52 protein-coding genes (1 of these 52 cut by a window edge) are annotated in these 55,885 nt (G+C 72.4%); 15 read left to right on the forward strand and 37 right to left on the reverse strand.

Annotation, left to right across the window (positions count from 1 at the left end):
- The 3 genes from ABZ318_RS07815 to ABZ318_RS07825 all read right to left on the reverse strand — a co-directional run.
- The coding region (locus tag ABZ318_RS07815) for a protein kinase (protein WP_356901619.1) at nt 1-1,193 on the reverse strand (1,193 nt) is incomplete at its 3' end.
- A 148-nt stretch (nt 1,194-1,341) separates the two neighbouring features.
- Complete coding sequence (locus tag ABZ318_RS07820) at nt 1,342-3,924, reverse strand: protein kinase (RefSeq protein ID WP_356901620.1); 2,583 nt, start codon at nt 3,922-3,924, stop codon at nt 1,342-1,344.
- 188 nt (nt 3,925-4,112) lie between these two features.
- Complete coding sequence (locus tag ABZ318_RS07825; protein WP_356901621.1) at nt 4,113-5,849, reverse strand: glycerol-3-phosphate dehydrogenase/oxidase; 1,737 nt, start codon at nt 5,847-5,849, stop codon at nt 4,113-4,115.
- Nucleotides 5,850-6,161: 312 nt separating this feature from the next.
- On the opposite strand from ABZ318_RS07825, the gene ABZ318_RS07830 reads away from it, so the two are divergent.
- Nucleotides 6,162-7,403: a nucleotide sugar dehydrogenase gene (locus ABZ318_RS07830; protein ID WP_356901622.1), complete on the forward strand. Its 1,242-nt coding sequence runs from the start codon at nt 6,162-6,164 to the stop codon at nt 7,401-7,403.
- A 53-nt stretch (nt 7,404-7,456) separates the two neighbouring features.
- On the opposite strand, the gene ABZ318_RS07835 is transcribed toward ABZ318_RS07830, so the two are convergent.
- The 4 genes from ABZ318_RS07835 to ABZ318_RS07850 all read right to left on the reverse strand — a co-directional run bounded on the left by ABZ318_RS07835 (nt 7,457) and on the right by ABZ318_RS07850 (nt 11,788).
- Entirely contained in the window at nt 7,457-8,581 is a 1,125-nt protein-coding gene (locus ABZ318_RS07835; protein WP_356901623.1) for a GuaB3 family IMP dehydrogenase-related protein, read from the reverse strand.
- Nucleotides 8,582-8,687: 106 nt separating this feature from the next.
- On the reverse strand, nt 8,688-10,190 hold the full coding sequence (gene guaB / locus ABZ318_RS07840; RefSeq protein ID WP_356901624.1) for an IMP dehydrogenase: 1,503 nt from the start codon (nt 10,188-10,190) through the stop codon (nt 8,688-8,690).
- 140 nt (nt 10,191-10,330) lie between these two features.
- Nucleotides 10,331-10,933 (reverse strand): sigma-70 family RNA polymerase sigma factor, encoded by a 603-nt coding sequence (locus ABZ318_RS07845; RefSeq protein WP_030211429.1) that lies wholly within the window; start codon nt 10,931-10,933, stop codon nt 10,331-10,333.
- A gap of 243 nt (nt 10,934-11,176) precedes the next feature.
- A complete protein-coding gene (locus tag ABZ318_RS07850; protein WP_003948568.1) occupies nt 11,177-11,788 on the reverse strand; it encodes a response regulator transcription factor in 612 nt (203 codons plus the stop codon).
- A 433-nt stretch (nt 11,789-12,221) separates the two neighbouring features.
- Here ABZ318_RS07850 and ABZ318_RS07855 point away from each other — a divergent pair, with 433 nt between their 5' ends.
- Nucleotides 12,222-12,578: a WhiB family transcriptional regulator gene (locus tag ABZ318_RS07855; RefSeq protein WP_356901625.1), complete on the forward strand. Its 357-nt coding sequence runs from the start codon at nt 12,222-12,224 to the stop codon at nt 12,576-12,578.
- 112 nt (nt 12,579-12,690) lie between these two features.
- Here ABZ318_RS07855 and ABZ318_RS07860 read toward each other — a convergent pair whose 3' ends face one another.
- Entirely contained in the window at nt 12,691-13,584 is an 894-nt protein-coding gene (locus tag ABZ318_RS07860; RefSeq protein WP_356901626.1) for a LysR family transcriptional regulator, read from the reverse strand.
- An 80-nt stretch (nt 13,585-13,664) separates the two neighbouring features.
- Between ABZ318_RS07860 and ABZ318_RS07865 the strand changes: the two genes are divergently transcribed.
- Nucleotides 13,665-14,339, forward strand: a complete 675-nt coding sequence (locus tag ABZ318_RS07865; protein ID WP_356901627.1) for an MOSC domain-containing protein — start codon at nt 13,665-13,667, stop codon at nt 14,337-14,339.
- 63 nt (nt 14,340-14,402) lie between these two features.
- Nucleotides 14,403-15,176 (forward strand): SDR family NAD(P)-dependent oxidoreductase, encoded by a 774-nt coding sequence (locus ABZ318_RS07870; RefSeq protein ID WP_356901628.1) that lies wholly within the window; start codon nt 14,403-14,405, stop codon nt 15,174-15,176.
- An 11-nt stretch (nt 15,177-15,187) separates the two neighbouring features.
- Here the strand turns inward: ABZ318_RS07870 and ABZ318_RS07875 are convergent, their stop codons facing one another.
- The gene (locus ABZ318_RS07875) at nt 15,188-17,011 is read right to left on the reverse strand and encodes a DUF2264 domain-containing protein (RefSeq protein ID WP_356901629.1); all 1,824 of its coding nucleotides are present in this window, start codon (nt 17,009-17,011) and stop codon (nt 15,188-15,190) included.
- Between the two features lie 244 nt (nt 17,012-17,255).
- Between ABZ318_RS07875 and ABZ318_RS07880 the strand changes: the two genes are divergently transcribed.
- The 5 genes from ABZ318_RS07880 to ABZ318_RS07900 all read left to right on the forward strand — a co-directional run bounded on the left by ABZ318_RS07880 (nt 17,256) and on the right by ABZ318_RS07900 (nt 22,689).
- On the forward strand, nt 17,256-18,425 hold the full coding sequence (locus ABZ318_RS07880) for a substrate-binding domain-containing protein (RefSeq protein ID WP_356901630.1): 1,170 nt from the start codon (nt 17,256-17,258) through the stop codon (nt 18,423-18,425).
- A gap of 100 nt (nt 18,426-18,525) precedes the next feature.
- Nucleotides 18,526-19,842 carry a sugar ABC transporter substrate-binding protein gene (locus ABZ318_RS07885; protein ID WP_356901631.1) on the forward strand — a complete coding sequence of 439 codons (1,317 nt, stop codon included), beginning with the start codon at nt 18,526-18,528 and terminating at the stop codon, nt 19,840-19,842.
- Between the two features lie 4 nt (nt 19,843-19,846).
- A complete protein-coding gene (locus tag ABZ318_RS07890) occupies nt 19,847-20,803 on the forward strand; it encodes a sugar ABC transporter permease (RefSeq protein ID WP_356901632.1) in 957 nt (318 codons plus the stop codon).
- Nucleotides 20,800-21,651: a carbohydrate ABC transporter permease gene (locus ABZ318_RS07895; protein WP_356901633.1), complete on the forward strand. Its 852-nt coding sequence runs from the start codon at nt 20,800-20,802 to the stop codon at nt 21,649-21,651. The genes ABZ318_RS07890 and ABZ318_RS07895 overlap by 4 nt, the downstream gene beginning before the upstream one ends.
- Before the next feature lie 18 nt (nt 21,652-21,669).
- Entirely contained in the window at nt 21,670-22,689 is a 1,020-nt protein-coding gene (locus ABZ318_RS07900; RefSeq protein ID WP_356901670.1) for a hydroxyacid dehydrogenase, read from the forward strand.
- On the opposite strand, the gene ABZ318_RS07905 is transcribed toward ABZ318_RS07900, so the two are convergent.
- Nucleotides 22,666-26,142 carry a hypothetical protein gene (locus ABZ318_RS07905; RefSeq protein ID WP_356901634.1) on the reverse strand — a complete coding sequence of 1,159 codons (3,477 nt, stop codon included), beginning with the start codon at nt 26,140-26,142 and terminating at the stop codon, nt 22,666-22,668. The genes ABZ318_RS07900 and ABZ318_RS07905 overlap by 24 nt on opposite strands.
- Before the next feature lie 46 nt (nt 26,143-26,188).
- On the opposite strand from ABZ318_RS07905, the gene ABZ318_RS07910 reads away from it, so the two are divergent.
- Nucleotides 26,189-26,887, forward strand: coding sequence for an ester cyclase (locus ABZ318_RS07910; RefSeq protein WP_356901635.1), 699 nt, complete (start codon nt 26,189-26,191; stop codon nt 26,885-26,887).
- A gap of 64 nt (nt 26,888-26,951) precedes the next feature.
- On the opposite strand, the gene groL is transcribed toward ABZ318_RS07910, so the two are convergent.
- The 4 genes from groL to ABZ318_RS07930 form a co-directional block, all read right to left on the reverse strand.
- On the reverse strand, nt 26,952-28,580 hold the full coding sequence (gene groL / locus ABZ318_RS07915; RefSeq protein ID WP_356901636.1) for a chaperonin GroEL: 1,629 nt from the start codon (nt 28,578-28,580) through the stop codon (nt 26,952-26,954).
- A 119-nt stretch (nt 28,581-28,699) separates the two neighbouring features.
- Complete coding sequence (gene groES / locus ABZ318_RS07920; RefSeq protein ID WP_010471835.1) at nt 28,700-29,008, reverse strand: co-chaperone GroES; 309 nt, start codon at nt 29,006-29,008, stop codon at nt 28,700-28,702.
- Between the two features lie 146 nt (nt 29,009-29,154).
- A complete protein-coding gene (locus tag ABZ318_RS07925; protein ID WP_356901637.1) occupies nt 29,155-29,439 on the reverse strand; it encodes a hypothetical protein in 285 nt (94 codons plus the stop codon).
- Complete coding sequence (locus tag ABZ318_RS07930; protein WP_356901671.1) at nt 29,436-30,356, reverse strand: polysaccharide deacetylase family protein; 921 nt, start codon at nt 30,354-30,356, stop codon at nt 29,436-29,438. Before ABZ318_RS07930 ends, ABZ318_RS07925 begins: the two co-directional genes overlap by 4 nt.
- Nucleotides 30,357-30,486: 130 nt before the next feature.
- On the opposite strand from ABZ318_RS07930, the gene ABZ318_RS07935 reads away from it, so the two are divergent.
- The gene (locus tag ABZ318_RS07935) at nt 30,487-31,677 is read left to right on the forward strand and encodes a class I SAM-dependent methyltransferase (RefSeq protein WP_356901638.1); all 1,191 of its coding nucleotides are present in this window, start codon (nt 30,487-30,489) and stop codon (nt 31,675-31,677) included.
- Here ABZ318_RS07935 and ABZ318_RS07940 read toward each other — a convergent pair.
- From ABZ318_RS07940 to tsaB, 6 genes are read right to left on the reverse strand one after another with little or no spacing between them, the layout of a single operon-like run.
- Nucleotides 31,616-32,281, reverse strand: coding sequence for a hypothetical protein (locus ABZ318_RS07940; RefSeq protein WP_356901639.1), 666 nt, complete (start codon nt 32,279-32,281; stop codon nt 31,616-31,618). The two genes, ABZ318_RS07935 and ABZ318_RS07940, sit on opposite strands and share 62 nt — an antisense overlap.
- A 48-nt stretch (nt 32,282-32,329) precedes the next feature.
- On the reverse strand, nt 32,330-33,178 hold the full coding sequence (locus ABZ318_RS07945; protein ID WP_356901640.1) for a polysaccharide deacetylase family protein: 849 nt from the start codon (nt 33,176-33,178) through the stop codon (nt 32,330-32,332).
- 57 nt (nt 33,179-33,235) lie between these two features.
- On the reverse strand, nt 33,236-33,475 hold the full coding sequence (locus ABZ318_RS07950; RefSeq protein WP_356901672.1) for a hypothetical protein: 240 nt from the start codon (nt 33,473-33,475) through the stop codon (nt 33,236-33,238).
- Between the two features lie 11 nt (nt 33,476-33,486).
- A complete protein-coding gene (gene tsaD, locus ABZ318_RS07955) occupies nt 33,487-34,593 on the reverse strand; it encodes a tRNA (adenosine(37)-N6)-threonylcarbamoyltransferase complex transferase subunit TsaD (protein ID WP_356901641.1) in 1,107 nt (368 codons plus the stop codon).
- Nucleotides 34,593-35,057 carry a ribosomal protein S18-alanine N-acetyltransferase gene (gene rimI / locus ABZ318_RS07960; protein WP_351192155.1) on the reverse strand — a complete coding sequence of 155 codons (465 nt, stop codon included), beginning with the start codon at nt 35,055-35,057 and terminating at the stop codon, nt 34,593-34,595. The genes tsaD and rimI overlap by 1 nt, the downstream gene beginning before the upstream one ends.
- A 50-nt stretch (nt 35,058-35,107) precedes the next feature.
- On the reverse strand, nt 35,108-35,764 hold the full coding sequence (tsaB, locus tag ABZ318_RS07965) for a tRNA (adenosine(37)-N6)-threonylcarbamoyltransferase complex dimerization subunit type 1 TsaB (RefSeq protein ID WP_356901642.1): 657 nt from the start codon (nt 35,762-35,764) through the stop codon (nt 35,108-35,110).
- Nucleotides 35,765-35,860: 96 nt separating this feature from the next.
- Here tsaB and ABZ318_RS07970 point away from each other — a divergent pair, with 96 nt between their 5' ends.
- On the forward strand, nt 35,861-36,427 hold the full coding sequence (locus ABZ318_RS07970; protein ID WP_356901643.1) for a L,D-transpeptidase: 567 nt from the start codon (nt 35,861-35,863) through the stop codon (nt 36,425-36,427).
- Between the two features lie 46 nt (nt 36,428-36,473).
- On the opposite strand, the gene ABZ318_RS07975 is transcribed toward ABZ318_RS07970, so the two are convergent.
- The 9 genes from ABZ318_RS07975 to ABZ318_RS08015 form a co-directional block, all read right to left on the reverse strand.
- Nucleotides 36,474-36,629 carry a hypothetical protein gene (locus ABZ318_RS07975; protein WP_356901644.1) on the reverse strand — a complete coding sequence of 52 codons (156 nt, stop codon included), beginning with the start codon at nt 36,627-36,629 and terminating at the stop codon, nt 36,474-36,476.
- 110 nt (nt 36,630-36,739) lie between these two features.
- The gene (gene tsaE / locus ABZ318_RS07980) at nt 36,740-37,261 is read right to left on the reverse strand and encodes a tRNA (adenosine(37)-N6)-threonylcarbamoyltransferase complex ATPase subunit type 1 TsaE (RefSeq protein WP_356901645.1); all 522 of its coding nucleotides are present in this window, start codon (nt 37,259-37,261) and stop codon (nt 36,740-36,742) included.
- A 10-nt stretch (nt 37,262-37,271) separates the two neighbouring features.
- Nucleotides 37,272-38,432 carry an alpha/beta hydrolase gene (locus ABZ318_RS07985; protein WP_356901646.1) on the reverse strand — a complete coding sequence of 387 codons (1,161 nt, stop codon included), beginning with the start codon at nt 38,430-38,432 and terminating at the stop codon, nt 37,272-37,274.
- Nucleotides 38,433-38,438: 6 nt separating this feature from the next.
- Nucleotides 38,439-39,587 (reverse strand): alanine racemase, encoded by a 1,149-nt coding sequence (gene alr / locus ABZ318_RS07990; RefSeq protein ID WP_356901647.1) that lies wholly within the window; start codon nt 39,585-39,587, stop codon nt 38,439-38,441.
- A 20-nt stretch (nt 39,588-39,607) separates the two neighbouring features.
- Nucleotides 39,608-40,513: a L,D-transpeptidase family protein gene (locus tag ABZ318_RS07995; RefSeq protein WP_356901648.1), complete on the reverse strand. Its 906-nt coding sequence runs from the start codon at nt 40,511-40,513 to the stop codon at nt 39,608-39,610.
- A gap of 89 nt (nt 40,514-40,602) precedes the next feature.
- Nucleotides 40,603-42,054 (reverse strand): NAD(P)H-hydrate dehydratase, encoded by a 1,452-nt coding sequence (locus tag ABZ318_RS08000; RefSeq protein WP_356901649.1) that lies wholly within the window; start codon nt 42,052-42,054, stop codon nt 40,603-40,605.
- Between the two features lie 60 nt (nt 42,055-42,114).
- The gene (locus ABZ318_RS08005) at nt 42,115-42,483 is read right to left on the reverse strand and encodes a holo-ACP synthase (RefSeq protein WP_356901650.1); all 369 of its coding nucleotides are present in this window, start codon (nt 42,481-42,483) and stop codon (nt 42,115-42,117) included.
- Between the two features lie 7 nt (nt 42,484-42,490).
- The gene (gene glmS / locus ABZ318_RS08010; RefSeq protein ID WP_356901651.1) at nt 42,491-44,338 is read right to left on the reverse strand and encodes a glutamine--fructose-6-phosphate transaminase (isomerizing); all 1,848 of its coding nucleotides are present in this window, start codon (nt 44,336-44,338) and stop codon (nt 42,491-42,493) included.
- Nucleotides 44,339-44,440: 102 nt separating this feature from the next.
- Entirely contained in the window at nt 44,441-45,208 is a 768-nt protein-coding gene (locus ABZ318_RS08015; protein WP_356901652.1) for a sensor domain-containing protein, read from the reverse strand.
- A gap of 172 nt (nt 45,209-45,380) precedes the next feature.
- Between ABZ318_RS08015 and coaA the strand changes: the two genes are divergently transcribed.
- Complete coding sequence (gene coaA, locus ABZ318_RS08020; protein ID WP_356901653.1) at nt 45,381-46,448, forward strand: type I pantothenate kinase; 1,068 nt, start codon at nt 45,381-45,383, stop codon at nt 46,446-46,448.
- Nucleotides 46,449-46,466: 18 nt separating this feature from the next.
- Nucleotides 46,467-47,414, forward strand: coding sequence for a DUF389 domain-containing protein (locus ABZ318_RS08025; protein WP_356901654.1), 948 nt, complete (start codon nt 46,467-46,469; stop codon nt 47,412-47,414).
- A 101-nt stretch (nt 47,415-47,515) separates the two neighbouring features.
- Here the strand turns inward: ABZ318_RS08025 and glmM are convergent, their stop codons facing one another.
- The 4 genes from glmM to ABZ318_RS08045 form a co-directional block, all read right to left on the reverse strand.
- Nucleotides 47,516-48,874: a phosphoglucosamine mutase gene (gene glmM / locus ABZ318_RS08030; protein ID WP_356901655.1), complete on the reverse strand. Its 1,359-nt coding sequence runs from the start codon at nt 48,872-48,874 to the stop codon at nt 47,516-47,518.
- A 117-nt stretch (nt 48,875-48,991) separates the two neighbouring features.
- A complete protein-coding gene (rpsI, locus tag ABZ318_RS08035) occupies nt 48,992-49,504 on the reverse strand; it encodes a 30S ribosomal protein S9 (RefSeq protein ID WP_015035601.1) in 513 nt (170 codons plus the stop codon).
- A gap of 44 nt (nt 49,505-49,548) precedes the next feature.
- The gene (gene rplM / locus ABZ318_RS08040) at nt 49,549-49,992 is read right to left on the reverse strand and encodes a 50S ribosomal protein L13 (RefSeq protein WP_030687790.1); all 444 of its coding nucleotides are present in this window, start codon (nt 49,990-49,992) and stop codon (nt 49,549-49,551) included.
- Nucleotides 49,993-50,339: 347 nt separating this feature from the next.
- Entirely contained in the window at nt 50,340-51,971 is a 1,632-nt protein-coding gene (locus ABZ318_RS08045; RefSeq protein WP_356901656.1) for an ATP-binding cassette domain-containing protein, read from the reverse strand.
- 47 nt (nt 51,972-52,018) lie between these two features.
- Between ABZ318_RS08045 and ABZ318_RS08050 the strand changes: the two genes are divergently transcribed.
- A complete protein-coding gene (locus ABZ318_RS08050) occupies nt 52,019-52,987 on the forward strand; it encodes a hypothetical protein (RefSeq protein ID WP_356901657.1) in 969 nt (322 codons plus the stop codon).
- Here the strand turns inward: ABZ318_RS08050 and truA are convergent.
- The 4 genes from truA to rpsK form a co-directional block, all read right to left on the reverse strand.
- On the reverse strand, nt 52,958-53,815 hold the full coding sequence (gene truA, locus ABZ318_RS08055; protein ID WP_356901658.1) for a tRNA pseudouridine(38-40) synthase TruA: 858 nt from the start codon (nt 53,813-53,815) through the stop codon (nt 52,958-52,960). The two genes, ABZ318_RS08050 and truA, sit on opposite strands and share 30 nt — an antisense overlap.
- A gap of 82 nt (nt 53,816-53,897) precedes the next feature.
- On the reverse strand, nt 53,898-54,368 hold the full coding sequence (rplQ, locus tag ABZ318_RS08060; RefSeq protein ID WP_123454693.1) for a 50S ribosomal protein L17: 471 nt from the start codon (nt 54,366-54,368) through the stop codon (nt 53,898-53,900).
- A 163-nt stretch (nt 54,369-54,531) separates the two neighbouring features.
- Nucleotides 54,532-55,554, reverse strand: a complete 1,023-nt coding sequence (locus ABZ318_RS08065) for a DNA-directed RNA polymerase subunit alpha (protein WP_004946635.1) — start codon at nt 55,552-55,554, stop codon at nt 54,532-54,534.
- A 149-nt stretch (nt 55,555-55,703) separates the two neighbouring features.
- A protein-coding gene (gene rpsK, locus ABZ318_RS08070) for a 30S ribosomal protein S11 (RefSeq protein WP_003956432.1) crosses the window boundary here: on the reverse strand, nt 55,704-55,885 show its final stretch. It continues 223 nt past the right edge of the window; only the last 182 of its 405 coding nucleotides appear in the window; its start codon lies off the right edge, out of view — the gene reads right to left on this strand; it ends in the stop codon at nt 55,704-55,706.

Consider the following 55,885-nt stretch of genomic DNA (forward strand, 5'->3'; position numbering starts at 1 on the left):
TCCTGCTCGCCGTCACGGGGACCTACCTGCTGCTCACCGCCCGCGGCCCCCGGGAGAGGAAGGCCGCCGGTGGCCGCTGACAAGAAGCCCCAGGGTCCGTCGGGGCCGTGACCGGTGCCGGTGCCGGTGCCGTCCGGGTACGGCTCGCCGTCGAACCCGTCGAACCCGTCGAACCCGTCGGCTTCTTCGCCCTCGTCGCCCTCGTCGCCCTCCTCGTACACCTCCACCTCGTACGCCCCGGAGCCGTACCCGTCGGACGCGTGCCCTTCGGAGCCGTACCCGTCGGAGTCGTACCCGTCCGTCTCGTGCGCCTCGGAGCCGTACCCTTCGGAGCCGTACCCGTCCGTCTCGTACGCCTCGGAGCCGTACCCTTCGGAGCCGTACCCGTCCGTCTCGTACGCCTCGGAGCCGTGCCCCTCCGTCCCGTACCCCTCGGAGTCGTACTCCTCCGCCCCGTACTCCTCAGGCGCGTACTCCTCAAGCGCGTACGGATCGGCGGTGTACGAATCGGCCGCGTAAGCGCCCTGTCCCGGCACCGTCGGCTCGTGTTCCTCGTGCTCGGGTGCCGGGGGCGGCGGTGCGAACTCGTCCGGTGGTTCCGGGGCCGTCGCGTAGCCGCAGAGGGCCTCCTCCGCGGCGCCCACCGCGAGGCCGCTGAGGACCACGCGGCCGTCGTCGCAGACGAGCACGGTGCGGGCGGTGATGTTCCGGTGCACCCAGCCGTGGGCGTGGAGGGCGCGCAGGGCGGTGAGGACGTCGGCGCCTATCTCGGCCGCGCGGTACGGGTTGAGGGGCCGCTCGGCGAGCAGCGCGGCCAGCGGCCTGGCCGCCACGCGCTCGCTCACTATCCACAGCGAGCCGGCCTCCGCGAAGACGTCGAAGACCTGGTCGAGTAACGGGTGGTCGGGGATCTGCGCGGCGGCCTGGGCGGCCTCGATGGCCCGGCGCACGACGGGTTCGGCCGGTCGGCGGGTGGCCCCGCCCGCGCCGCCGTGGGGACCGGCGGGGCCGCCCTGTCCGTCGAGCACCTCGGCGTCGACGAACTCCGGCAGCGGCACCTGGCGGACCAGGACCTCCTGCCCGCTGTACGTGTCGAAGGCGCGCGTCTCCACCGGGTCGTACGCGTCGGCGTCCGCCGGTGGCAGCGGCAGGCGGTAGCGGTCGGCGAGCACCCTTCCCGCGTAGTCGTCCACGACGCCTCCCCACGCGCGCACGATGTCCCCCGTGGACCCGCGGATCCCTCGGGATCACACGAGTCCGTCAGTTCCGGTCCGGCACCGCGCAGTTGTCGGCTCTGTTCGGCTGATTTCGGTCCGCGAACCTCACGATACGTGGCACCGGTCAGTCCTTGGGGCTGAACGTGGCGAACGCCGTCTCCCGCAGCGTCTTGCACTCCGCGCCGTTCCACTCGCCCGCCGCGCAGCTGATCATGATGGAGTAGCCGTGCGTGGCGTCCACCTTGAAGCCGCGGTTGAGCACGTGGACGCGGATGCCCTTCTGCGTGCGCTCGAACTCCCAGTCGGCGACGGTCGGGTAGCCCTTGTACGAGACGGGCCTGATGCCGAGGTGCTTGTAGTCCTGGCTGGTGGCGGCCACGCCGTACCTGGCCAGCTCCCAGGCGCTCGCCGCGTTGTCCTTCGGGCTGTCGTTGTAGTCGACCTGGACGCGCGGGAAGCCGCCGCTCTCGTTGTATATCCCGCCGAGGGCGTATCCCGGGATCGAGTGGAACGTGAAGGACGCCGGCATCGCCATCGAGAAGTGGAGCTGGTCGTTGGTGACGAGGGTGTAGCCGGCGGGCAGCTGCTTGCCCGCGTCGCCGCCGGGCTTCCCCGAGGGCGTCGTGCCGTTCTGGCCGTCCGTGGACCCCGTCGTGCCGTTCGTGCCCGTCGAGCCCGTGCTGCCGTTGGTTCCGGGCTGGACACCGCCCTGCTGGCCGGGGCCGCCCGAGGACTGGCCCTGGGCTCCGCCGGAACCGCCGGAACCGTCGGCGCCGCCGGAACCGTCGCCACCGGCCGTGGCGCCGGCCGAGGCCGTGGTGCCCCCGTCGCCCTTGCCCTGGTCGCCCTCGTCGCCCCCGCCGAGGGAGACCGCGAGGATCGTGCCGAGCACGGCGAGGACGGCGACCGCGGCGATGATCACCAGGGTGCGGCGCGGTACGACGTCGGTCAGCGGCGCGCGGGCGGGAGCGGGCTTGCCGCCGCCCCGCAGCGGCTCGGTCGCGAGCCTCGGGGCCGGCGTCGGCTCGGCCTTCACGGAGGCCGCCGCGTTCCGCACGGACTTCAGCGCGCCCCGCATCCGCTCCGCGGCCGCGTCGGGACCCTTCTCGGCCACCGGAGCCTGCTCGGGGCGCGGCGGCAGCGGTACGACGGTGGTGACCTCGGGCGAGGCCACGGGCGCCGGCTCGGGCGCGTCGAGGACGGCCCGCAGCAGGACCCGGGCACGGGCGTCGTCGAGCCGCTGCGCCGGGTCCTTGGCCAGCAGGCCGTAGATGACCTGCTCCAGCTCGGGGCCGGCGTTCTTCGGCGGGTCGACCGGCTCGGTCATCACGGCCGTGAGGGTGGCGATGGCGGAGCCCTTGTCGTACGGCGGGCTGCCCTCGACCGCCGCGTAGATGAGGCCGCCCAGCGACCACATGTCGGCGGCCGGGCCGGGCTTGTGGCCGCGGGCGCGCTCCGGGGAGATGTACGAGGGGGCGCCGACGAGCATGCCGGTGGAGGTGATCGAGGGGTCGCCCTCCACCTGGGCGATGCCGAAGTCGGTGAGGACGACCCGGCCGTCCTCGGCGATCAGGACGTTGGACGGCTTCACGTCGCGGTGCAGGATGCCCTCGCGGTGCGCCGAACGCAGCACGTCGAGGATGGCGAGGCCGACCTCGGCGGCACGCCGGGGCGTGAGCGTGCCGTCCTCGCGGATGGCGTCCGCGAGCGACTTGCCCTCGATGAGCTCCATGACGATCCACGGACGGTCGTCCTCGTCGACGACGTCGTACACGGTCACGGCGCCGTTGTTGCGGATCCGGGCGATGGCCTTCGCCTCGCGCAGGGTCCGGGTGATGAGGCGTCGCTTCTCGTCCTCGTCGATGCTCGTGGGGAAGCGGAGTTCCTTGACGGCGACGGTGCGGCCGAGGGTCTCGTCGACGGCGCGCCACACGGTGCCCATGCCGCCGCGCCCGAGGACCGCGCCGAGTCGGTAGCGGCCCGCGAGCAGCCGCCCCTCGCCGACCGGCGCCTTGCGGAACTTGTCGCCGCCGCGCGTGGTGGCCGGACCGGTCCGGCGGTCGCTCTCGCCGTCGCCGTCACCGGCCCCGAAACCGGCGCTCCCGGTCGAGGGCTCGGTGCCGCGCAGCCGCCCGCCCACGACGGCGTCGCCACCACCGGCCCCGGAACCCGTCGCACTCGGACCCGTCGCACCCGAAGTCGTCGAGCTCGAAGCCGCCGCACCCGAACCCGTCGCCCGTGCGGGCGGCGCGTCCTGAGGCTCCTTCACGTCCGCCCCGGCCTCCCGGGCCGCCGGAACCGCCGCGTCCGACGCGGACTTCACGGACTCCGCAGACTTCATGGACTTCACGGACTCCGCAGGCTTCGCGGGCGCCGCGGACTTCGCGAACTCCACGGACTTCTCGGACTTCCCGGACTCCGGAACCTCGGCGTCCCGCGCGGACCTCGCAGCCGCCGGGGACTTCCCGGACTCGGCGGATCCCGCCGGTCCCACGGCCTCCGCGGGCTTCGCGTCCTCGACGTCCCGCCCCGGCCCCCGCCCGCCTTCCGGGTCCTGCGCACCCCGGCTGACCTGCGCGTCTTCCATGTCTCGCTCCGACTCACGCGCGGCCGGAACCGCTCCTCGGTCGCCGTCGGTCGCGGCCCCCGCGGCGGCGTCCCGCCTGGGGTCCCTCGCCTTGTCCCGCGACTGCTCCGCCTCCGACATGCGTCCCCTCTGCGATCCCTGATCTTCGCCGCGTCTGCCGCTTCCCGCGCGATGCGGTAACCCGCCCTGGAAGAGAGGCCATTGTCTCTCACCTCGGGGCGGGTGGCGCCCCCGGGTCCGCACTCCGGAATACGACGCCTCCGCGTGCCCCGAGGTTCCCACCGGACGCGGACCCCCCGGACGTCCTGTCAGATGGGCACGATGTCCGGCGCCCCGAGCCGTGCGGCGTCCGCGGTCAGGTCGTCGGGCTGCCGCTGCGACTCCCGCTCCGCCTCCACCCGCTTCTCGTAGTGCTCGACCTCCTTCTCGATCTGGCGCTCGTCCCAGCCGAGGACCGGAGCCATCAGTTCCGCGCACTCGCGGGCGCTGAGCGTGCCCCGGTCGAAGGTCTCGATGGAGATCCTGGTCCGCCGGGTGAGGACGTCGTCGAGGTGGCGCGCGCCCTCGTGCGAGGCGGCGTAGACGATCTCGGCGCGCAGGTAGTCCTCGGCCGCCGCGAGCGGTTCGCCGAGGCTCGGGTCGGCCTCGACGAGGTCGAGGATCTCCTCCGTCAGGGAGCCGTAGCGGTTGAGGAGATGCTCGATCCTGACGACGTGCAGCCCGGTCCTCGCGGCGATTCTCGCCCGCGCGTTCCACAGGGCGCGGTAGCCCTCGGCGCCGAGGAGCGGGGTGTCCTCGGTGACGCAGGGGGCGACCCTTCCCCAGGCACTTCGTGCAGGGGACGCCCCGGGACCGAGGCCGTGCACCGCCTCGTCGACGGCGTCCTTCGCCATCACGCGGTACGTCGTGTACTTGCCGCCCGCGACGACCACGAGGCCGGGGACCGGGTGGGCGACGGTGTGCTCGCGGGAGAGCTTGCTGGTGGCGTCGGACTCGCCGGCGAGGAGGGGGCGCAGGCCGGCGTAGACGCCCTGGACGTCGTCCCGGGTGAGCGGGGTGGCGAGCACGGTGTTCACATGCTCCAGGAGGTAGTCGATGTCGGCGCTGGAGGCGGCGGGGTGCGCCTTGTCGAGGTCCCAGTCGGTGTCGGTGGTGCCGACGATCCAGTGGCGCCCCCAGGGGATGACGAAGAGCACGGACTTCTCGGTGCGCAGGATCAGTCCGGTGGTCGAGTGGATGCGGTCCTTGGGCACGACGAGGTGGATGCCCTTGGAGGCGCGGACGTGGAACTGGCCGCGCTCCCCGATGAGGGCCTGGGTGTCGTCCGTCCACACGCCGGTGGCGTTGACGATCTGCTTGGCCCGGATCTCGTACGCGATCCCGGCCTCCACGTCCTGGACGCGCGCGCCGACGACCCGCTCGCCCTCGCGGAGGAAGCCGGTGACGCGGGCTCGGCTGGCGGCCCTGGCGCCGTAGGAGGCGGCGGTGCGCACGAGGGTGGTGACGAAGCGGGCGTCGTCCATCTGGGCGTCGTAGTACTGCAGGGCGCCGACCAGGGCGTCCTTCTTCAGGCAGGGCGCGACGCGCAGGGCGCCGCGGCGGGAGAGGTGCCGGTGGGCGGGGAGTCCGCGGCCGTGGCCGGAGGAGAGCGACATCGCGTCGTACAGCGCGACTCCCGAGCCGGCGTAGAACCGCTCCCAGCCCTTGTGCCGGAGCGGGTAGAGGAAGGGGACCGGCTTCACCAGGTGGGGCGCGAGCCGCTCCAGGAGCAGTCCGCGCTCCTTGAGCGCCTCCCGCACGAGGGCGAAGTCCAGCATCTCCAGGTAGCGCAGGCCGCCGTGGATGAGCTTGCTGGACCTGCTGGAGGTGCCGGAGGCCCAGTCGCGGGCCTCCACGATGCCGGTGGAGAGCCCTCTGGTGACGGCGTCGAGGGCGGTCCCGGCGCCGACCACTCCGGCCCCGACGACCAGCACGTCCAGCTCTCGCTCGGCCATGGCCGCGAGCGCCTCGGCGCGCTCGGCGGGTCCCAGTGTCGCTGTCCTCACGCTGCTGCCTCCCGTCGTCCCCCGTCCGTCCCGCACGGGCTCCGTGCGCCGCCGCCCCTCTTCGCGGGCGGGACACGCACAAGCCGCGAACCGGGCCCGTGTGGTCCGGCTCACAGCTCGATTCTGGCCCGCTCCCGCGACTTCAGCCACCGCCTCGCCGCCGAGCTGTGGATAACACTCGGCGATCTTCGGCCTCACAATGCCGCGTATCGGTCATATTTACGCCTAGTCTGACATTGCGCTCGACCCGTTCTGTCCACCGGGCTTGCGCGTCGCGTCCCCTCCGGCTACTGGGAAGGACGGCCCACCCCCATGCCCGCTGACCTCGCCGTCATCGGCCTCGGCCACCACGGACTCCCCCTGGCCCAGGCCGCCACCGCCGCAGGCATCGACACCATCGGCTACGACACCGACCCCCGCCCCGCCGCCGAACTCGCCGCCGGCCGCTCCCCGGTCGACGGTTCCCTCACCGCCCCCGAGATCCGCCGGATGCTCTCGGGGAGCTTCCGGCCGACCACCGACCCCGCCGAGCTCGGCCGGGTCCGCACCGCCGTCCTCTGCGCCCCGACCCCCCTCGGCCCCGACCGGACGCTCGACCTCGCCGCCGTCACCGACGCCGCCCGCGCGCTCGCCGCCCGGCTGCGCCCGCACACCACCGTCCTCCTGGAGTCCCCGGTCCCCCCGGGCACCACCGAGGGCCTCCTCCGCGAGACCCTGGAGGCGGGCTCCGGCCTGCGCGCCGGACGCGACTTCCACCTCGCGTACTCGCCCGGTCGCCTCGACCCCGGCAGCCGCACCCACGGCTACGCCGGCACCCCCAAGGTCATCGGCGGCCTCACCCCGGCCTGCACCGAGTCCGCGGCGGCCTTCTACGGCCGGCTCACCGACAAGGTGGTACGCGCGCGTGGCCCCCGCGAGGCGGAGACGGTCAAGCTCCTGGAGACCAACTTCCGGCACGTCAACATCGCCCTCGTCAACGAGATGGCGGTCCTCTGCCACGAACTCGGCGTCGACCTGTGGGACGTCATCCGCTGCGCCGAGACCAAACCCTTCGGCTTCCAGGCCTTCCGCCCCGGCCCCGGCGTCGGCGGCCACGGCGTCCCCGTCGACACGGTCGGCGCCCACCGCCCGCTCCGCCTCGTCGAACTCGCCGGCCAGGTCAACGAGCGCATGCCGCAGTACGTCGTCCAGCGCGCCGCCACCCTCCTCAACGAGCACGGCAAGTCGGCCCGCGGTGCCCGGATCCTGCTCCTCGGCATCACGTACAAGCCCGACCTCCCCGACCGGCAGGGCTCCCCCGCCGACGAGATCGCCCGCCGCCTCATGGACCTGGGCGCCGCCGTCAGCTACCACGACCCCCACGTCCCCGACTGGCGCGTCCGCGACCTGCCCGTCCCCCGCGCGGACTCCCTCTACGAGGCCGCCGCCCACGCGGACCTGACGGTCCTCCTCCAGCACCACCGCACGTACGACCTGCAGGGCCTCTCGGTGAAGGCGCAGCTCCTCCTCGACACCCGCGGCGCCACCCCCGCCGGAGCGGCCCACCGGCTCTGAGGACGCCGAAAGGCCCCGCACCGAGACCGGTGCGGGGCCCAGGGGCGAAGACGTCAGCGCTTGTGCTGGGCGTCCGCGACCGTGACCTCGACGCGCTGGAACTCCTTGAGCTCGCTGTAGCCCGTGGTGGCCATCGCGCGGCGCAGGGCGCCGAAGAAGTTCATCGAGCCGTCCGGGGTGTGCGACGGGCCCGCGAGGATCTCCTCGGTGGTGCCGACGATGCCCAGGTCGACCAGCTTGCCGCGCGGCACGTCCTCGTGGACGGCCTCCATGCCCCAGTGGTGGCCCTTGCCGGGCGCGTCCGTGGCACGGGCCAGCGGGGAGCCGATCATCACGGCGTCGGCGCCGCAGGCGATCGCCTTCGGCAGGTCGCCGGACCAGCCCACGCCGCCGTCGGCGATGACGTGCACGTACCGGCCGCCGGACTCGTCCATGTAGTCGCGGCGGGCCGCGGCCACGTCGGCGACCGCGGTCGCCATCGGGACCTGGATGCCGAGGACGTTGCGGGTGGTGTGCGCGGCGCCGCCGCCGAAGCCGACCAGGACGCCGGCCGCGCCGGTGCGCATCAGGTGCAGGGCCGCGGTGTACGTGGCGCAGCCGCCGACGATGACCGGGACGTCCAGCTCGTAGATGAACTGCTTCAGGTTCAGCGGCTCGGCCGCGCCCGAGACGTGCTCGGCGGAGACCGTCGTGCCGCGGATGACGAAGATGTCCACGCCGGCGTCGACGACGGCCTTGGAGAACTGCGCGGTGCGCTGCGGGGAGAGCGCGGCGGCGGTGACGACACCGGAGTCGCGCACCTCCTTGATGCGCTGCCCGATCAGCTCTTCCTTGATCGGCGCGGCGTAGATCTCCTGCAGGCGGCGGGTCGCGGCCGCCTCGTCCAGCCCGGCGATCTCGTCGAGGAGCGGCTGCGGGTCCTCGTACCGGGTCCAGAGGCCCTCCAGGTTCAGCACGCCCAGGCCGCCCATCTCGCCGATGCGGATGGCGGTCTGCGGCGAGACGACCGAGTCCATCGGGGCGGCCAGGAACGGCAGCTCGAAGCGGTAGGCGTCGATCTGCCAGGCGATCGAGACCTCCTTCGGGTCCCGGGTGCGCCGGCTCGGCACGACGGCGATGTCGTCGAACGCGTACGCCCTGCGGCCGCGCTTGCCGCGCCCGATCTCGATCTCAGTCACGATGTGTGGCCTTTCCCTCTACGTCTGCGCCTACCAGTATCCCCGACACAAGCGTGAGGGGCGGCTCCGGCCACATGCCGGAACCGCCCCCACGCGTCGCGCTGTGTTACTTCCTGCTGTAGTTCGGCGCCTCGACCGTCATCTGGATGTCGTGCGGGTGGCTCTCCTTGAGGCCCGCCGACGTGATCCGGACGAAACGGCCGTTCGCCTGGAGCTCCGGCACCGTGCGCCCGCCGACGTAGAACATCGACTGGCGCAGGCCGCCCACCAGCTGGTGGACGACGGCCGCGAGCGGGCCGCGGTAGGGCACCTGGCCCTCGATGCCCTCGGGCACGAGCTTCTCGTCGGAGGCGACGCCCTCCTGGAAGTAGCGGTCCTTGGAGAAGGAGCGCTGCTCGCCGCGGGACTGCATGGCGCCGAGCGAGCCCATGCCGCGGTACGACTTGAACTGCTTGCCGTTGATGAAGAGCAGCTCGCCCGGGGACTCCTCGCAGCCCGCGAGCAGCGAGCCGAGCATCACCGTGTCGGCGCCGGCGACGAGGGCCTTCGCGATGTCGCCGGAGTACTGCAGACCGCCGTCGCCGATGACCGGGACGCCGGCCGCCTTGGCGGCGAGGGAGGCCTCGTAGATCGCGGTGACCTGCGGGACGCCGATGCCGGCGACCACGCGGGTGGTGCAGATGGAGCCCGGGCCGACACCGACCTTGATGCCGTCGACACCGGCGTCGATCAGCGCCTGGGCGCCGTCGCGGGTGGCGACGTTTCCGCCGATGACGTCGACCGAGGAGTTCGACTTGATCTTGGCGACCATGTCGCCGACCAGGCGGGAGTGGCCGTGCGCGGTGTCGACGACGATGAAGTCGACGCCCGCCTCGATCAGGGCCTGGGCGCGCTCGTACGCGTCACCGGCGACACCGACGGCGGCACCGACGATCAGCCGGCCTTCCTTGTCCTTGGCGGCGTTCGGGTACTTCTCGGCCTTGACGAAGTCCTTGACCGTGATGAGGCCCTTGAGGATGCCCGCCTCGTCGACCAGCGGCAGCTTCTCGATCTTGTGGCGGCGCAGCAGCTCCATGGCGTCCACGCCGGAGATGCCGACCTTGCCGGTGACCAGCGGCATCGGGGTCATGACCTCGCGCACCTGGCGGGCGCGGTCCGTCTCGAAGGCCATGTCGCGGTTGGTGACGATGCCGAGGAGCTTGCCGGCCGGGTCGGTCACGGGGACGCCGCTGATGCGGAACTTGGCGCAGATCGCGTCGGCCTCGGCGAGCGTGGCGTCCGGGTGGACCGTGATCGGGTCGGTGACCATGCCGGACTCGGACCGCTTCACCAGGTCGACCTGGTTGGCCTGGTCGGCGATGGAGAGGTTGCGGTGCAGCACACCGACACCGCCCTGTCGTGCCATGGCGATCGCCATGCGGGACTCGGTGACCTTGTCCATCGCGGCGGAGAGCAGCGGGATGTTCACCCGCACGTTCTTCGAGATGTACGAGGCGGTGTCGATCTGGTCGGGCGCCATGTCGGACGCGCCGGGCAGCAGCAGCACGTCGTCGTAGGTCAGCCCGAGTGTCGCGAATTTCTCGGGCACTCCGTCGACGTTGGCAGTCATGACACCTTCCCAAATGGCCTTGATCGGTGCGGGATGTCCATGCTAACGGCCTGGAGCGGTGTCTCATTCCACGATCAAGATCAGCGGGCAGCTTTGGACGTTCGCACGTGTACGAAAGGGACGGCCGCGCCCGGCAAGGCTTACTGCTCGGCCAGTGCGCGCAGCCGGCTGAGGGCACGGTGCTGCGCGACCCGGACGGCGCCCGGGGACATGCCGAGCATCTGGCCGGTCTCCTCGGCGGTCAGTCCGACCGCCACCCGCAGCACGAGCAGTTCGCGCTGGTTCTCCGGGAGGTTGGCGAGCAGCTTCTTGGCCCACTCCGCGTCGTCGCTGAGCAGGGCCCGCTCCTCGGGGCCGAGGGAGTCGTCGGGTCGCTCGGGCATCTCGTCGGAGGGCACGGCGGTGGACCCCGGGTGCCGCATGGCGGCCCGCTGGAGGTCGGCGACCTTGTGCCCGGCGATGGCGAAGACGAAGGCCTCGAAGGGCCTGCCCGTGTCCTTGTAGCGCGGCAGCGCCATCAGGACGGCGACGCAGACCTCCTGGGCGAGGTCCTCGACGAAGTGCCGGGCGTCGCCCGGCAGCCGGTTGAGGCGGGTGCGGCAGTACCGCAGCGCGAGCGGGTGGACGCGCGCGAGCAGGTCGTGGGTGGCCTGCGCGTCGCCGTCGACCGCGCGGTGCACGAGCGCGCCGATCTCCCCCTGCCCGGCAGGCATGGGGGAACCCACGGTCTCGTCGTCGCGCATCGCTCCATGGTGCCCCGACGCCTCTCGGTTCGCGGCACCGTGTCCGTAGTTGTGCACCGAAGCGTTATGAGCAGGTGCGCCGGCACTCATCTCCCGCGCCCTCCCCTCCCGCTCGATCGACTCGTCCCCGAGGAACTCCACATCTCAAGGATGCGGCATTCCGCGGGGAAGTGACACAAGCCCACCCCGTCCACCCCACGACGGACGCGGGCGAGGACGGGGAGACAGCAGGTGACCTGCGATTCAGCGAACCAGGCCCCAGCGGAATCCGAGCGCGACGGCATGGGCCCGGTCGGAGGCGCCGAGCTTCTTGAAGAGGCGCCTGGCGTGCGTCTTGACCGTGTCCTCGGAGAGGAAGAGCTCGCGCCCGATCTCCGCGTTGGACCGGCCGTGGCTCATGCCCTCGAGGACCTGGATCTCGCGCGCGGTGAGGGTGGGCGCGGCGCCCATCTCGGCCGAACGGAGGCGGCGGGGGGCGAGCCGCCAGGTCGGGTCGGCGAGCGCCTGGGTGACCGTGGCCCGCAGCTCGGCGCGCGAGGCGTCCTTGTGCAGATAGCCGCGGGCGCCCGCGGCGACGGCGAGCGCGACGCCGTCGAGGTCCTCGGCGACCGTGAGCATGATGATGCGGGCGCCGGGGTCCGCGGAGAGCAGCCGGCGGACGGTCTCCACGCCGCCCAGGCCGGGCATGCGCACGTCCATCAGAATCAGGTCCGAGCGGTCCGCGCCCCAGCGGCGGAGGACTTCCTCGCCGTTGGCCGCGGTGGTCACGCGCTCGACGCCGGGCACGGTCGCGACCGCGCGGCGGAGCGCCTCTCGGGCAAGCGGGGAGTCGTCGCAGACGAGGACGGATGTCATGCCTGACCTCCGTGGCTCTCGCAGCTGTTGCGCGTCACCTTGAGCCTCCAGGGCTGTACGTATCGTCACCTGTGCGGTTGACGCTCTCGGACATGTGCCCGATCGCTTGTTCCTTCAACCGCCTCCGCACTCTCAACGACGGTCACTCGAAAGAGTTACGGGTCGGACGGCGTCTTCGGCACTCTACGTGAGGGAGCGTGCGCGGAGGAGAGCGGCGCGGCCCGTTCGCCCAAACATCGCAAGCTCTGCCCCATTTGGCGGGTTTTCTTCCCTTTTCGCGGTGTCTGTGACTAGATTCGCAATGAGTCATATTTACATCTACTTCGACAGTAGGTGTATCGCCCGGACCTGTCGGGGAAGACGAGGAACCCCGGCCATCAGCCATCCACCCGCCCACCTATCCGTTCGACACGGTTTCAAGGGGACAAGCGCAATGGCAGATTTCTCCCGCCTTCCCGGACCCAACGCCGATCTGTGGGACTGGCAACTCCTCGCGGCCTGCCGCGGGGTCGACAGCTCCCTGTTCTTCCACCCCGAGGGAGAGCGCGGCGCGGCACGGAGTGCGCGTGAGAACTCGGCGAAAGAGGTCTGCATGCGGTGCCCGGTGCGCGCGGAGTGCGCGGCACACGCACTCGCCGTGCGGGAGCCCTACGGCGTATGGGGCGGCCTCACCGAGGACGAACGCGAAGAACTCATGGGACGCGCGCGCAATCGCCTGATCACGACGGCACCGGCCTCCGCGTCCGGCGCGTCCGCGACATCCATGACATCGCTCGGGGAACGTATGTGAAGGAACGTTTCTCTATTGCGCAGAGCGCCAGTTGGACGATGAACGGACCCACGCGCCCGCGTACGCCGTGAAGTCGGCCGCGCGCGCGGCGGCGCGGACCGGTCCGGCTCGGCTACGCCCGCTTGGCGGCGCGGATCAGCTCGTCGAGCGTGGCGGCGACGGCCGGCACCTGCGCGAGGTCCGGCAGCGTCAGGGCCACGATCTCCCGCTCCACGGCCGGCTCCACGGCCACGGTCCGCGCCCCCTTGGGACGTACGGACTCGATGGCCAGCTCCGGCAGGACCGCCACGCCCAGGCCGGCGCCGACCAGGCCCACCACGGCCGGATAGTCGTCGGTGGCGAAGTCGATGCGGGGGGTGAAGCCCGCGTCCTCGCAGACGTCCACGAGCTGGCGGCGGCAGCGCGGACAGCCCGCGATCCAGGACTCGTCCGCGAGCTCCGCGATGCCGACCGCTCCGGCCCCGGCGAGCCGGTGCCCCTCCGGCACCAGGCCGACGAGCCGGTCGGCGAGGAGCGGGCGGACCACCAGGTCGTCCCACTCGGCCTGCCCGGCCCCGTACCGGAACGCGAGGGCGATGTCGCAGTCGCCCTCGCGGAGCATCTCGATCGAGCGCGGCGGTTCGGCCTCGACGAGGGAGACCCGGGTGCCGGGGTGCGCGGCCCGCAGCGCGGCGAGGGCGGTGGGCACGAGGGTGGAGCTGCCGCTCGGGAAGGAGACCAGGCGGACCCGGCCCGCCCGGAGCCCGGCGATGGCGGCGACCTCCTCCTCGGCCGCGGTGAGCCCGGCGAGGATGCCGGAGGCGTGGCGGACCAGGACCTCGCCGGCCTGGGTGAGGCGCATCTCGCGTCCGGTGCGGATCAGCAGCGGCGTGCCGGCGGAGGTTTCGAGCGCCTTCATCTGCTGGCTGACGGCGGGCTGGGTGCAGCCGAGTTCGCGCGCGGCGGCCGAGAAGGAGCCGGTGGCGGCGACGGCGCGCAGGACGCGGAGGTGGCGGGCCTCGATCATGCGTCCAGCATAAGCGACTCTTGGGTGAAGAAGCCTATTCTCGCGGGCGCCTTTGAGATCGCCGCCCTTACAGTGCCCGCATGACCTTGCTGAGTGTGAATGTGGGCCGCGCCAGGCCCGTGGAGTACACGGACGCCGCCTCGGGGATGACGGGCATCGACAAGCGTCCGGTGGAGGGGCCCGTGCGGATCGAGGCGCCGGGGGCGCCCGGCGTCGGGGCGAGCGGGGTCGCCGGGGACGCGGTCTGCGACCTGCGCTTCCACGGCGGCGACGACCGGGCGGCGTACGCCTTCGCCCGGGAGGACATGGACCTGTGGGAGCGGGAGCTCGGCCGCGAACTGGCCAACGGCTCCTTCGGCGAGAACCTCACCACCCGCGGCCTCGACGTGAACGGGGCCCTGATCGGCGAGCGGTGGCGGATCGGCGAGGAGGTGGTCCTGGAGGTGACCGGCGGCCGCATCCCGTGCCGTACGTTCGGGGGCTTCCTCGGGGAGGAGGGCTGGGTGAAGCGGTTCACGCAGGCGCAGGCCGGTCCCGGCGCGCTGCTGCGGGTGATCGTGCCGGGCGAGGTGCGGGCCGGCGACCCGATCACGGTGCTGCACCGGCCGGACCACGACATCACCGTGGCGCTCCTGCACCGCGCCGCGACCACCGAACGCGCCCTGCTGCCCACCACGTTGGCCGCCGCCGAGTGGATGGAGTCCGGACTCCTCGCGCTCGCCCGCCGGTACACGGAGAAGTACGCCACGGCCTAGGGCCTGTCCACAGGGGTTCCGCGAGCCCGGCTCGGTCCGGAGGACAGGCACTAGGTTGCCCGTATGACGACTGCACTGATTACGGGCTCCACCGCGGGCATCGGGGCCGCTTTCGCACGGAGGCTGGCGGCGGACGGCCATGACGTCGTGCTCGTGGCCAGGGACCTGAAGCGGCTCCGGGAGCAGGCGACCGAGCTGCACGACCGGCACGGCGTCGAGGCCGAGGTGCTCGCGGCGGACCTCTCCGAGGAGGACGGGATCGCCGCCGTCGAGGCCCGGCTGTCGGACCGGAAGCAGCCGGTGGACATGCTGGTGAACAACGCCGGCTTCGGCAACAAGGGCCGCTTCCTCGAGGTCTCCATGGCCGACGAGCTGAAGATGCTGACGGTGCACTGCGAGGCCGTGCTGCGGCTGACCTCGGCCGCCGCCGCCTCGATGAAGGACCGCCGCCGGGGCGCCGTGGTGAACGTCGCCTCGGTGGCGGCCTTCGTGCCCCGCGGCACCTACGGCGCCTCGAAGGCCTGGGTCGTGCAGTTCACGCAGGGCGCGGCGCGGGACCTCGCGGGCAGCGGGGTACGGCTGATGGCGCTCTGCCCCGGCTTCGTACGGACCGAGTTCCACGAGCGGGCCGGGATGGGCACGGACAACATCCCGGGCTGGATGTGGCTCGACGCGGACAAGCTGGTGGCCGCGGCGCTCACCGACCTGGAGCGGGGGAAGACGCTGTCGATCCCGGACCCCCGCTACAAGGCCCTCATGGGTGTGGTGAAGCTGGCGCCGCGCGGCCTGCTCGGCGGGGTCTCCTCCAAGGCGGGCCGCAAGTACGGCCCGCAGTAGCCGTCCGGCCGTCAGTTCGCGCCCGCTCCCTCGTACGTGCTGATGTCCAGGTGCGCGGTGGTGCCGTCCGGCCAGGTCACGTGGAGGGTGTGGGGGTCGGCGACCCGGACGTTCGCGAGGGTGGAGGCGGGGGCGGGGGCGGGCTCGGCGGTGAGGGAGGCGAGGGCGACGAAGAGCGTGGTCGGGCCGCTCGTGGTGCCGTGCAGGGCGAGGGTGCGGCTGCCGGGGCCCTGAAGGGTCTCCCCGGTGGGGAGTTCCACGACGTCCGGCCGGTAGCCGTGGACCGGGTGGAGCTGGGCGTGCGGGCCGTCGGGGGTGACGGCCCAGCCGGTCTGCCGTACGGGGGTCCCCTCCGGGGCGCCGAGGACGAGGTGGGCGCGGAGCTCGGCGCGGCCGTGGACGAGGGTCGCGGAGAGGACCCGGACGCCGGGCAGCGGGTGGTGGAGGGAGGCGGCCCGGTCGGGGCCGGTGCCGGCCGGGACGGCGGGGCCGCGGGTGGTGGCCTTCCCGTCGACGATCAGGGCGAAGTGGTTGTCGGCGGGGGCGGGCCCGGTGGTGGGTCCCGTACGGGTGGAGTAGGCGTGGCGGGCGTAGCCGGGGTCGTCCTCCTCGCCGGGTGCGCTGTGGACGTGGTTGCTGCCGTGGTTGTGGAGGCGTACGAGCCCGTCGGCGGCGGTGGTCTGGACGAGCAGCCCGGTGGGGGCGAAGGCGCGGACGGTGTCGGCGCGTTCGGCGGGCAGGGGTTCCTCGGGGTCGGTCCAGGCGGGGTGGCCGGCGGGCAGGAGGAGGCCGAGGAATCCCTTGGACGCCCAGTAGGGGGAGCCGGGGCCCGAGTACTCCTGGACGAGCGGCGGGTACGGGCCGTGCCAGCCGAGGCCGAGCAGTCCGCGCTCGTCGGTGGCGCCGCGGTCGAGGAAGTACCGCAGGGTGCCGGAGGCGAGGCGGCGGGTGGCGCCGGGGGTGAGCGGGGTGTGGCCGGTGAGGGCGCCGAGCCAGGGGGCGGCGGCCGCGGCGAAGCGGTAGATCAGGGACCGCCCGTACGGGACGGGGGCGCCGTTCGCGTCGAAGAGGTGGACGTACGCGTCGAGGTGGGCCCGCAGCCGGGGCCCGTACCGGTCGAGGAGCTCCCGGTCGCCGGCGAGGTGGGCGTGGAGGACGGGGTAGAAGTGCAGGGCCCAGGCGTTGTAGTGGTCGAAGGCGCGGTTGTCGCCGTCGCTGTACCAGCCGTCGCCGAGGTACCAGTCCTCGATGCGGGCGAGGGAGCGGTCGACGGTGGCGGCGGCGCGGTCGGTCTCGATGCCGGCGTCCTGGAGGAAGCCGGCGACGGTGAGGCCGAAGAGCCACCAGTTGTTGTCGACGGGGGACGGTTCGAGGGCGGGGAGGAGCCAGTCGACGGCCCGTTGCCGGGTGCGGTCGTCGAGGCGGTCCCAGAGCCAGGGGCGGGTGAGGCGGAGGCCGAGGGCGATCGAGGCGGATTCGACGATCGCCTGGCGGGTGTCGGCCATCAGGGGCCAGGAGTCCTGGTCGTCCCGGCCCGGCTTCTCGGTGCCGGCGGCGAGTCCCGCGGCGTACCGGTCGAGGTGGCCGTGGGGGTCCCCGCCGTGGGCGCCCGCGACGCGGAGGGCGGCGAGGAGGAAGGTGCGGGCCCAGCCCTCCAGGCCGTCGGAGCGGGGGCCGGACCAGCTGGGGCGGGGGCCGGGGAGGTCGATGAGGCCGTGGCCGGGGGAGGTGAACGGGCGTACGTCCAGGAGGAGTCGGTCGGCCGTGGCCTCCCAGTGGGCACGGGTCCAGCCGGTGTACGGGCTGAGCCCACGGTTCTCGGGCGGCGTGGGCATGATGCTCCCTGGGGCTCCCTGCGATGACCTCTGCGTCGCCGGGAATCCTGAACAGACTCCGATCGAACGTCAAGAGAATCGGAGCGAATGATCGAAACTCCTGTCGTTCGATCATTTCTGGGTTAGGGTGACCCACCCGGGGTCGACGCACCACTGGAGCCGACGCACTGGAGCCGACGCGCCACTGGAACCGACGCACCACCGGGGTCCACGGACCACCACCACCGCGAGGGGGAACCGCGCCGTGCGCGAGAGTGCTGCCGAACGACACGACCGACTGCTGGCCCTGGTGCGCGAACGCGGCACCGCCCGCGTCTCCGAACTGGCCGAGCGTCTCGGGGTCTCCCCCGTCACCGCCCGCCGCGACGTCGAGGTCCTGGCCGGCCGGGGCCTGCTCGACCGGGTGCACGGCCAGGTCTCCTGGCCCCAGCGGCAGGGCGCCCCCGGCGGCGGACGCCCCGGCGAGGGCCTGGTCCTCGGCCTGCTCGCCCCCTCCGCCACGTACTACTTCGCCGAGGTCATCCGGGGGGCGCACGAGGCGGCGGCCCGCGCCGGGGCGCGGCTCGTGCTGCGGATCTCCGACTACCGGCCGGAGGAGGACCGCGCCCGCACCGAGGGCCTCCTCGCGGCCGGCGCCGAGGGCGTCCTCGTCGCGCCCGGCTGGCGGGGGCCCGAGGACCGGCTCGCGTACGGGGACTGGCTGGCCGAACTGCCCGTGCCGACCGTGCTCCTGGAGCGCCGCGCCGAGCCCGGCAGCCCGCTCGACGGCCTGGACCGGGTCTCCTCCGACCACGCCCACGGCGTGCTGCTCGCCCTGCGCCATCTGCTCTCGCTCGGCCACGCGACCCCGCTGCTCGTGGCCCGCCGGGACTCCCCGACCGCGCTCGCGGTGCGCGCGGGCTACGCCGAGGCGCTGGGGACGCTGGGCCTGAAGGAGCCGCGCCCGGTCATCGACTCCGTACCGGCCGAGGCGGACCCGGAGGGCTTCGAGCGGGCGGTGCGGGCGCTGCACGAGGCCGTCGGTTCGGGTCTGGCGAGCGCGGCCCTGGTCCACAACGACGTGGACGCGATCGAGATCGTGCAGCGCCTGGCCGTGCTGGGCGTGCGGGTGCCGCAGGACCTGGCCCTGATCGCGTACGACGACGAGGTCGCCGCCCTCGCCGACACCCCGCTGACGGCGGTCGCGCCGCCGAAGCGGCAGGTGGGGCGGCACGCCACGGAGCTGCTCGTGGAGCGGCTCACCGAGGGGTCCGAGGAGGAGGCCGCGCGGCGGCATCTGAGCCTGCTGCCGTGGCTGCGGGTGCGGGACTCGTGCGGGGCGCGCTCCACCGGGGGCTCAGCAGGCCGTTCCGAGGGCCATTCCGAGGGCGGCTCCGCGGGCCGTTCCGAGGGCGGCTCCGCACTTTCGATCTGATCTTTTTTCGATCAATCAATCTTTCGCTCTTGACTTCGGTCATGAACGGTCACAGGATCACGGCCACAACCTCCAGCCGCCCGCCCTCAGGAGCCGTGCCGTGACCCGTACTTGGAGCAGAACGTCCCGTGTCATAGCCGGCACCGCCACCGCCCTGGCCGTCCTCACGGCCTGCGGCGGCGGCGGTGACGACACCGCAAGCAAGCCGAACGGGCCCGTGACCATCACCTTCTGGGGCTGGGCCAAGGGCTCCAAGGACGTCGTGGACGCCTTCAACGCCTCCCACACCGACATCCAGGTGAAGTTCGAGGAGATCCCCTCCGGCACCGCCGGCGGCTACGCCAAGATCTCCAACGCCGTGAAGGCGGGCAACGCCCCCGACCTGGTCTCCATCGAGTACTCCTCGCTCCCCGAGTTCGTGAGCTCCGGCGCCCTCCAGGACATCGGCGACCAGTTCACCGAGGCCGACCGCGCCAAGCTCCTCCCGCAGTCCGTCGAACTCACCACCCTCGGCGGGAAGTCCTGGGCCGTCCCCTTCGACGCCGCCCCGCAGGCCTTCTTCTACCGCAAGGACCTCTTCGCCGAGTACAAGCTCCAGGTCCCCACCACCTGGGACGCCTTCAAGAAGGCCGCCGAGCAGGTCAAGAAGGCCGACGCCAAGGCCCGCATCGCGACCTTCTTCCCCGACGACCCCACCACCTTCGAGGCCATGGCCTGGCAGGCCGGCGCCCAGTGGTTCAAGGCCGAGAACGACACCTGGAAGATCGACACCACCGACCCGGCCACCACCAAGGTCACCACCTACTGGCAGGGGCTCCTCGACGCCGACCTCGTCCACAAGGACGCCTCCTTCAGCCCCGAATGGGTCGGCTCCCTCAAGAACGGCACCACCATCGGCTACCTCGGCGCCTCCTGGGGAGCGGGCGTCCTCAAGGGCAACGTCCCCGAGCTGAGCGGCAAGTGGGCCGTCGCCCCCATCCCCACCTGGGACGGAAAGCCCGCCAGCGGCATGCTCGGCGGCACCTCCTTCGCCGTCACCAAGGACAGCAGGCAGAAGGCCGCCGCCGTCACCTTCGCCGAATGGATGTCGACCACCGAGGAGGGCGTGAAGGCCCGGATCGCCTCCGGCACCTCCTCCGCCTTCCCCGCCGCCGCGGCCCTGCGCCCGGTCGCCAAGAAGGCCTTCGACGCCGGCTACTACGGCGGCCAGGACATCTACGCCCTCTTCGAGTCCGCCGGCGCCTCCATCAACCCCAACTGGTCCTGGGGCCCGACCACCGGCACCACCAACACCGCGATCAAGGACAGGTTCGGCAAGATCGCCCAGGGCGGCCCGTCCATCGCCGACGCCGTCAAGGCCGGCCACGACGCCACCGTCGCCGAACTCACCAAGCGCGGCCTGAAGGTCGAGGGCTGACCGGATGAAGGCCCGCACCCGCGCCGCCACGCTCCTGCTGACCCCCTTCTTCGTCCTGTTCACCGCGGTGATGGTGGTGCCGATCGGATACGCGGTCTGGCTCAGCCTCTTCACCGAGAAGCAGTCCGGACTAGGCTTCGGCGGCACCGAGACCGTCTTCACCGGCCTCGACAACTACACCGCGGCGCTGGGTGACCGGGCCTTCCTCGAAGGCTTCGGCGTCCTGCTCGGGTACTGCCTGCTCTACATCCCGCTGCTGCTCGCCGGAGCCCTCGGCCTCGCCCTCCTGCTCGACTCGGCGCTCGCCCGCGCCCGCCGCTTCTTCCAGCTCGCGCTCTTCCTGCCGCACGCCGTCCCCGGCATCATCGCCGCACTGATCTGGGTCTACCTCTACACACCCCAGCTCAGCCCGGTCGTGCAGGCCATGGACGCCGGAGGCGTCGGCTTCGACTTCTTCTCCCCCGAAGGCACCCTGCCCTCCGTCGTCAACATCGCCCTGTGGGAGTGGCTCGGCTACAACATGGTCATCTTCTACGCCGCCCTCCAGGCCATCGACCGCTCCGTCCTCGAAGCCGCCACCGTCGACGGCGCGAGCGCCTGGCGCATCGCCTTCGCCATCAAGGTCCCGCTCATCAAGGCCTCGCTCGCGATGGTCGGCCTCTTCACGATCATCGGCTCCCTCCAGCTCTTCACCGAGCCGCTCATCCTCAACAAGGGCACCGGCTCCGCCGTCACCTCCACCTGGACGCCGAACATGTACGCCTACACCGCGGCCTTCGACCGCAACGACTACGGACTCGCCGCCGCGGCCTCCGTACTCCTCGCCCTGACGGCGGCGCTGCTCTCCTTCGCCGTGACCCGGCTGACGGGCCGCCGCAAGGCGGGCGCGACGAGCGCGGCACACGAGCCGGCCACAGCGGGCACAGCGGGCACGGCGGCACGGAAGGAGCAGACGGCATGAGCAACCGCTCCCCCAACCGATGGCTGTCCAAGGCGGCGGTCAACGGCGCCCTCGTCCTCGCCGTCGTCTACATGCTCTTCCCGCTGGTCTGGCTGCTCACCGCCGCCACCAAGGACGCCGGAGGCCTCCTCGCCGGAAACGCCTTCTCCTTCGAGGGCTTCGACCTCGGCGGCAACCTCTCCCGGCTCGCCGAGTACAACGACGGCATCTACTTCCACTGGTACGCCAACAGCCTCCTCTACGCGGGCCTCGGCGCCCTCGCCTGCTCCCTGATCAGCGTCGCCGCCGGATACGCCTTCCACGTCTACGACTTCCGGGGCAAGGAGAAGCTCTTCGGCCTCGTCCTCCTGGGCGTGCTCGTCCCCACCACCGCGCTCGCCCTGCCGATGTACCTCCTCGCCAGCGAAGTCGGCATCGTCAACACCTACTGGGCGGTCCTCGTCCCGGTCCTCGTCAACCCCTTCGGGGTCTACCTCTCCCGGGTGTTCTGCGCCGGCTACATCCCCGACGAGGCCCTCGAAGCCGCCCGTATCGACGGCGCCGGAGAGATGCGCGTCTTCTGGTCCATCGGCCTGCGCATGGTCATGCCCGGCTTCGTGACCGTCTTCCTCTTCCAGTTCACCGCCGTCTGGAACAACTTCTTCCTCCCCCTGGTGATGCTCTCGGACCAGAAGCTCTACCCGCTGAGCCTCGGCCTGTACGCATGGAACAGCAACGCCCACGCCGAACCCGACTACTACCCCCTCGTCGTCACCGGATCCCTGCTCGCCGTCGTCCCCCTCGTCATCGCCTTCGTCTCCCTCCAGCGCCACTGGAAGGCCGGCCTGACGGCCGGCAGCGTCAAGTGAGGAAGGCCTGTGACCACCATGCACCCCACCACTGACAATCGCCCGACGCTCCTGCTCGCGATGGGCCCCGGAGTCGACGAGCGCCTCCTCACGGAAGCCCACCGCACCCGCCTGTCCCACCTCACCCGGACCGACCCCCACCTGGTCGCCCACGACCTGACCTCCCCGGCCCCGCGGGTCGCCGCCGCCCTCGCCGAGGCCGAGATCCTCCTCACCTGCTGGGGAGCGACCCCCCTCACCCCCGAGGTCCTCGACCGCGCCCCGCGGCTCACAGCGGTCGTCCACGCGGCCGGCTCCGTCAAACACCACATCACCGACGCCTGCTGGGACCGGGGCCTGCGCGTCACCTCGGCCGCCGCCGCCAACGCGCTGCCGGTCGCCGAGTACACGCTCGCCGCGATCCTCTTCGCCGGGAAGCGGGTCCTGCGCTCGGCCCAGCGGTACGCCGAACTGCGCACCGACCACGCCTGGCTGGAGGAGTCCACCACCTGGGGCAACCACCGCCGCACGATCGGGATCGTCGGCGCCTCCCGCATCGGCCGCCGGATCCTCGAACTCCTCCGCCCCTTCGACTTCGAGGTCCTCCTGTACGACCCGTACGTGACGACCCCGCCGCCCGGCACCGCACTCGTCGGCCTCGACGAACTCTGCGCCCGCAGCACGATCGTCTCGGTGCACGCGCCGCAACTCCCCGCCACGCACCACATGATCGGCGCGGCGCAGCTCGCCGCGATGCCGACCGGCACGACCCTGATCAACACCGCCCGGGGCTCCCTCGTCGACGAGCAGGCCCTCCTCCCCCACCTCGTCTCCGGCCGCCTCCACGCGATCCTCGACGTGACGGACCCGGAACTCCCCTCGCCCGACTCCCCGTTGTGGACCCTCCCGAACGTCCTCCTCACCCCCCACGTCGCCGGCTCCCTCGGCAACGAACTCCACCGGATGGCGGACCAGGCGATCGAGGAGGTGGCGCGGTACGGACGCGGAGAACCCTTCGCGGAGGAGGTACGGGCGTCAGACCTCCAGCGCTCGGCGTAGCCGCGCGGCCTCGTCGAGGACGAGCGGAACCGCCTCGGGCGCGACGGCGAGCACGGCCGGCAGCACGACCGGCCGCTCCCCCAGCCGCAGCGCGAGGACGGCCCAGCGCCGGGCCCGTACGGGATCGGGCTCGGCCCGGGCCAGCAGGGCGTAGGCCTCGCCACAGGGCGCACCCACGTGGTGCATGCCGTCGAGGAGGGTGGCGGCGTGGTCGTGCCGGCCGGCCCGCAGCAGTTCGGTGACCACGGTGACGGACCACCGACCCGTATAGCTCTGCGGATGCTTCCGGAACCGGGCCAGTACCTCGTCGTACGCACCGATGACGACGAGCGCGACGGGCGAGTTCCGCTGCCACGGGAACCGGGCGAAGCATTCCCTGCCGAGGACGGCCGCGTTCTCCGGTCGCACGACGCACTCGGCACGCAGCAGGTCCAGCGACGAGGGCCCGTCGAGCTTCCCGGCGCGGGCGACGGCCAGGAAGTGCTCGGCGTCCTCGCGACGCCCCTGCCGTACGCAGGCCACCACCATCCGCGCGTACACCTTCACGACGTTCAGCGTGTCGGGCAGGCGTGCCATCAGTTCCTCCGCCCGCTCCCGGGCACCGGCGCCGGCGAAGGCCACGGCCGCATCCTGGATGATGCCCGACCTCGGGTCCGTGTGGTCGACCACGCGCAGGGCCCGGTCGAACTCCCCCTCGGACGCGTGCGCCTCGACGAGCCGGGAGAACAGGTCGTGTTGCAGGCCCCGCGGCGTCACCCGGACGAACGTCTCCGCCCACTCCAGCCGCCCCGCCGCGAGGGCCGCGCGGGCAGCGTCGTGCGGCACCAGACCCGGCTCGTTCTCCACGGCTTGGAGCAGGTCCACCGCCTCGTCGCGCCGTCCGGCCTCCGCCAGCGCCCGGGCGAGCGCCGCCAGGTCCCCGGCCAGCGCCTCGCGCGTGGGTACGCGCGCTCTCCTCTCCTCCGCCGCGAGCAGCCGCCGGGCCTCGGCGACGTGGCCCGCCTCGTAGAGCGCCTCCGCGAACACGGCGACGGCCTCCGCGTTCTCCCCGATGTCCCTCATGACCGCACGCGCCCGGTCCACCGCCCCCTCCGCGACCAGCCGGCGCAGGAAGGCTCCGAGCACCCGGAGGCCACCGGCGCTCTGCCCGGAGCTTCGCCAGGGCGCGTCCGGGCTCTCCACGAGCCGTCCGCACAGCGGGGCGACGGCGTCCAGGTCGCCGCGTGCCAGCAGCGCCTCGGCGAGGGTGGGCCAGGGATCGTGGGCGTACCAGCGCGTGTCCGAGGCCGGGGCCAGGGCCAGGGCCCGCTCGACGGCGCCGGCCCTGGCCAGCTCGCGGGCGATACGTCCGTGCGCGTCCGCCCTGCCGGTGGTGTCCAGGGTCCCGGCGACCTCCAGGGCTTCGTCCCAGCGGCCGTGCTTCACCAGCGTGAGGACGTACGAGAAAGCCGTCTCCCCCGTACCGGCGGCCCGCGCCGCTTCGGTCTCCCCGGCCGCGAAGAGGGCGTCGATCACCGCCCCGCCGAACCTGGCGATCTGCCGGGAGTCCAGGCGCTCCCGGAGCATCGCGGCAGTGCGCAGCAGTTGCTCCGCCGCCTCCCGTTGCCCGGCCGCACGCAGTGCGACCGAGGCCCGGAGCTGCAACACCACCTGTCCGCCCGGTTCCTCCTTCCCCCGGTACGCCTCCTGTACCGCCTCCTCGGCGTGACCGTCCCGGGCCAGGGCCTCCACGACGGCGGCCCGCAGGACAGGTCGGCTGGTCGGGTCCGACTCCTCCTCCAGGAGGGCGACGGCCCGTCCGTACTGCCGCGCCGCGAGCAGCAGGTCCACGAGTACCCGGCGGGAGTGGAGGCGCACGCGGGCGCCTGTCCTCCTCACCAGCCGTTCCGCCCGCTCGTGGGCGCCGAGGCGGACGAGCAGCAGGGGGAGGGCATCCCCCATGACGGGCGGGGTGAGGCCCGAGAAGCCCGCTGTCAGCGGCTCCGCCTCGTCGGCGAGCTCCTCGGCCCGCTCCCGCTCCCCCGCGTCCAGCAGCTTCTCCGCCACCCCGCACAGTCCGGCGACGGCGCGGGCCCCCTCCATGCTCCGGGCGAGCGCCACGGCGCGGTCCGGCTGTCCGACGGCCGCCCACCCCACCGGCAGGCAGAGCGGCACGCTTCCGCTGTCCCGCAGCAGCGCCGACCGGGCCGTCGCGAGCCGCAGCGCGGCCGCCACGGAGTCCCCGGCCTCCGCCTCGCCGAGGACCGCGTCCTCCGCCGCTCCGATCTCGGCGAGGGCCGCCGCGTCTCCGCCCGTCACGGTCAGCAGCCGTTCGTGGCGCCGCTCGTCCGCCGCACAGGCCACCAGCCGTGCCACGTCCCGCTCGGCCCGCAGCATCGGGACGTAGCCGTGCAACAGGTAGTCCGGGGTGCCGTCCGGCCAGCCCTGCTCCTGTTGGCGATCGGCCCATCCGTGCAGCACCGTCCGCCACCGGTCGAGCTCCCGCTCCCCCAGCATCTCCCGCGCTCCGGCGACCAGTTCCTCGTGCGCGAGCAGGTACGTCTCGCCCCGTACCGCGAAGGTCCGGCCCGGCCCCGTCCTGAGCACGTCCTTGACGTGGTACGGGACCGCGCCCGTCAGTTCCACGAGGTCGTCCGCGGTCAGGCCGCCGCCGCCGGCGGTCAGCAGCCCCAGGAGTTCGTACGGGAGGCCTCCCGCCTCCAGGAGCCGCTTCAACTCGCGTTCCGCCTCCGTCCGGATCGCGCGGGCCCTCGGGGAGGGGGCCAGGATCCGGACGACGTCGGGGTCGCGGAGCGGGTGGTCGTCGGGCACATCGGCCGGGAGCGGCGGGTTGAGGCGGCCGGAGACGATGACGGGCAGGTCGTACGGGAGGAGGGAGGCGATCGAGTGGGCGTCGGGGCCGGTGGTCACGCCCCGGTCCTCGTCCAGGCCGTCGACGAGGAGGACCAGCCGTTCGCCGCGGGAGGCGCAGGACTCCGCGGCCGACGAGTACAGACGCAACAGGTGGGCCTCGCGGGTGGCGGCCGTCAGGAGTGCGGGGAGACCCTCCCCCGCCACCTCCGCCAGCTGCTCCAGGACGACGTCCACGTACGCGGCGACGTCGTTCTGAGCGCCGAGCCGGGCCGTGACGAAGAAGGGGACGATCCGGACGCCCGGCGGTGGGTCGAGGGCGAACCAGGAGAGGAGGGCCGTCTTCCCCGCCCAGGCCTCGGCGCGCCACCAGGTGTACGCGGGGCCGGAATCGGCGAGGCAGAACGCCGCGAGTTCCGCCAACTCCACTTCGCGGCCGACGAGTTCGGGGGGAGCGATCCGGCGGACCTGTTCCCGGTACGCCGAGCGGACGGAAGCCGGTGCCGGGCCGCGCACGACGTGGTTTCCGTCGCCGATGACGACGACGCCCGAGCCGTTGTCGACCGTGATCGGCGGCCGCTGCTCTCCCCCTGCCCGCTCCATGCGTCCAACCTAGACTGAAGGGGTCCTACCTCGGTCGGGAGGCGTCATGACTTTCGTACAGATCATCGACTGCAAGACGAGCCGGGTCGACGACCTGAACCGGCTGATGGACCGGTGGGTCGAGCAGACCAAGGGGAAGCGGACCGCGACGCACAGCATCGTCGGCAAGGACCGTTCCGACGCCTCTCACGTCGTGGAGATCGTCGAGTTCCCCTCGTACGACGTGGCCATGCGCAATTCGCAGCTCCCCGAGACCGACCGGATCTTCCGTGAGATGGTCGCGCTCTGTGACGAGATGCCGACCTTCACCGACCTGGACGTGGTCCGGGACGAGCAGATGTACAAGGCGGCCTCCCGCCGGTTCTTCGAGCTGCTCTCGGAGCCCGGGGAGCTCCCGCCGCTGGACGAGGTGTTCGCCGAGGGGTACCACGACCACGATCCGAGCACTCCGAACGACGCGTACGGCATGGACGCGGTGCGGCGCGAGGCCGAGATGTGGCGGGCGGCCTTCGACTTCACCTTCACCGTCGAGGACCAGATCGCCGACGGCGACCGGGTCTGCACGCGCTGGACCTGGAACGGCACCCATGTCGGCGACTTCATGGGGCTCCAGCCGACCGGGATGGAGGTGAGCATGACCGGGATGGTCGTCCACCGCTTCCGGGAGGACGGGAAGGCCGTCGAGGGCTGGTGGCAGTACGACCTGCTCGGGCTCATGGAACAGCTCGGAGCCGTGGAGGCGTGAGAAAACACCGAGGCCCGGTGCTCCCGCGACGGGAGCACCGGGCCTCGGCTACGGGCTACAGGCCTCAGTGGGAGTGGCCGTGACCGTGGCCGTGGCCGTGGTCCGCCGGCTCCTCTTCCTTCTTCTCCACCACGAGGGTCTCGGTGGTGAGGAGGAGGGAGGCGATCGAGGCGGCGTTCTCCAGAGCGGAGCGCGTCACCTTCACCGGGTCGATGACGCCGGCCTTGACCAGGTCGCCGTACTCGCCGGTCGCGGCGTTGAAGCCGTTGCCCTTCTCCAGCTCCGCCACCTTCGAGGTGATGACGTAGCCCTCGAGGCCGGCGTTCTCGGCGATCCAGCGCAGCGGCTCGACGGCGGCGCGGCGGACGACGGCGACACCGGTGGCCTCGTCGCCGGTCTTGTCGAGGTTGCCCTCGAGGACCTTGACGGCGTGGACGAGCGCGGAGCCACCACCGGAGACGATGCCCTCCTCGACCGCGGCGCGGGTCGCGGAGATGGCGTCCTCCAGACGGTGCTTCTTCTCCTTCAGCTCCACCTCGGTGGCGGCGCCGACCTTGATCACGCAGACGCCGCCGGCGAGCTTCGCGAGGCGCTCCTGGAGCTTCTCGCGGTCCCAGTCGGAGTCCGTGGACTCGATCTCGGCCTTGATCTGGTTGACGCGGCCCGCGACGTCCTCGGAGTTGCCGCCACCGTCGACGATGGTGGTGTCGTCCTTGGTGATGGTCACGCGGCGGGCGGTGCCCAGCACGTCGAGACCGGCCTGGTCGAGCTTGAGGCCGACCTCCTCGGCGATGACGGTGGCACCGGTGAGGGTGGCCATGTCGCCGAGCATCGCCTTGCGGCGGTCACCGAAGCCGGGGGCCTTGACGGCCACGGCGTTGAAGGTGCCACGGATCTTGTTGACGACGAGGGTGGAGAGGGCCTCGCCCTCGACGTCCTCGGCGATGATCAGGAGCGGCTTGCTGGCGCCGGCCTGGATGACCTTCTCCAGGATGGGCAGCAGGTCCTGGATCGAGGAGATCTTGCCCTGGTGGATCAGGATGTACGGGTCGTCGAGGACGGCCTCCATGCGCTCCTGGTCGGTCACCATGTAGGGGGACAGGTAGCCCTTGTCGAAGGCCATGCCCTCGGTGAAGTCGAGCTCCAGGCCGAAGGTGTTGGACTCCTCGACGGTGATGACACCGTCCTTGCCGACCTTGTCCATCGCCTCGGCGATGAGCTCGCCGACCTGCTGGTCCTGCGCGGAGAGCGCGGCGACGGCGGCGATGTCGGACTTGTCGTCGATCGGGCGCGCGGTGGCCAGGAGCTCCTCGGAGACGGCCTTGACGGCGGCGTCGATGCCCTTCTTCAGGGCGGCCGGGGAGGCGCCGGCGGCGACGTTGCGCAGACCCTCGCGGACCAGGGCCTGGGCGAGCACGGTGGCGGTGGTGGTGCCGTCACCCGCGATGTCGTTGGTCTTGGTCGCCACCTCCTTCACGAGCTGGGCGCCGAGGTTCTCGTACGGGTCCTCGATCTCGACCTCGCGGGCGATCGTGACACCGTCGTTGGTGATGGTGGGGGCGCCGAACTTCTTGTCGATGACGACGTTGCGGCCCTTGGGGCCGATCGTCACCTTCACCGTGTCGGCAAGCTTGTTGACGCCGCGCTCAAGGGCGCGACGGGCGTCCTCGTCGAACTTCAGGATCTTCGCCATGGGAGCGGTTCAGCCCTCTCGGAATCGGGTGGAACGAACCGCGCCCCGGGGCGCCTGGGAAAGGGGCCTCGGGGCGCAGCTCAAAGCATCTGCTTCAGGTACTTCGGTACTTCGGAGAATTACTTCTCGACGATCGCGAGCACGTCGCGAGCCGAGAGGACGAGGTACTCCTCGCCGCTGTACTTCACCTCGGTGCCGCCGTACTTGCTGTACAGCACGATGTCGCCGGTCTTGACGTCGAGCGGCAGACGCTCGCCGTTCTCGAAGCGGCCCGGGCCCACGGCCAGGACGACGCCCTCCTGGGGCTTCTCCTTGGCGGTGTCCGGAATGACCAGGCCAGAGGCGGTGGTCTGCTCGGCGTCGAGCGGCTGGACCACAATGCGGTCCTCGAGCGGCTTGATGGCAACCTTGGAGCTGGTGGTCGTCACGATCCGACCTCCCCCTTCGGAGATCTCACGGGGTTAACTGTCTGAGGTGGCGACCAGGTGGATCCGTCGTCGCGGGTGCCGGACCTGCCCGTCGCTGTGTTGGCACTCTCCAGTGGGGAGTGCCAGAGCCGAGACTATGACCGCGATTAGCACTCGGTCAAGCGGAGTGCCAATTCATCGTCCCGTGGCGTGACCGTACGGGGCGCCCGGGCCCCTTCGCAGCGCTTCGCGTCCACCGCCGCCCGTACGTGCTGGACCGGCGAGGGGCGGGGACGCACCTGCTCCGCCGCCTTCCGGCCGAGCCGCTCGATCGGGTCGACCGAGGAGGCGCAGGCCGGGAGGGCGAGGAGCGCGCCCGTCACGGCGAGGGCGGCGACCCACCTCGTACGCGGCCTCCTCGTACGCGGCCCCTTCGTACGTGGTCCTCTCATACGTAGTCCTCGAGTTTCGCCACCGCGTACCCCTTGGACGTGATCACGTTCATCACACGGCGGATCATGTCCGGCATGGTGCCCTTCCAGTCCTCCTTGCCGCGGAAATGGGTGAGCACGATGTCGCCGGGGTGCAGGTCCCGGTCCCACTCGCGCCACTCCATGTGGTCGGGGAAGGCCTCGGCGGCCCAGAGCGGGACGGCCTTGACGCCGCAGCTCTTCGCGGCGCGCAGGGTGTCCTCGTTGTAGTTGCCGTACGGCGGGCGGAAGAGCGGGGGCCGCTTGCCGAACCGCTTCTCCATGACGTCCTGCATGCCGCAGATCTCGTGCTTCTGCTCGCCGTACGAGAGTGCGGGCAGGTAGCGGTGGTGGAGGGTGTGGTTGTGCAGGGAGACGCCGGACTCCTGCGACTTCTGCATCTTCGCGAAGTAGCCGTAGTCGTCCTTGACGACGTAGTCGCTGAGGAAGGCGCTGTAGGGGATCCGCAGCTCCTTCATCATCGTGAGCAGCCGGGGGTCCTTCTCCGCGCCGTCGTCGATCGTCAGGAAGACGACCTTCTGCTTGGTCGGCACGGTGGTGAAGACGGGCGGCAGCCCCTCTCCGTCCGTCTCGAAGCCCTTGCGGGTGGTGATCTTCGGCTTGACGGCGGGCGGGGCGGGCGCTTCGAGCGGGGGTTTGGCGAGGCCCCACTTCTTGGCGGCGAGCACGCGGGCGGCGCGCCGCGCGCGGACCCTCTCGACGTACGCGTTGAGGGCGCCGGCGACCGGGCCCCGCTGTCCGGCGGCGGCGGGGGCGGGTGCGGGTGCGCCGCGCTCGGGTTCGGCACTGCCGGAGCAGGCCGTGGCGGCGGAGGCGAGGGCGGCCACGGCGAGCGCCGCCCCGAGCGTCCGGCGGGAGCGGTGCACACCCTTTGCCATCATCTGATCCTTTTGTCGTACGAGCTGCATGGCGCCGCATCCTGTCAGCGCGGGGCCCCTTCCGAGCCACGACACCGCCGTACCGCACCCACCGTCCCCCGGGCGGCCCACAGGCGCCCTGGGGCGCAGAATGGGGCGGGTGACCGACCTCGCCTCCTTCGCCGCCCTGCTCACCCCCGAGGGGCAGACGCTCCTCGCCGCCCTGCGCGACTACGACCCCGCCCAGGAGCTGGCGGTCGCCTCCCGGCTGCGCCGCGACCACCCCGCCGAACTCGTCACCGCGGCCCTCGGCCAGGCGCGGCTGCGGCAGCGGGCGGTGGCGAAGTTCGGCGCCGAGGACGCGTACCGGATGTACTTCACGCCCAACGGCGTCGAGCAGTCGACCCGCGCCTCGGTCGGCACGTACCGGGCGGCCCGGCTCAAGGCGCTCGGCGTCCGCGGCGTCGCGGACCTCTGCTCCGGGATCGGCGGCGACGCGATCGCCCTGGCCCGCGCCGGGATCTCCGTCCTCGCCGTCGACCGGGACCCGCTGACCGCCGAGGCGGTCCGGGCCAACGCGGCGGCGCTCGGCCTCGCGGAGCTGATCGAGGTGCGGTGCGCGGACGTGACCGAGATCGACACGAGCCCGTACGACGCGGTCTTCGTCGACCCGGCGCGGCGCGGCGGCCGGGGCAGGATCTTCGACCCCGAGGCGTACTCCCCGCCGCTCTCCTGGGCGATCGACGCGGCCCGCCGGGCGCCGCACGCCGCCCTGAAGGTGGCGCCGGGCATCCCGCACGAGGCGGTCCCCGAGGAGGCCGAGGCCGAGTGGATCTCGGACGGCGGGGACGTGAAGGAGGCCGTGCTCTGGTTCGGCACGGAGCCGGGCGCCCGCCGGGCCACGCTGCTGCCCTCCGGCGCCGGGCTCACCGGCCGGGGGCTGCCCGATCCGGCGGTCCGCCCGGTCGGCCGCTATCTGTACGAGCCGGACGGCGCCGTGATCCGCGCGCATCTCGTCGCCGAGGTGGCCCAGGAGCTGGACGGCGGCCTGATCGACGAGACGATCGCGTACGTGACGGCGGACGCGCTCGTCCCCACCCCGTACGCCGCCGCGTACGAGATCACCGACGAACTCCCCTTCAACCTGAAGAAGTTGAAGGCCCTGCTGCGGGAGCGCGAAGTCGGCACCCTCACCGTGAAGAAGCGCGGTTCGGCGGTCGAACCCGAGGAGATCCGCCGCAAGGTGAAGCCGAAGGGCCCCCACGCGGCGACGGTGCTGCTCACTCGGGTCGCGGGAGCCCCGACGATGCTGATCGGCCGGCCCGCGGGCGGTGGGCGGTGAGCCGCACCGCGAAGCGGTAGTGGCCGACGGCCTTCGCCAGGCCGGTCAGCCCCGTGACCCAGAGGATCAGGGCGACGCCCATGCCGTACGCGACCAGGCCGTAACCGTCGTCGCGGGTGGCGGCCGCCGGGACGGCGAAGCCCAGCCACAGGCCGGTCCCGCACATCGCGGCGGACAGCAGCAGCCAGCAGACGCTGAGGAGGGGAGCGCGCAGCCGGGCGTCCGTCGGGCCGTGCCGGTCGAGGACCGCCCACAGCACGAGGCGCTCACGGACGGTCCGGTCGCGCCGCAGGCTGCGGACGGTCAGCCACACGGCCGGGACGAGGATCCCGATGCCGGGGACCGCCGCGAGGACCCCGAGCATCGTCGTCATCGGGTCGGGGAGCGGCGCGCCGATCTCGATGAGCAGCACGCCGATCAGCGACCAGCCCAGTTCGAGCAGGAGGAACCAGACAAGGAACAGCGCGAGCCGCCCGCCGCCGAGCAGCCGCCTGCCGAGTTCGTCGAGCGCCAGCGCCCGGTCGGCGAGCCGCGCCTCCCGGTCGGGCCAGCTCTGGAGCTCGGCGGGCGGGGGCGGAGGAGGGAGCGGGGTACGCGGGGACATGCCAGCACCCTAAGGCGCGCCTCGCCGAAACGATTGACCCGGTGGGCCTCAGACGTAGTCCTCCAGGCGCGCCACCGTGAACCCCTGCTCCTGGATCTTCCGCAGCAGGGTCGCCGTCATCTCGGTCATCGTCCGGCCCTTGAGCTCGGACGGGCCCCGGAAGTGGGCCAGGATGATGTCGCCGGGGTGCAGCTTCCGGTCGCCGCGCTGGTACTGCATGTTCTTGATCTGCATGGACTCGCGCCACAGCACGATCGCGTCGAGACCGCACTCCCCCGCCGCCGCGCGCGTGGCCTCGTTCCAGTTGCCGTACGGCGGCCGGAAGAGCCGCGGGGTCGTGCCGTACCGCTGCTTCAGCTTCGTCTGCTGGCCGCAGATCTCCCGGCGCTGGGCCTCCGGGGAGAGGGTGCGCAGGTCGGGGTGGGTGAGGGTGTGGTTGGCGAGGCCGTGGCCCTGGGCGACGAGCGGCGCGAAGTACGGGTAGTCGGCGCGGATGGCGGCGTCCGTGAGGAACATCGTGACCGGGACCTTGAGGTCCTTCATCATCCGGACGAACTCGGGGTCCTTCTCGGCCCCGTCGTCGATCGTGATGAAGACGATCTTCTCGTGGGTGGGGATCTCGCTGATGACGGGCACCGGTCCGCCGGCCGCGCGGACCACGGGCTTGGCCGCGGGCGGGGCGGGCGGGGCGGCGAAGGGCTTCAGACCCCATCTCCGGTACGCGGCGGCAGCGGCGGCTCCCGGGGCTTCGGGCGCCTTGCGTCCGGCTTCCCTGGTGGGCGCGGTGGACGGGGAAGCCGTCGGGGCGGGGGCGGCTTCCGGCTTCTCCGTCGTGCAGCCGGTCACCAGGAGGGCGACGGCGGTCAGGGCCGCCCACAGCGCGATCGTCTTCTTCACACGCTGTGGGATGCCCGAAGCGATCGAAAGGTTGCTCTATTTCCGGACGCGTGTCGGCTATTCGATCGATTCGAAGCGCCAGCGGTGGACCGGACGGGTGATCAGTTCCGCGTCCGGCTCCGGCAGTTCGGGCAGCTCCGCGTCGAAGGTCTCCGCCTCCCACCAGGTGAGGACGAGGACCCGGTCCTGCGGGGCCCGGAAGAGCTCCCGGCGGACCGGCTCACGGGCGAGGACCCGGGCCCGTGCCCACTCCAGGAGCTCGGCGCCCCGGCCCTGGGCGGCCCTGGCCTCCCACATGAGCGTGAGCCTCACGAGTACAGGTTCTCCTTGCTGACCTCGTGCACGTGGTCGTGGTCGTGGTCGTGGGAACGCCCCGGCACGTGGGGGTCCGTCACCGGCAGGGACGAGTCCGCCGACAGCTCCAGGTCGGAGGCCGCCCTGCCCCGGGCGACCATCTCGGAGCCGAGGGCCGCGACCATCGCGCCGTTGTCGGTGCACAGGCCCGGCCGGGGCACCCGCAGCCGGATCCCGGCGCGCTCGCAGCGCTCCTCGGCGAGGGCCCGCAGCCGCGAGTTGGCGGCGACGCCGCCGCCGATCATCAGGTGGTCGACGCCCTCGTCCTTGCAGGCCCGGACGGCCTTGCGGGTGAGCACGTCGACGACCGCCTCCTGGAAGGACGCGGCGACGTCCCGTACGGGCACGTCCTCGCCGGCCGCCCGCTTGGCCTCGATCCAGCGGGCCACGGCGGTCTTGAGGCCGGAGAAGGAGAAGTCGTAGGCGGGGTCGCGGGAGCCGCTGAGGCCGCGCGGGAAGGCGATCGCCTCGGGGTCGCCCTCCTTGGCGAGCCGGTCGATGACCGGGCCGCCGGGGAAGCCGAGGTCGAGGACGCGGGCGATCTTGTCGAAGGCCTCGCCGGCCGCGTCGTCGATGGTGGCGCCCATCGGCCGCACGTCGGAGGTGATGTCGGTGGAGAGCAGCAGCGAGGAGTGCCCGCCGGAGACGAGCAGGGCCATCGTCGGCTCGGGCAGCTTGCCGTGCTCCAGCTGGTCGACGCAGATGTGCGAGGCCAGGTGGTTGACGCCGTAGAGCGGCTTGCCGAGGGCGTAGGCGTACGCCTTGGCGGCGGAGACGCCGACGAGCAGGGCGCCCGCGAGGCCGGGTCCGGCGGTGACGGCGATGCCGTCGAGGTCCTTCGCGGAGATCCCGGCCGTCTTCAGGGCGCGCTCGATCGTCGGGACCATGGCCTCCAGATGGGCGCGGGAGGCGATCTCGGGCACGACGCCGCCGAAGCGGGCGTGGGTGTCGACGCTGGAGGCGACGGCGTCGGCGAGGAGGGTGGTCCCGTGGACGATGCCGACGCCGGTCTCGTCGCAGGAGGTCTCGATGCCGAGTACCAGCGGTTCGTCAGCAGCCATCAGATCTCAGTCCCAGTTCCTTGAACGATCAGTCGCATCACGAGCGCGTCGACATTGCCCGGCTGGTAGTAGCCGCGCCGGAAACCGATGGGCTCGAAGCCGAAGCGCTCGTAGAGCTTCTGGGCCCGGGTGTTGTCCACGCGCACTTCGAGGAGGACCTCCTCGCACTCGAAGGCGGTGGCTTCCTTGAGCAGGTCGGTGAGGAGCCGGGCGCCGAGGCCCGTGCCCCACTGGTCGCGGGAGACGGCGATCGTCTGCACGTCGCCGAGTCCGCCGGCGGCGGCGAGCCCGGCGTACCCGACGAGACGGCCGTCGGCGGGGTCCTCCGCGACGACGTAGTGGCGGGTGGCCCGCGGTCCCCTGGCGTGCGCGAGCTCCGACCAGAACATCCCCTCGGACCATGCGTCCTCGGGGAACAGCTCGGCCTCGAGCGCGAGCACGGGCTCGATGTCCCACCAGCGCATCTCGCGCAGCACGGCCCCGGTCACCGCCCCGGCTCCGGTCACGGCGGCGCTCACTTGGGGGTGACCACCTTGTAGTTCTTCGGCACCTGCGCGTCGGGGCGCCGCAGGTACATCGGCAACGGGTCGAGGAAGCCGTCCTCGCCCTTGGCCAGCTTCTCGGCCGCGAGCCCGGCGAGCGCGGCGGCCGACTGGTGCTCGGGGTCGCGGGCGTCCGGGAAGGCCTCGGGGTAGAGGCGGGCGCCCGCGCCGACGACGGGGAGCCCGGCGAGCCGCTCGGCGATGTCGGCGGGCCGGTCGACGGACGCGTCACCCACACGGGTGCGGAAGTCCTCGTACCGCGCCCAGTACACCTCCTTGCGGCGCGCGTCCGTCGCGACGGCGAAGGGCCCGTCGATCCCGGAGGCGTACGCGAGGCCGTCGAGGGTGCACAGGCCGTGCACCGGCACGCCGAGCGCCGACGAGAAGGCCGCGGCCGTGACGAGGCCGACCCGGAGGCCGGTGTACGGGCCGGGGCCGACACCGACGACGATCCCGGTGACCGCGTCCAGTTTCAGCCCGGCCTCCTGGAGGACGCGGTCGACGGCGGGCAGCAGCAGCTCCCCGTGGCGGCGGGCGTCGACCTGACTCGACGAGGCGACGACGGCCTCGCCGTCGTGGAGGGCGACGGTGACGGCGGGGGTGGCGGTATCCATGGCGAGCAACAGCACGCGAACAGCCTACGGCTCCCGGGCACGCTGCCCCGAACCCCGGGGCGTCGGCTGCTACCGTCACCCTTCGATACGTACGTACGAGAGGTGGGCACGGTGGCAAGGAGCAGCTCGGGATTCGTGGCCGGGCTCACCGCGGCAGCCGTCGTCGCGGTCGGCGTCCTCGCCTACCAGGCCTCGGCGAACGCGCCGGCCGATCTGTCGGCGAAGCCGCGGACGTCGGGCACGGCCGCCCCCGCGATCTCGCCGAGCGGCGGCCCGAAGCAGCCGGCCAAGGACCCCCTCGCCGTCCCCGCCGGTTCGGGCAGCGGCGAGCGGGTGGTGTACTCGCTCGCCGACCGCCGGGTGTGGCTCGTGGACGGGAAGGGCCGGGCGACCCGCACGTTCAAGGTGTGGCCGAGCACGGTCGACCCGGTCCCCGGCGCGTACACGGTGACCTCGCGCTCGGGCTCGGTGCGCGGTTCGGACGGCGTGCAGATCGAGCACGTGGTGCGGTTCGCGACCGCCGAGGACGTGGCGATCGGCTTCAGCGCGGCGGTCGACGGCTCGACGCCGTCCCCGGACCCGGCCCGGAAGACCGGCGGCATCCGGATGAAGCGGGCCGACGGCGACGTGCTGTGGGCGTTCGCGGTGATCGGCGCGAAGGTCGTCGTCGTCGCCTGACCGGCCCGGCCGGGCCGCGGCCCGGCCGTGATCCGCCGGACGGGTTCTACGCCGCCTCGTCCCGCACGGCCTCGTTCCCTTCCCCCTGCTCGGACGGCTCCGGCGGCGGGGTCGAGAGGGCTCGGGCGGCCGCGCAGGACGCGAGCAGCTCACTCATCGGGACGTGGTCCCGGGCGGTTTCCGCGCGTTCGGGCGTCGCCATGCATGCCTCCCGTAGGTTAGGTGCACCTAACCAGCTTGTGCATCCATGTGACCACGGCGCGTGGGACCCACGCAACACCTTCCCGACACGTTGTCGGAATCTACGTGCGTTCAGACCAGCGCGAGGTCCTCCTCGGCCCAGCGCGCGCCGATCCCGCGCAGCACGACCGTGCGCCGGTCGTCGTCGGTGTCGCCGGTCACCCGGTGGATGAGGAGGTGCAGCCGGTCGTCGGTCAGCTCCTCGACCTTGCCGTCACCCCATTCGACGACGACCACGGACTCGGGCAGCGAGACGTCCAGGTCGAGGTCCTCCATCTCGTCGAGGCCGCCGCCGAGGCGGTACGCGTCGACGTGGACCAGGGCCGGGCCGCCGACCAGGGACGGGTGGACACGGGCGATGACGAAGGTCGGGGAGGTGACGGCGCCCCGCACCCCGAGCCCCTCGCCGAGGCCGCGGGTCAGGGTCGTCTTCCCGGCGCCGAGCTCACCGGTGAGCATCACGAGGTCGCCGGGGCGGAGGACCTTCGCGAGCCGGCGGCCGAGCTCCTGCATCTGCTGCGGGGACTCGACGGAGAGGGTGGCGCCGGAGACGGGCTGGTCGGCGCCGGGAACGGACTGGTGCGCTGCTTCCATACCCGCAAACTTAGCTCGTACGGAACGGCTCCCCGGCCGGGACGGCACCGGCCCGCACCAGCAGGTCGGCCAGCCGGTCGGTGACCGCCTCCGGGTGCTCCAGCATCACCAGATGGCCCGCGTCCGGGACGATGACGAGCTCCGCGTCCGGCAGCAGGCCGGCGATGGCCTCGGTGTGCGAGCTGGGGGTGACCAGGTCGTTGTCCCCGGCGAGCGCGAGCACCGGCAGCTCGCGCAGGACGGCGAGGGCGGCGGCCTTGTCGTGCTCGGCGAAGGCCGGGTAGAAGGCGGCGACCACGTCGATCGGGGTCGACTCGATCATCCGCTCCGCGAAGCGGGCGACCGCCGGGTCCACGTCCTTCGACGCGAACGAGTACTTCTTGATCAGCCCCGCGAAGAGGTCGGCGGTCGCCCGGCGCCCCCGCTCGACCAGCTCCGCCTGGGAGCCGAGGGCCCGCAGGACGCCCGGCAGGACCCGCCGGACGGCGTTGACGCCGGCGAGCGGCAGCCCGTACGTCACCTCCGCCAGCTTCCCCGACGAGGTGCCGACGAGGGCGACGCCGACGACCCGGTCGCGGATCAGCTCCGGGTACTGCTCGGCGAGCGCCATCACCGTCATGCCGCCCATGGAGTGCCCGACGAGGACGAGCGGCCCCTCGGGTGCGGCGACGTCGAGGACGGCCTTGAGGTCACGGCCGAGCCGGTCGATGGAGACGGGCGCCCCGCCGGGCCCGGCCTGGGAGTTCCCGGAGCGGCCGTGGCCGCGCTGGTCCCAGTGGACGGTGCGGACGAGACCGCGCAGGGCGGCCCGCTGGAAGTGCCAGGAGTCCTGGTTGAGGCAGTAGCCGTGGCTGAAGACGACGGTGACGGGGGCGGGCTCCTTCCGCCCGAAGAGCCGTCGGCGGCGGCCGGCCGACGAGGCCTCCTGCTCGACCTCGTCCACCTCGTAGTGGAGGACGGTCCCGTCGTCGGCGAGCGCCCGGCCGGGCGTGCCGCGCAGCCCGCCGTACGGGCCGGTCGCGTCCAGGGCGAGCCGTGCCTTCTGCCGTACGGAACGGCCGACGGTGAGCCGCTCCACGGCGACCCCGGCGGCCGCTCCGGCGGCGAGGACGCCTATCGCGGCACCGGCGAACCCGGCACGCCGCCAGCTGCTCCCACTCGACTCCGCCATGGCGGGCTACTCCCCCAGGTAGACCCGCGGGACGCGCGCCCCGATCCGGGTGACGATCTCGTACGCGATGGTGTCGGCGGCCACCGCCCAGTCCTCGGCGGTCGGCTCGCCCCGGTCGCCGGGGCCGAAGAGCACGGCCTCGGTGCCGGGCTCGGGGGCGTCCCCGCCGAGGTCGACCACGAACTGGTCCATGGCGACCCGCCCGGCCACCGTGCGGACCCGGTCGCCGACGAGCACCGGACCGCGCCCGGAGGCGTGCCGGGGCACCCCGTCCGCGTACCCCAGCGGGACGAGTCCCAGGGTGGTCTCGCCCTCGGTGACGTAGTGGTGCCCGTAGCTCACCCCGTGCCCGGCGGGCACGTGCTTGACCAGCGCCACGCTCGCCTTGAGCGACATGACGGGCCGCAGGCCGAGCTCGGCGGAGGTGCCGAGCTCGGGGCTCGGCGAGACGCCGTACATCGCGATGCCGGGCCGGACCAGGTCGAAGTGGGCCTCGGGCAGGGTGAGGGTGGCCGGGGAGTTCGCGATGTGCCGGACCTCGGGCCGGACGCCCGCCTGCTCGGCGTGGTCCAGCATCGAGCGGAAGACGTCGAGCTGGGCGGCGATGGAGGGGTGGTGCGGCTCGTCGGCGCAGGCGAAGTGCGACCAGAGGCCGGTCACCTTCACGTGTCCGTCGACCTCCGCCTTCAGGGCGGCCCCGACCAGCTCGGGCCAGTCGGCGGGCTGGCAGCCGTTGCGGCCGAGACCGGTGTCGGCCTTGAGCTGGATCCGGGCGGTCCTCCCGACCGCCCTGGCCGCCTCGACGACCGCGTCCAGGGCCCACATGCCGCTGACGGACATGTCGAGGCCTGCCTCGATGCCCTGGTCCCAGGGGTCCCCGGGGGTCCAGAGCCAGCACAGGACGGGCACGTCCGTGATCCCGGCGGCGCGCAGCGCGAGCGCCTCGTGCGGGGTGGCCGTGCCGAGCCAGTCCGCGCCCGCGTCCAGAGCGGCGCGGGCGCAGCGCAGGGCGCCGTGTCCGTACGCGTCGGCCTTGACCACGGCCATGATCCGGACGTGGGGGGCGACGCGGGCGCGCAGCGTGCGGACGTTCGCACGCAGCGCGCCGAGGTCGATCTCGGCGCGGGCCCTGGGGGGCGGAGGTGTCTCAGTCATCGCGCCCAGTCTCTCAGGTGTCAGTGCCCGGGCCGCTTTCCCCAGATGTAGACCCGGTCACCCTTACGGAGGACGCCCCAGAGTTTCCGCGCGTCGGCGTAGCTCAGATTGACGCAGCCACGGCTGCCGCCGGGCGTGGCGAGCTGCCCGTAGACGGCGTGGAAGGCCTGGCCCCCGCTGAAGAACTGGGCGTACGGCATGGGGGTGTCGTAGATGGACGACCAGTGGTCCTTGTGGCGCCAGTAGACGGTGTGCCAGCCGGTGCGGGTGGCGTAACCGGGCCGCCCGGTCCGTACGTTGACAACCTGGTACGTCACCTTCTTTCCTTTTCGCACCCACATGAGCTGGCGGTCGAGGTCGACGCAGGCGACGGCGTACGTCTTCACCGGGCAGCGCCGGCCCGGGTCGAGGTTCTTCCGGGCGGCGAGCAGCTCGGCGCGGGCCCAGGTGACGGGCCCGGCGTACCCGGCGGCCGGCTTGATCTTCTCCTTCACCTGGAAGGCGCGGATCGCCCGGCAGTCGGCGGCGGACTGCTTCCCGTCGACCCGCAGTCCCAGCAGCCGCTCGACCCGCCGCTGATAGGTGCTCGCCTTCGCGGTACAGGCCGTGCCGGCGGCTCCGACGGCGCTGCGCGGCAGGTACTCGACCAGCTCGTCGACCTCCTCCTCGGGCTCGGGCACGGGAACGTCGCCCTCCGGCGGAAGGGGCGGCAGCACCTGATCGGGCGTGTCCATCGGATACTCGGCCGACCCGGCACCGACGACCCCGGGCACGAGCGGATCGGGATCGCCGACGGGAGGGGCGGCGAGGACGGGGGTGCCGGGGTCCGGCGGGGCGGCGAGGGCCACGGGGCCCAGCGCGAGCGAGGCGGCGAGGACGAGGAACAACGGCGCGGTACGACTTCTCCAACTGGTCACCCCACCCACCCAATCCGCCCCGCGCCCCGGCAGCGCGCGGGAACCCACGGCTGGGTCAACGGTGTTCGCCCGAGTGGGGGTGGACCCGACGTCGTCCGCTACGCCCCCGCCGTCACGTCCCGCCACGCCCCCCGCAGCGAGTCCGCCACCTCCGTGGCCGTCACCGGCGCGCCCCCCTCCGCCGCCCGCCGGGCGGCGAGCCCGTGCAGATAGGCCGCGCAGGAGGCCGCGTCCAGGGCGGGAAGGCCCGCCGCGAGGAGGGAGCCGGCGAGCCCGGACAGGACGTCGCCGCTGCCCGCCGTCGCCAGCCAGGACGTCCCGGTCGGGTTGACCCGTACGGGCTCGCCGTCCGCCCCGCACACCACCGTCGTCGAACCCTTCAGGAGGACCGTCGCCCCGAAGCGGTCCGCCAGTTCGCGCACCGCCGCGAGCCGCCCCGCCTCGACCTCCTCCCGCGCGACGCCGAGCAGCGCCGCCGCCTCGCCGGCGTGCGGGGTCAGCAGGGTCGCAGCCGTACGGGCCCGGACGGCGTCCGGCGCGAGCCCCCGCAGTCCGTCCGCGTCGACGAGCACGGGAACGTCCGAGGCCAGGACCTCCGTGACGGCGACCCCGGCGCCCGGGCCCTCCCCGAGACCGGGCCCGACGACCCACGCCTGGACCCGGCCCGCCTTGTCGGGGGGCCCGGGGTGCACCAGCGTCTCGGGGTGCGCGGCGATCACGGCGTCGCCGGCGTGGCCCACGTACCGCACCGCCCCCGCCCCGCCGCGCAGCGCGCCCGCCACGGCGAGCACGGCGGCACCGGGGTAGCGGGCGGAGCCGGCGAGGACACCGACGACGCCCCGCCGGTACTTGTCGCTCTCGGCGCCCGGCACCGGCAGCAGCCGCGCCAGGTCCTCGTGCTGGAGGGCCTCCAGGTCCGGCACGCCGGGCAGCACCTCGCCGAGCCCGATGTCGACGAGCCGCAGCGCTCCCGCGTACTCCCGGGCCGGGTCGACGAGCAGGCCCGGCTTGTACGCCCCGAACGTGATCGTCGCGTCGGCCCGCAGCGCCTCGCCGTGGACCTCCCCGGTGTCGGCGTCGACGCCGCTCGGCAGATCGACGGCGACGACGACGGCGTCCGAACCGCGCGCGGCCCGGGCGACGGGCACGGCCCCGGGGCGCAGGCCCCCGCGTCCTCCGATGCCGGTGATGCCGTCGAGGACGAGGTCGGCGGCGGCGAGGGGCCCGAACGGCTCGTCGGCGACCCGTCCGCCGACCGCCCGGAGCGCCGCGAGCCCGCCCTCGTGCGCCCGCTCCCCGAGCAGCACCGCCGTGACGCCGGCGCCGCGCCGGGCGAGCCGGGCCCCGGCGTACAGGGCGTCGCCGCCGTTGTCGCCGCTGCCGACGAGCAGGACGACCCGGGCGCCGTACACCCGCCCCTTCCCGAGCAGCGAACAACAGGCGGCGGCGAGGCCGGCGGCGGCGCGCTGCATGAGGGCGCCGTGCGGCAGACGGGCCATGAGCTCGGCCTCGGCGGCCCGTACGGTCTCCACGCGATAAGCGGTACGCATGCCCAGCAGTCTGCCGCGAGCACGGCCTCTCCGCAGGCACACCCTCACCGGGCGGCGGGGTCACCCCTCCGCGATCACCACCGCCGACGCCACCCCCGCGTCATGGCTCAGCGACACGTGCCAGTGCCGGACGCCCAGTTCCGCCGCCCGCGCCGCCACCGTCCCCCGTACCCGCAGCCGCGGCTGCCCGCTGCCCTCGACGTACACCTCCGCGTCGGTCCAGTGCAGTCCGCCCGGAGCGCCGAGCGCCTTCGCGAGTGCCTCCTTCGCGGCGAAGCGCACCGCGAGCGAGGCGAGCCCGCGCCGTTCGCCGCTCGGGAGGAGCACTTCGCGCTCGACGAAGAGGCGCTGGAGCAGCCCCGGCGTCCGCTCGATGGACACGGCGAAGCGGTCGATCTCCGCCACGTCGATCCCCACCCCAATGATCATTTCCCACTCACTCCACGGTCACGGATTTGGCCAGGTTGCGCGGCTGGTCGACCTCGTTGCCCCGCGCGGTGGCGAGCTCGCAGGCGAAGACCTGGAGCGGCACGGTGGCGACCAGCGGCTGGAGCAGCGTAGGCGTGGCGGGGATGCGGACGAGGTGGTCGGCGTACGGGACGACGGCCTCGTCGCCCTCCTCCGCGATGACGATGGTCCGTGCTCCGCGGGCCCGGACCTCCTGGATGTTCGAGACGATCTTGTCGTGGAGGACGGAGCGGCCGCGCGGCGAGGGCACGACCACGACGACCGGCAGGTCCTTCTCGACGAGCGCGATCGGCCCGTGCTTGAGCTCGCCCGCCGCGAAGCCCTCGGCGTGCATGTAGGCGAGTTCCTTGAGCTTGAGCGCGCCTTCCAGGGCCACCGGGTGGCCGACGTGCCTGCCGAGGAAGAGGACCGTGTTCTTGTCGGCGAGGGACCGGGCGAGGGCCCGTACCGGCTCCATGGTCTCCAGGACGCGCTCGACCTCGTCGCCGATCCGGGCGAGGTCGCGGACGACGGCGTGGATCTCGTCGCCCCACTTGGTGCCGCGCACCTGGCCGAGGTAGAGGGCGAGCAGGTAGCAGGCGACGAGCTGCGTGAGGAAGGCCTTGGTGGAGGCCACGGCGACCTCGGGCCCGGCGTGCGTGTAGAGCACGGCGTCCGATTCCCGGGGGATGGTCGAGCCGTTCGTGTTGCACACGGCGAGCACCTTCGCGCCCTGTTCCCGGGCGTGTCGGAGCGCCATGAGGGTGTCCATGGTCTCGCCGGACTGGGAGATCGCGATGACGAGGGTGCGCTGGTTCAGGATCGGGTCGCGGTAGCGGAACTCGCTGGCGAGTTCGACCTCGCAGGGAATGCGGGTCCAGTGCTCGATGGCGTACTTGGCGATGAGTCCGGCGTGGAAGGCGGTGCCGCAGGCGACGACGACGACCTTGTCGGCCTCGCGGAGCACGGCGTCGGGGATGCGCACCTCGTCGAGGGTGAGCCGGCCGGCCGCGTCGATCCGCCCGAGCAGGGTGTCGGCGACGGCCTTGGGCTGCTCGGCGATCTCCTTGAGCATGAAGGAGGCGTAGCCGCCCTTCTCGGCGGCGGAGGCGTCCCAGTCGACGTGGTAGGCCCGGACGTCGGCGGGCGCGCCGTCGAAGTCGGTGACGGTGACGCCGTCCCTGGTCAGCTCGACGACCTGGTCCTGCCCGAGTTCGATGGCGGAGCGGGTGTGGGCGATGAACGCGGACACGTCGGAGGCGAGGAAGTTCTCCCCCTCCCCCACGCCGACGACGAGCGGCGAGTTCCGGCGGGCGCCGACGACGGCGCCGGGCTGGTCGGCGTGGACGGCGACGAGGGTGAAGGCCCCGTCGAGGCGGCGGCAGACGAGCCGCATGGCCTCGGCGAGGTCGCCGACGGAGGAGAACTCCTCGGCGAGGAGGTGGGCGACGGTCTCGGTGTCGGTCTCGGAGAGCAGCGCGTGGCCGCGCTCGACGAGCTCCTCCCTGAGGGCGGCGAAGTTCTCGATGATGCCGTTGTGGACGACGGCGACGCGCCCGGCGTTGTCCAGGTGCGGATGGGCGTTGGCGTCGGTGGGCCCGCCGTGGGTGGCCCAGCGGGTGTGCCCGATGCCGACGGAGCCGCCGGGCAGCGGCCGGTCGACGAGCTCCTTCTCCAGGTTGACGAGCTTGCCCGCCCTCTTGGCCGCGGCGATCCCCCCGTCGGAGAGCACCGCGACACCGGCCGAGTCGTAGCCCCGGTATTCGAGCCGCTTGAGGCCCGTGACCACCACATCAAGCGCCGACTGCCCGCCGACGTAACCCACGATTCCGCACATGACGGCAGGCTACGCCGGAACCCCTCCCACCGGCCGGAGTCGGCGCGGGGCGCGCCCCCGCCCGTGTCGCGGGGGGGCGGGGGCGCACCGGAGGGGCCGGGGTCAGCCGAGCTTGGCGGCCTGCGCGTCGATGACGGCCTTCGGCAGCTCCTTGACGCCACCGGGGGCGAAGCTGATCGTCGAGAAGGACGCGAGCGTGTTGCCCTGGCGGAAGACGACGAGCTTGCTGGTGAACGGCTGGCCCTCCAGGTCGGAGGTGACGGTGAAGGCGACCGCCTCGTCACCCGCGGTGGCGCTCTCCGGGGCGACCTTGGAGACCTTGGTCTTCTCCGTGCCGTGGACGACCGCGAACCCGCCGGCGCACTCGGTGCCGGCCGTCTTCACCGAGGCGAAGGCCTCCTGGGCGCCCTGTCCGTCGTACGAACCGAGCGTCACCGCCGTCACCTGCACGCCGAGGCCGCCGAGGAGCGCGTCCTCCGGCGAGGCCGTCGCGTCCTTCTTCGGCTCGGCGAGCACCTTGCGCTGCGCCGACGCGGCGGGCGAGCCGGGCGAGATGAAGGACATGGCGTGGGCGATCGGCTTGCAGGCGGCCTTGTCGGTGGTGACCTTGTCCGCCGGGACCACGTCCTCGGTGTCGGCCTTCTTCACCTGGTGGCCCTTGATGTCGCCCTGCTCGACGATCAGCTTGTCCAGCTCGGCGGCGGACAGCGCCTTCGCGGCGGGCGCGCTGCTCGTGGCGGAGGCGCTCGGCGCGGAGCCCTTGCCGCCCTTGTCCGAGTCGGCCTTCTCCCCGCCCCCGCACGCGGTGACGAGCAGCGCGAGGGAGACGGCGGTGGTGGTGACGGCGGTGCTCCGGATGAACGTACGCATGCGTGTGGTGCTCTCTGTTCTCATCGTGCCGCCTCGGGGCGGCTCCCCCCGCGAAGGACAGGAGCCCACGCGGCATCAGCATGATCACCCTAGAGGCAGGATCGGACAATGGTTTTTGTCGCGTGACCGACCCCACGACCCACGGAGCCCGCCGACCCCCGACAATGGCGGGGTGATCACTTCGCCGCCACGAAGCGCCAGCGGGGACGCCCCCGACGCAGACCCCGGCAACGGTGCCGGGACCGGAGAGGGCGCCGGCCAGGGGAGCCCCCGGAACGGGACCGGGCACCGCCGGCCGTCCGAGGCGACCCCGTACGTCGACCTCACCCGGGCCGAGTGGAGCGCCCTGCGCGACAAGACGCCGCTCCCGCTGACCGCCGACGAGGTCGAGCGGCTCCGCGGCCTCGGGGACGTCATCGACCTCGACGAGGTGCGGGACATCTACCTCCCGCTGTCCCGGCTGCTCAATCTGTACGTGCAGGCCACCAGCGGCCTCCGCGGCGCGCTGAACACCTTCCTCGGCGAGAGCGCCGAGCAGCGCGGCACCCCCTTCGTCATAGGGGTCGCCGGTTCGGTGGCGGTCGGCAAGTCCACGGTCTCCCGGCTGCTGCAGGCGCTGCTCGCCCGCTGGCCGGAGCACCCGCGCGTGGAGCTGGTGACCACGGACGCCTTCCTCTACCCGATGGAGGAGCTGAAGGCGCGCGGCCTGATGTCCCGCAAGGGTTTCCCCGAGTCGTACGACCGCCGGGCCCTGACCCGCTTCGTCGCGGACGTCAAGGCGGGCAAGGAGGAGGTCTCGGCCCCGGTCTACTCGCACCTGATCTACGACCGCGTGCCCGGCGAGCGGCTCGTCGTCCGCCGCCCGGACATCCTCATCGTGGAGGGGCTGAACGTCCTCCAGCCGGCCCTCCCCGGCAAGGACGGCCGCACCCGCGTCGGCCTCGCCGACTACTTCGACTTCTCGGTGTACGTGGACGCCCGGCCCGAGGACATCGAGCGCTGGTACCTGAACCGCTTCCGGAAGCTGCGCGACACCGCCTTCCAGGACCCGTCCTCGTACTTCCGGCGCTGGACGCAGGTCTCCGAGGAGGAGGCCTTCGACTACGCCCGCACGATGTGGCGGACCATCAACAAGGTGAACCTCCTGGAGAACGTGGCCCCGACCCGCGGCCGGGCGACCCTCGTCGTCCGCAAGGGCTCCGACCACAAGGTGCAGCGTCTGAGCCTGCGGAAGCTCTGACCTCCGTACGCTCTCCCCATGCTGCATCTCCGCATGATCGTCCCGCCCGACCGCACCTCCGCCGCGGTCCAGTTGATCGAGTCGACGGTCGGCACCACCCATCTGGTGGTGCTGACCGGAGCCGCCCGGGACCCCTCGGGCGATCTGGTGCTGTGCGACGTGGCCCGCGAGGCGGGGGACGAGCTGCTGCACGGGCTGCGGCAGCTGAGGATCGACGAGGACGGCTCGATCGCCGTCGAGAACATCGACCTCTCCCTCTCCACCCGCGCGGACGCGGCCGAGCACGAGGCCCCGGGCGAGCCCGCGGACGCGGTGATCTGGGAGCAGCTGGCGGGGGCGACGCACGAGGAGTCGACGCTCTCGATCACGTACAGCGCGTTCATGATCCTGGCGACGATGATCGCGGCCTGCGGTGTCGTCCTGGACAACGCGATCCTGATCGTGGGCGCGATGGCGGTCGGCCCGGAGTTCGGGCCGCTGGCCGGCATCTGTACGGCGATCGTGCAGCGCGCCCCGAAGCTGGCGGCGCGGTCGCTGATCGCGCTGCTCGTCGGCTTCGCGGCGGCGATCGTGGCGACGACGGTGTTCAGCCTGGGGATGGACGCCCTCGACCTGTTCAGCAGGGCGCAGCTGGACGCGGACCGGCCCAACACCAGGTTCATCTGGCAGCCGGACCCGTTCTCCTTCGTGGTGGCGCTGCTCGCGGGCGCGGCCGGCACCCTCTCGCTGACCTCGGCGAAGTCCGGGGCCCTGGTGGGCGTGGCCATCTCGGTGACGACGGTCCCGGCGGGCGCGAACGCGGCGGTGGCGCTCAGCTACGGCGAGGTGGGCCAGATGTGGGGCTCGGTCGAGCAGCTGCTGCTCAACCTCTTCGGCATCGTCCTGGCCGGGGTCCTGACCCTGTACGGACAGAAGCTGCTGTGGCGCACCCAGCGCGGCCGATGGCGCCGCGAACCGAAGCTCTGAGGCTCCACGGCTCCACGGCTCCACGGCTCCACGGGAACGAGCGAGGGCCCCCGCCGGCGCACGGCGGGGGCCCTCCTCTGCATGACGGTGCCTCAGAAAGGCTAGCCCAGCGCGGACTTCACGACGTCCGCGAGGCGCTGCGCGACCGCGCGGGCCTGCTCGATGTCGGCGGCCTCGACCATGACGCGGACCAGCGGCTCAGTGCCGGAGGGGCGCAGCAGGACGCGGCCGGTGGAGCCGAGCTCGCGCTCGGCGGCGGTGACGGCCGCGGCGAGCTCGCCGGAGGTGGTCACCCGGGACTTGTCGACGTCCTTGACGTTGATGAGGATCTGCGGGAGCCGCTCCATGACGCCGGCGAGGTCCGCGAGCGACTTGCCGGTGGCGGCGACGCGGGCGGCCAGCATCAGACCGGTGAGGGTGCCGTCGCCGGTGGTGGCGTGGTCGAGCACGATGACGTGTCCCGACTGCTCGCCGCCGAGCGCGTAGCCGTTCTCCTTCATGGACTCCAGGACGTAGCGGTCGCCGACCGCGGTCTGGACGAGGTTCAGGCCCTCGCGCTCCATGGCGAGCTTGAAGCCCAGGTTGGACATGACGGTGGCGACGACGGTGTCGCCGCGCAGGGTGCCGGCCTCGCGCATGGCGAGGGCGAGCACGGCGAGGATCTGGTCGCCGTCGACCTCGTTGCCGGCGGCGTCCACGGCGAGGCAGCGGTCGGCGTCGCCGTCGTGGGCGATGCCCAGGTCGGCGCCGTGCTCGACGACGGCGGCCTTGAGCAGCTCCAGGTGGGTGGAGCCGCAGCCGTCGTTGATGTTGAGGCCGTCCGGCTCGGCGCCGATGGTGACGACCTGCGCGCCGGCGCGGGAGAAGGCCTCGGGCGAGACGCGGGCGGCGGCGCCGTGGGCCTCGTCGAGGACGATCCTGAGGCCGTCGAGACGGTTGGGGAGGACGGACATGAGGTGGGAGACGTACGTCTCGAAGCCCTCGCCGAAGTCGCGCACGCGGCCGACGCCGGCACCGGTCGGGCGCTCCCACGGGGCGCCGGTGCGGTGCTCCTCGTACACGGCCTCGATCTTGTCCTCCAGCTCGTCGGCGAGCTTGTGGCCGCCGCGGGCGAAGAACTTGATGCCGTTGTCGGGCATGGCGTTGTGGCTGGCGGAGAGCATCACGCCGAGGTCGGCGCCGAGGACGCCGGTGAGGTGGGCCACGGCCGGGGTGGGCAGGACGCCGACGCGCAGCACGTCGACGCCGGCGCTGGCGAGGCCCGCGACGACGGCCGCTTCGAGGAACTCTCCGGAGGCGCGCGGGTCCCGCCCGACCACGGCGGTCGGCCGGTGGCCCTCGAAGGTGCCCGCCTCGGCGAGCACGTGCGCGGCCGCGACCGACAGGCCGAGCGCCAGCTCCGCCGTCAGGTCCGCGTTGGCGACGCCGCGTACGCCGTCCGTGCCGAAGAGTCGTCCCACAGCTGTCCTCCGAAAATACGTGCCCAAGCGAAAGAGAAAGAGGTTATGAAAAAACGTACGCCCCGACGGCACGGGCAGTGCCGCCGGGGCGTACGAAAGCAGACCGAGCAGGCGTGATTAGCGCTTGCTGTACTGCGGAGCCTTGCGGGCCTTCTTGAGACCGGCCTTCTTCCGCTCGACCGCACGGTCGTCACGGGAGAGGAAGCCGGCCTTCTTCAGCGCCGGGCGGTTGTTCTCGACGTCCGCCTCGTTCAGCGCACGGGCCACACCGAGGCGCAGGGCGCCGGCCTGGCCGGAGACACCGCCACCCGCGATGCGGGCGATGACGTCGTAGCGGTTGTCGAGCTCGAGCACCTTGAAGGGCTCGTTGACTTCCTGCTGGTGCACCTTGTTGGGGAAGTAGTCCTCAAGGGTGCGACCGTTGATCTTCCACTTGCCGGTGCCCGGAACGATCCGGACGCGGGCGATGGCGTTCTTGCGACGGCCCAGGCCGGCGGCCGGCTGCGGGTCGCCGAAGCGGGACGCGAGCGACTCGGAGGTGTACTCACCCTCGACGAGCTCGGTCTCGGTGGTGTACTCCTCGACGCCCTCGAACTCGTCGACGGGGGTCTCGGGGGTGGTCTCGGCCACGATTCTCCTCAGATTTCTTTCGTTCTTAGGGGGTGTGGCCGGAACTACTGCGCGACCTGGGTGATCTCGAACGGAACCGGCTGCTGGGCAGCGTGCGGGTGGTTCTCGCCCGCGTAGACCTTCAGCTTCGAGAGCATCTGACGGCCCAGGGAGTTCTTGGGGATCATGCCCTTGATGGCCTTCTCGACGGCCTTCTCGGGGTTCTTGGCGAGCAGCTCGTCGTAACGGACGGAGCGCAGACCACCCGGGAAGCCGGAGTGGCGGTAGGCCATCTTCTGGGTCTTCTTGTTGCCGGACAGGTGGACCTTGTCAGCGTTGATGATGATGACGAAGTCGCCCATGTCCATGTGCGGGGCGTAGACGGGCTTGTGCTTGCCTCGCAGGAGGTTCGCAGCCGTCGTCGCCAGACGGCCCAGGACGATGTCCTGCGCGTCGATGATGTGCCACTGGCGAGTGACATCGCCGGGCTTGGGGCTGTACGTACGCACTTCGTAGCCTTCGCTTCTTCAGTGGATGGAGTCCAGACACACCTGAAGCGATCATGCAGCTGGGGCCTGCACTGCCGGGTCACCGCCCGTATGCGAGCCACTGGTAACTGCTCCAGGGAACCTGCGTAAGGGCCCTTCGCGTGAGAACGACGAAGCCAATACGCATAACAAACGGCAACAGTACCCGCGCGCCCCCGCCAGGGTCAAAACGACCGGTGCCCCCGGCTGTGGGCAATCGTTCCGCAGGGCGAGGGGGTCCCCCCTGCTCGAGCGAAGCCGAGAGCTCGGGGGAGGGTGGGCACAGCCCCGAACGCGCCCCCCGCGCCCAGGGCCCGCCCCACGACCACCTACCGGACCCTGTCCACCCGCCGCTCGTCCCACACGGGCTCGCTGGTCTCCCGTACGACCCCGTCGGCCCCGAAGACCAGGAACCGGTCGAAGCTCTTCGCGAACCACCGGTCGTGGGTCACCGCGAGAACCGTCCCGTCGTACGACTCCAGACCGTCCTGGAGCGCCTCCGCGGACTCCAGGTCCAGGTTGTCCGTCGGTTCGTCGAGCAGCAGCGCCGTCGTCCCCGCCAGCTCCAGGAGCAGGATCTGGAACCGCGCCTGCTGCCCGCCCGACAGCCTGTCGAACGACTGGTCCCCCTGCCGCTCCAGCTCGTACCGCCGCAGCATCGACATCGCCGCGCCCCGGTCCTTGGCGTGCTCGGTCCACAGGATGTCGACCAGCGGCCGCCCGGTCAGCTCCGGGTGCGCGTGGGTCTGCGCGAAGTGCCCCGGCACGACCCGGGCGCCGAGCTTCCACGTACCCGTGTGGGCGACCGACGGGTCCCCCGCGAGCAGCCGCAGGAAGTGGGACTTCCCGGAGCCGTTCGAACCGAGGACGGCGACCCGCTCCCCGTAGAAGATCTCCAGCGAGAACGGCTTCATCAGGCCGGTCAGCTCAAGGTTCTCGCAGGTCACGGCCCGCACCCCGGTCCGCCCGCCGCGCAGCCGCATCCGGATGTCCTGCTCGCGCGGCGGCTCCGGCGGCGGCCCCGCCTCCTCGAACTTCCTCAGCCGGGTCTGCGCGGCGGCGTACCGGGAGGCCATCTCGTGGCTGACCGCGGCCGCCTGCCGCAGGGTGACCACCAGCTTCTTCAGCTGCGCGTGCTTCTCGTCCCAGCGCCGCTTCAGCTCCTCGAAGCGGGCGAACCGCTCCCGCCGGGCCTCGTGGAAGGTGTCGAAGCCGCCGCCGTGCACCCAGACGTCCGATCCGGCCGGGCCCGGCTCGACCGCGATGATCTTCTGGGCGCCCCGGGAGAGCAGCTCCCGGTCGTGGGAGATGAAGAGCACGGTCTTGCGGGTCTCCCGCAGCCGCTCCTCCAGCCACCGCTTGCCCGGCACGTCGAGGTAGTTGTCCGGCTCGTCGAGGAGCAGCACCTCGTCGGGGCCGCGCAGCAGCGACTCCAGGACGAGCCGCTTCTGCTCGCCGCCGGAGAGCGTCCTGACCTCCCGGAACTGCGCCTTCTCGTACGGGACGCCGAGCGCGGCCATGGTGCAGATGTCCCAGAGGGTCTCCGCCTCGTACCCCTGCACCTCGGCCCAGTCGCTGAGGGCCTGCGCGTACTTCATCTGCGCGGCCTCGTCGTCGACCGTCATGATCAGGTGCTCGGCCTCGTCGACCGCCTTCGCGGCCTCCCGGATCCGGGGCTGGGCGACCGAGACGAGCAGGTCGCGGACGGTGGACCCGTCCCGTACGGAGCCGACGAACTGCGGCATCACGCCGAGGCCGCCGCTGACCTTGACCGTGCCGCCGTGCGGCTGGAGCTCCCCGGCGATCATCCGGAGCAGCGTGGTCTTGCCGGCGCCGTTCGCCCCGACGAGGGCGACGACGGCGCCCTCCCCGACCCGGAAGGAGGCGTCCCCGAGCAGGACCCTCCCGTCGGGAAGGTAGTACTCCAGATGCGCGGCCTCGACATGTCCCATGGGATGCATTGTCACCGCCCGCTGGGGCCCCGCCCAACCGGTTTAGGATGCGCGGCATGAGCTTTGGGGGACCGCAGTGGCCGCAGGAGCCGCAGCAACAGGGGCAGCAGGGGTACGGACAGCAGCCCGGATACGGACAGCAGGCACCGGGACAGCAGCAGGGGTACGGGTATCCGCACCCCCAGCAGCCGGCGCAGCCGAACCCGTTCCCGGGCGCGCAGGGCAGCGGTGAGACGCCCGACTGGGGCGCCCTGGCCGACGCCTCGGCCTCGCGCGGCCGCCGCAAGCGCCTCCTGATGATCGTCGGCGGGGTCGTGGCCACGGTGGCCGTGGGCGCGATCGTGGCGACCGCCGTCGTGAGCACCAACAAGAAGAACGACGAGGCCAAGAACGGCCCGGTCCCCACCGGCACGGTCTCCCCCACCGGCACGCCGACCCCCGAGCCGACCTTCTCGTCGGTGGCGCCGCCGCCCCCGCCGAACCCGAAGGACTACATCTCGGACCCGAAGAAGGACAAGGCCCCGCTCACCGCCGAGGGCCTCTTCCCGGGCAAGAAGATGAGCATGAACGGCCGCGCGTACAAGAAGGGCGCGACCTCCGCCACGACGAACTGCGCGGCCGTCACGCAGGGCGGCCTCGGCAGCGTCCTGAAGCGGAACGGCTGCCAGCGGGTGCTGCGCGCCACCTATGTGAAGGACGGCGTGGCGATCACCGTCGGTGTCGCCGTCTTCCCGTCCGAGGCGGCCGCCCAGAAGGCGAAGGACCAGGCCACCGGCGGCGTCGCGCCCCTGACGGGCGCGGGCGTGGGTGATTTCTGCCACGCCACGGTCTGTCTGCGCCGCTCGAACGCGATCGGCCGGTACGCGTACTTCACCCAGGCCGGCTTCGCCAACGGCAAGAAGGTCACCAAGGCCGACAAGTCCGTCTTCCAGGCCAGCGACGACCTCGGCACCTTCGCCTTCAACCAGATCTACGCCCGGGGCCGCGCCCAGGCCTCAGCAGCAGCCGGCGCTCCCGGGGAGTGACCGCTTGTTGCGGGCCTCCCGGCTGCGGGCGGCGAGCAGCGCGTCCTCCGGGTAGCCGACCTCTTCGAGGGTGAGGCCGTGCGGCCGCACGACGTGCACGGCCGAGTCGCGGACGCCGGCGGCGAGCACCTTGCCGGGCCAGTCGACCGGCCGGTGGCCGTCGCCGACGAAGAGCAGGGCGCCGACGAGCGAGCGGACCATGTTGTGGCAGAAGGCGTCCGCCTTGACGGTCGCCTCCAGGATGCCGTCCTCGCGCCGCTCCCAGCGCAGCACCTGGAGCGTGCGGATGGTGGTGGCGCCCTCGCGCTTCTTGCAGTACGCGGCGAAGTCGTGCTCGCCGACGAGCGCGGTGGCGGCCTCGTTCATGGCGTCCATGTCGAGGGCCCAGTCGTGCCACAGCACGTGCCCGCGGAGCAGCGGGTCGACGCCGCCGGGGTTGTCGGTGACGCGGTAGGCGTAGCGGCGCCAGACGGCGGAGAACCGGGCGTTGAAGCCCGCGGGGGCCTCTTCCACGCTCCACACCCGTACGTCGTGGGAGAGCCGCCCGGCGAGCCGCCGGAGCAGCTTGTCGCGGTGCTCCTCCCACACCTCCGCGGGCAGGTCGACATGGGCGACCTGGCCGCGCGCGTGCACGCCGGCGTCGGTCCGGCCGGCGACGGTCAGCTCGTACGTCTCCTTGGACCGGGTCACGGTCCGCAGGGCGTCCTCGATCTCTCCCTGCACGGTCCGCTGCCCCTGGGCCTGCTTGGCCCACCCGGAGAAGTCCTTGCCGTCGTACGAGAGGTCCAACCGAACCCGTACGAACCCGTCCTGCACGTCATCGCTCACGCGGAGATCCTCTCAAACACACGGGAACGGGCCCGCACCCCAGGGGGTACGGGCCCGCTCACGAGAAACGTCGGCAGAACGCTTACGCGTCCTTCGCCTCGTCCTCGGTCGCCTCGACGGCGGCGGCCTCGTCGGCCTCCTTGACGGCGCGCTTGGTGGCGGCCTCGGCCTCGGCGACGGTCGCCTTCTTGGCGATCTCGCCCTCGACCAGCTCGATCACGGCCATCGGGGCGTTGTCGCCACGACGGTTGCCGATCTTGGTGATGCGGGTGTAGCCACCCGGGCGCTCCGAGTAGCGCGGGGCGATCTCGGTGAAGAGCGTGTGGACGACGCCCTTGTCCGTGATCGACTGCAGCACCAGGCGACGGTTGTGGATGTCGCCCTTCTTCGCCTTGGTGATCAGGCGCTCGGCGACCGGACGCAGGCGACGGGCCTTGGCCTCGGTCGTGGTGATGCGGCCGTGCTCGAAGAGCGACTTCGCCAGGTTGGCGAGGAGCAGCTTCTCGTGCGCGGCGGAACCGCCGAGGCGGGCACCCTTCGCGGGACGCGGCATGGTGTTTCTCCTTGTGATCTGCACCGGCCGTATGAGGTACCGATGTCAGTGTCCGAGCGGGCGGTCACCCGTCGGAGACCCCGCGCCCCAAAAGGGGCGCGGGGAACTGCGCGACCGGCCGAGGCCGGCCCGCAGCCAAATCTGGACCGCGAGGCCCGAGCTCTTAGTACTGCTCGGTCTCGACGAAGCCCGCGTCCGCGTCGTCGTCGGCGCCGAAGGCGTCCGCGGCGGCGGTCGGGTCGAATCCGGGCGGGCTGTCCTTGAGCGCGAGGCCCATACCGGCCAGCTTCGCCTTGACCTCGTCGATCGACTTCGCACCGAAGTTGCGGATGTCGAGCAGGTCGGCCTCGGAGCGGGCGACGAGCTCACCCACGGAGTGGATGCCCTCGCGCTTGAGGCAGTTGTACGAACGAACGGTGAGCTCGAGCTCCTCGATCGGCAGCGCCAGGTCGGCGGCGAGGGCGGCGTCCGTCGGGGACGGGCCCATGTCGATGCCCTCGGCGTCGATGTTGAGCTCGCGCGCCAGACCGAACAGCTCGACCAGGGTCTTGCCGGCGGACGCCATGGCGTCACGCGGGCGCATGGCCTGCTTGGTCTCGACGTCGACGATGAGCTTGTCGAAGTCGGTGCGCTGCTCGACTCGGGTCGCCTCGACCTTGTAGGTGACCTTGAGGACCGGCGAGTAGATCGAGTCGACCGGGATGCGGCCGATCTCCTGGCCGACCTGCTTGTTCTGGACGGCGGAGACGTAGCCGCGACCGCGCTCGACGGTCAGCTCCATCTCCAGCTTGCCCTTGGCGTTCAGGGTCGCCAGAACGAGGTCGGGGTTGTGCACCTCGACACCGGCCGGGGGCGCGATGTCGGCGGCGGTGACCAGACCCGGGCCCTGCTTGCGCAGGTACATCACGACCGGCTCGTCGTGCTCCGAGGAGACGACCAGCTGCTTGATGTTCAGGATGAGGTCGGTGACGTCCTCCTTGACGCCCGGCACGGTGGTGAACTCGTGCAGGACACCGTCGATGCGGATGCTGGTGACAGCGGCACCCGGGATCGAGGAGAGGAGGGTACGGCGGAGGGAGTTGCCGAGGGTGTAGCCGAAGCCCGGCTCCAGCGGCTCGATGACGAACCGGGAGCGGAACTCGTCGACGACCTCTTCGGTCAGCGACGGACGCTGAGCGATCAGCATGTCTGTGATTCCTTCAGTCGTGGACGCCCACTATTTGACGTCCGACGGCCACCGGGCGGAGCCCGACGGTGTTACAGGTACAAGGGTACGGGCGGTACGTCCCGGAAAGGGACGCACCGCCCGAAAGTCCTGCTCAAGCAGCCCGTGCGTCAGACGCGGCGGCGCTTGGGGGGACGGCAGCCGTTGTGCGGCGTGGGGGTGACGTCCTGGATCGAGCCGACCTCGAGGCCCGTGGCCTGGAGGGAGCGGATCGCGGTCTCACGGCCGGAGCCGGGACCCTTGACGAAGACGTCGACCTTGCGCATGCCGTGCTCCTGCGCGCGGCGGGCGG

The sequence above is a fragment of the Streptomyces sp. NPDC006197 genome, assembly GCF_040613865.1.
Lineage (GTDB): Bacteria > Actinomycetota > Actinomycetes > Streptomycetales > Streptomycetaceae > Streptomyces.

Excerpts from the sequence above, each read along its gene's own strand:
- ABZ318_RS08005 (WP_356901650.1), bottom strand. The coding sequence starts at position 42,483 with ATGATCATTGGGGTGGGGATCGACGTGGCGGAGATCGACCGCTTCGCC.
- tsaD (WP_356901641.1), bottom strand. The coding sequence starts at position 34,593 with ATGGCTGCTGACGAACCGCTGGTACTCGGCATCGAGACCTCCTGCGAC.
- alr (WP_356901647.1), bottom strand. The coding sequence starts at position 39,587 with ATGACTGAGACACCTCCGCCCCCCAGGGCCCGCGCCGAGATCGACCTC.
- ABZ318_RS07865 (WP_356901627.1), top strand. The coding sequence starts at position 13,665 with ATGACCTTGCTGAGTGTGAATGTGGGCCGCGCCAGGCCCGTGGAGTAC.
- ABZ318_RS07900 (WP_356901670.1), top strand. The coding sequence starts at position 21,670 with ATGCACCCCACCACTGACAATCGCCCGACGCTCCTGCTCGCGATGGGC.
- ABZ318_RS07930 (WP_356901671.1), bottom strand. The coding sequence starts at position 30,356 with ATGGCAAAGGGTGTGCACCGCTCCCGCCGGACGCTCGGGGCGGCGCTC.
- ABZ318_RS07820 (WP_356901620.1), bottom strand. The coding sequence starts at position 3,924 with ATGTCGGAGGCGGAGCAGTCGCGGGACAAGGCGAGGGACCCCAGGCGG.
- rplQ (WP_123454693.1), bottom strand. The coding sequence starts at position 54,368 with ATGCCGCGTCCCGCGAAGGGTGCCCGCCTCGGCGGTTCCGCCGCGCAC.
- ABZ318_RS08045 (WP_356901656.1), bottom strand. The coding sequence starts at position 51,971 with ATGCATCCCATGGGACATGTCGAGGCCGCGCATCTGGAGTACTACCTT.
- ABZ318_RS08050 (WP_356901657.1), top strand. The coding sequence starts at position 52,019 with ATGAGCTTTGGGGGACCGCAGTGGCCGCAGGAGCCGCAGCAACAGGGG.
- ABZ318_RS07985 (WP_356901646.1), bottom strand. The coding sequence starts at position 38,432 with ATGGCGGAGTCGAGTGGGAGCAGCTGGCGGCGTGCCGGGTTCGCCGGT.
- ABZ318_RS07875 (WP_356901629.1), bottom strand. The coding sequence starts at position 17,011 with ATGCCCACGCCGCCCGAGAACCGTGGGCTCAGCCCGTACACCGGCTGG.
- ABZ318_RS07855 (WP_356901625.1), top strand. The coding sequence starts at position 12,222 with ATGGCAGATTTCTCCCGCCTTCCCGGACCCAACGCCGATCTGTGGGAC.
- ABZ318_RS07975 (WP_356901644.1), bottom strand. The coding sequence starts at position 36,629 with ATGGCGACGCCCGAACGCGCGGAAACCGCCCGGGACCACGTCCCGATG.
- ABZ318_RS08025 (WP_356901654.1), top strand. The coding sequence starts at position 46,467 with ATGCTGCATCTCCGCATGATCGTCCCGCCCGACCGCACCTCCGCCGCG.
- tsaE (WP_356901645.1), bottom strand. The coding sequence starts at position 37,261 with ATGGAAGCAGCGCACCAGTCCGTTCCCGGCGCCGACCAGCCCGTCTCC.
- ABZ318_RS07925 (WP_356901637.1), bottom strand. The coding sequence starts at position 29,439 with ATGAGAGGACCACGTACGAAGGGGCCGCGTACGAGGAGGCCGCGTACG.
- ABZ318_RS07905 (WP_356901634.1), bottom strand. The coding sequence starts at position 26,142 with ATGGAGCGGGCAGGGGGAGAGCAGCGGCCGCCGATCACGGTCGACAAC.
- ABZ318_RS07950 (WP_356901672.1), bottom strand. The coding sequence starts at position 33,475 with ATGTGGGAGGCCAGGGCCGCCCAGGGCCGGGGCGCCGAGCTCCTGGAG.
- ABZ318_RS08000 (WP_356901649.1), bottom strand. The coding sequence starts at position 42,054 with ATGCGTACCGCTTATCGCGTGGAGACCGTACGGGCCGCCGAGGCCGAG.
- ABZ318_RS07845 (WP_030211429.1), bottom strand. The coding sequence starts at position 10,933 with ATGCGCGACGACGAGACCGTGGGTTCCCCCATGCCTGCCGGGCAGGGG.
- ABZ318_RS07895 (WP_356901633.1), top strand. The coding sequence starts at position 20,800 with ATGAGCAACCGCTCCCCCAACCGATGGCTGTCCAAGGCGGCGGTCAAC.
- ABZ318_RS07850 (WP_003948568.1), bottom strand. The coding sequence starts at position 11,788 with ATGACATCCGTCCTCGTCTGCGACGACTCCCCGCTTGCCCGAGAGGCG.
- ABZ318_RS08065 (WP_004946635.1), bottom strand. The coding sequence starts at position 55,554 with ATGCTGATCGCTCAGCGTCCGTCGCTGACCGAAGAGGTCGTCGACGAG.
- ABZ318_RS07830 (WP_356901622.1), top strand. The coding sequence starts at position 6,162 with ATGCCCGCTGACCTCGCCGTCATCGGCCTCGGCCACCACGGACTCCCC.
- guaB (WP_356901624.1), bottom strand. The coding sequence starts at position 10,190 with ATGACTGCCAACGTCGACGGAGTGCCCGAGAAATTCGCGACACTCGGG.
- ABZ318_RS07940 (WP_356901639.1), bottom strand. The coding sequence starts at position 32,281 with ATGTCCCCGCGTACCCCGCTCCCTCCTCCGCCCCCGCCCGCCGAGCTC.
- glmS (WP_356901651.1), bottom strand. The coding sequence starts at position 44,338 with ATGTGCGGAATCGTGGGTTACGTCGGCGGGCAGTCGGCGCTTGATGTG.
- ABZ318_RS07935 (WP_356901638.1), top strand. The coding sequence starts at position 30,487 with ATGGGGCGGGTGACCGACCTCGCCTCCTTCGCCGCCCTGCTCACCCCC.
- ABZ318_RS07860 (WP_356901626.1), bottom strand. The coding sequence starts at position 13,584 with ATGATCGAGGCCCGCCACCTCCGCGTCCTGCGCGCCGTCGCCGCCACC.
- ABZ318_RS07890 (WP_356901632.1), top strand. The coding sequence starts at position 19,847 with ATGAAGGCCCGCACCCGCGCCGCCACGCTCCTGCTGACCCCCTTCTTC.
- rimI (WP_351192155.1), bottom strand. The coding sequence starts at position 35,057 with ATGCGCTGGTGGGACATCGAGCCCGTGCTCGCGCTCGAGGCCGAGCTG.
- ABZ318_RS08015 (WP_356901652.1), bottom strand. The coding sequence starts at position 45,208 with ATGCGTACGTTCATCCGGAGCACCGCCGTCACCACCACCGCCGTCTCC.
- ABZ318_RS07870 (WP_356901628.1), top strand. The coding sequence starts at position 14,403 with ATGACGACTGCACTGATTACGGGCTCCACCGCGGGCATCGGGGCCGCT.
- groL (WP_356901636.1), bottom strand. The coding sequence starts at position 28,580 with ATGGCGAAGATCCTGAAGTTCGACGAGGACGCCCGTCGCGCCCTTGAG.
- ABZ318_RS07910 (WP_356901635.1), top strand. The coding sequence starts at position 26,189 with ATGACTTTCGTACAGATCATCGACTGCAAGACGAGCCGGGTCGACGAC.